This window comes from Streptomyces sp. KL116D, from assembly GCF_030766975.1.
Classification (GTDB): Bacteria; Actinomycetota; Actinomycetes; order Streptomycetales; family Streptomycetaceae; genus Streptomyces; species Streptomyces longispororuber_A.
In genome coordinates this window covers 166,861-221,934 of sequence record NZ_JASERH010000064.1, presented here as the reverse complement: position 1 = coordinate 221,934, position 55,074 = coordinate 166,861, and the positions used below count along the sequence as shown (strand labels likewise).

Below are 55,074 nucleotides of genomic sequence, written 5' to 3'. Positions count from 1 at the left end.
CAGGTAGCAGAGGAAGACCCCCGGGTCTGGTCGTGGTGATCAGATCCGGGGGTCTTCTTCGTGTGCGCCCCCGGCGGGCCGCGTGGCGTGGACGTGCTTGAGGCGGGCCCGGGCCCGCACCGCGTCCGTGCCGGAGAGCGCCGCCCAGTGGCGGTGGCACGTCACGAAGACGGCCAGCTCGCGCTCGCGCTGCCGGAGCTTCTCGATCTCGGCCTGCTCGTCCTCGCTCCAGCCCGGCGAGGCGGGGCGCTCCAGCTTGCGCCAGCCCTGGGTGTCGCTGAACGCGTCGAGGGGCTCGACGGACCAGGGGAGTCTCTTCAGGAGGGCCACCAGGTCGGCCCGGATCTGGTGCAGCTCCTCCTGGCCCGCGAGGAGGTCGCTCGGGTAGTCGAAGGGATCTGGGGCGGAATCGTCGTCGGTCGCTGCCACCCGGCAATGCTACGTCTGTTCGAATTGACGGTGCGAGCAACTTCGCGGAGTTCACGCGAACGTGTGTCCGTTCCGTGGGGCGGCGGCAGACTGGAGGCATGTGCCGAAGCATCAAGACCCTCCGCCCGCCCGTCCTCCCCGAAGAGGCCACGGAGGAGGAGGTCAGAGCCGCCGCCCTGCAGTACGTGCGCAAGGTGTCCGGGTTCCGGGCGCCCGCGGCGCACAACCGGGAGGTGTTCGAGCGGGCCGTGGACGAGATCGCCAGGGCCACCGCCGAGCTGCTCGACGGCCTGGAGGTGCGGGGAGCGGCGAAGCCCGCTCAGGCCTCCTGAGCCTCCGGCACAGGGCGGCGCATCACATAGGCCGCCACGATGCCCGCGCCCACGAGGGCGAGCAGTGAGACGACGGTGGACAGCCAGCTCGCGCCGAGCCACTGGGCGCCGAAGTAGCCGAGCGCGACGCTGTACGCGGCCCAGGCCACGCCCGCGAGGGCCGACCAGGGCAGGAACTCGCGGACCCTGCGGTGGGCCGTGCCGGCCGCGAAGGAGACGACCGAGCGGCCCGCGGGCGCGAACCTGGCGATGATCACGAGCAGTCCGCCGCTGGACCGGGCGAGGGCCCCGCCGAGACGTTCCTGCGCGGTGGTCAGCCGGCGCGAGCGGGCGATGGCGCGGTCCAGGCGCTCACCGCCGCGCCAGGCGAGCCGGTAGGCGACCAGATCGCCGAGGACCGAGGCCGTCGCGGCGCTGAGCGTGAGGAAGAGCAGGTCGGGCACGCCGTGCGGGATCTCGCCCGTGGCGGTGCCGGCCGCGGCGGCGGTGGCCGCGGTGATCACCAGGACACCGCTGGGCAGGACGGGCACGAAGACGTCGAAGAGCACCGAGAGCGCCACGATCGCGTAGATCCATGGGCTGCCGGTCAGCGACCCCACACTCTCCAACACCGCGAGCCAACTCCCGTACGGACCGATCCCTGGACCGTTCCCTCCGGACAGGAGCGGCTTCATGACAGCTGTACAGCGTACGCCTCAGAAGTTGCTCAAGTGACGCAAGGGGTACAGATGTTCCCCACGTCACGTTCACTCGTGTGCCGGTTTTGGCGCTGCGCCGGGCGCCCGATTCCCGTACGAAGGGCGGTGAACCGGGGGAAAACCGAGTGACCGGAGGAACCGGCAATGGTGGCAGGAATGGTGACCGGGGCTCTCGCGGCGGCCGTGTTCGCGGCAGGCGGCGGGACCGGAGGAGCGGCGGATTGTTACTGGCTGCGGGTCGGAGGGGATTTCGCGCCGCCCTCGGCGATCGCTTCCTCGCGCGCGATCACGTACGACATGGAGCTGGTGCCCGCGGGGGCCGGGGTCTCGGTCGAGCAGGGCGGTGACGACCGCGGCATGACCGTCACGCTGCGTGTCGACGGCCTCGTGCCCGGCCACGTCTACGGCGCCCACGTCCACCAGAAGCCGTGCGGCGCCGACCCGGCCGACGCGGGCGGGCACTACCAGCACGTGGTCGACCCGAAGCAGGCGAACCGCGAGAACGAGGTGTGGCTGGACTTCACCGCCGATGCCCGAGGCAACGGTTCGGCGGTCACGCACAAGGACTGGGGCGTGCGGCGCGGCGGGGCGGGTTCGGTCGTGCTGCACGACGAGCCGGGCAGCGCGGGCAAGCGCGTGGCCTGCGTCACGGTGCCGTTCGTCTCGCAGCCGTAGGTACTGGTCAGGTACGACGGCGGCGCCCGCCCTCCGTGAGGGGGGCGGGCGCCGTCGTGCGTGCGGGTCAGGCCGCGACGGTCTCGCGCGCGGGCGCCGTCTCGTCGGCCGCCGCGCCGCGCCCGGCGAAGAGCCGGTCGAGGCCGAGGGCGCCGGAGCCGGTGAAGACCAGCAGCAGCATGGCCCAGCAGAACATCGCGGAGGGCTCGCCGCCGTTCTGGAGCGGCCACAGGGACTCGGGCTGGTGGACCTTGAAGTACGCGTAGGCCATCGAGCCCGAGGAGACCAGCGCGGCGAGCCGCGTGCCGAGGCCCAGCAGGACCAGGCCGCCGCCGACGAGCTGGATCACGGCCGCGTACCACCCGGGCCAGGTGCCGGTGGGAACGGTGTCGCCGTTCATGCCGCCGAGGACGCCGAACAGCGAGGCGGCGCCGTGGCTGGCGAAGAGCAGGCCGACGACCATGCGGAACAGGCCGAGGGCATAGGGCTGGGCGTTGTCGAGACGTCCAGTCATGGGGGGACTCCTTCGGTCGGGGACGTAACCGAGTCACCGGTGGGGCCGGCGCCGCCGTTGCCGCCGTCCCACCGATGGGGGAGCGGCTCAGATTAGGAGAACCTAACCAATGCTTGCAACTTCAACATTCGGCCATGGTCGTCTTCCGTTTTGCACCCCATGTCGCCCCCCGCGACGGTCCGCAGCGCGGCCCGCGCCACCGCGTCGGCGTCCGAGAGCGTCACCGAATCGACCCCGGGGCGGGCCCCGGCGGCGGTCACCCAGTGCACTCCCTCGGTGGGCACGCCGAACGCGAACCGCCGGGCATGGACGCCCCCTTGACGGTCGATCAGGCGGTACGGGCGCGGCGTCACGTCGAGCCCTCCGGTTTCGTAGCCGTCGACCGTGTGCGGCCGGACCCGGCCCGTCTTCAGCAGCCGGGCGAGCAGTTCGTCGGCGGTCCTGCGGACGTCCGGCTCGGGCAGCCGTGCCTCGACGAGTGTGGTGACCGTCACGGCCGAGCCCGGTACGTCGGGCGAGTGCGCCGTGAACTGGCCGTCCCGCGCGGCCACTTCGAGCCGCGGGCCGACCACGGTCAGCACCCCGGCCTCGATCAGCGCGGTCATCTCCTCGATCCGGCGACGGGGCGGACCGATCGACAGGAACGCGTTGAGCGGGGTGTACCAGCGGTCGAGGTGGTCGCGGCGCGAGACGCCGGACAGGCCGCCGTGGTCGACGACGAGGCGCAGTTCGTTGCGCAGGTCGCGCAGCACGTCGAGCGCGGCCTTCACGGGGCCGTCGACATTGCCGAGCGCGGCGTGCGCGGCGTCCTCGCGCAGCCGGTCGAGGAGCCGGACGCGCCACTCGGCGGCGGAGGCGAAGCCGCGTCCGGCGTCCGGCCGCGAGACCCGGTCCCAGGACCAGTGCCGGTCGTCCGGCACCCCGAACTGCCGCAGGACGGCGGCCTCTTGGGGCGAGCGGTGCGGGGTGTCGAGGAAGCGGTCCCGGAACTCGGGGGCGGTCCGCCCGGCGGTCTTCAGGAGGGCCTCGTAATAGACGGTCTCGACCTCCTTCGCGACCAGCGGCCATATGTCGGCGAGGAAGTCGGGCGCGTCACCCGAGTCGGCCCGCTTGCGGAACCGGGCTATCGCCTCCGGGGTGAGCACGGCCGGCCGATGACGTCCGTAAGGGCCCTTGGCGTTGTCGCCGCGCGCCTGGTACGGGACGCCGCGGCGCGAACCGGCGTACAGGCGCGGCTCGTTGCCCGAGGGCCGGTAGCGCAGGGCGCCGCCCCTGCCGGTGGTGTAGCGGCCGCCGCGGCCTTCCGTGAGCAGGGCCATGTGGTCGAAGAAGTTGAGGCCGAGGCCGCGCAGCAGGACCGGTTCGCCGGGGGCCACGGAGGTCAGGTCGAGGTCGGCCGGGTTGGCCGGCGGGACGTGGCGCAGGCCGTGTTGGTGCGCGTACGCGGTGAGCCGGCGCTCGGCCGGGGTGCCGGCGGCGGGCAGATGGCCCTGGGTGAGGACGACCGCGTGCAGTCCGGCGAGTTCGCGGCCGTCGGCGAGGGTGAGGACCTGGCGGCCGTCCGGTGACTCCTCCAGGCGGACGGCGCGGGTGGCGTGGGTGACGACCTCGACGGCGGGCGGGGCAGCGGCGACCGTGTCGGCGAACACCCGCCGCAGATAACGGCCGTACCGGGCGCGGCTGGGATAGTCGTCGGGGCCGAGGGGCGCTTGCTCCGCGTCGTCGGCGCGCGCCCACTCGTACAGGCTCGGGCCGGGGCGGACCGGGCCCGCGCAGTCGACGCTGTCGTCGGTGAACAGGGTGACCTGACAGGCCACCGTGTTCATCAGCAGCTCGGGCGCCTGGTCCGTGCGCCAGACGGCGCCCGCGCCCGGCGGCGCCGGGTCGATCACGTGGACCGTGAGCCGGACGCCGGCCGGCAGGAGCTCCTCCGCGGAGGCGGTCAGCCGCTCCAGCACGCTGGTGCCGCGGGGGCCCGCGCCGACGATCGCGAGGCTCGCTGAGGGGGTTCCGGCGGGGCGTGGCACGGTGTTGCGGGCAGGCAAAAGGGAACTCCCGGGGCATGTGGGGCTGCTGGAAGCGGACGGTCCGCCTCATCATGCCGCTACGCCCGCCCGCCGCGACAGGCCCGGTCGACCGGGCCCCCGGCCGGCCCGCCGGGAGGCCGGTGGCGGGTCCTACGTCAGCCGCCGCTCCGCCGCCCTGGTCAGTCCGCCGGCCTTCGCGTCGGCCTGGTCGAGCGCGAGGTCCGCGGTGCGGTCCCGCATGGTCAGGGTCATCAGCTGGTTGCCGAACCAAGGGCCGCCCGTCTTGCGCCAGTTGATCCGCGGGGCGGTCGCGCGGGCGTGCCGGGCGAAGCGGCGGCCGAGGGCGCGCCCGGCGCGGCTCCAGCCGAAGCGGAAGCCGACGCGGATCGAGGCGGGGATGGAGTTGTGGACGGGCGAGCAGGTCAGCTGCAGCACCCGCGCGGCGGGGGCGGCCGCCGCGCCGCCCGGCCAGCCGGGTTCGGCGACGTACGCGTGGTGCACGTCGCCGGACAGCACCGACACGGTCGCGGGGGCGGCCGGGCCCGAACCGGCCTCCTCGATCAGCTCCGTGAGCGCGTCGAACGACGTCGGGAACGCCGCCCAGTGCTCCAGGTCGGCCCGTCTGCGCAGGTTCTCGCCGAACCGCGCCCAGCGGGCCCCGCGCTCACCCCGGCACAGCGCCGCGTTCCACCCCTCGGCGTCGTGGACGAGGTGCGGCAGCAGCCAGGGCAGCGACGTGCCGATGAGGAGGTGGTCGTAGGCGCCCGGCGCGGCGTCCTGGCCGTCGAGGGCCTGGGCGCGGATCCACTCCGCCTCGTCCGGGTCGAGCATCGCCCGGTGCTGCTCGTCGAGGACGCGGGCCGCGCGGGTGTCGACCATCAGCAGGCGGACCCGGCCGAAGTCGCGGCGGTAGCTCCAGCGGACGCAGCCCGGGTCGGCGTCGGCGCGGGCGGCGAACTCGCGGAGGGCGTCCGTCCCGTCGGGGGTCGCGCGCACCGCTGCGTAGACGGGGTCGAGGGCCAGCTCGGACGGCGGGAGGTTGCCTATGTGCTGGTGCACCCAGTACGACATCAGTCCGCTCAGGATGCGCTCCTGCCACCAGGGGGTGGCGCGCATGTCCCGCAGCCAGGCGGCGCTGGTGTTCCAGTCGTCGATGACGTCGTGGTCGTCGAAGATCATGCAGCTGGGGACCGTGGAGAGCAGCCAGCGGATGTCCGGGTCGAGCCAGGACTCGTAGTAGAGGTGCGTGTACTCCTGGTAGTCCGCGACCTGGGTGCCCGGCGGGTCGGTGAGGTCGCGGCGGCGGGCCAGCCACTTCCGGGTGGCCGGTGACGTCTCGTCCGCGTACACCTGGTCGCCGAGGAGGACGAGCACGTCGGGGCGCTCGGCGTCCGGGTCGGCGGCGAGCCGGGCGGCCAGCGAGTCGAGGGCGTCGGGGCCGACGGGATCGTGCTCGTCGGCGGGCGGGGCGGCCCAGCGGCAGGAGCCGAAAGTGACGCGGACGGGCCCGGCCGGGGCCGCCGTGTGGTCCGGGGTGCGGATGGTGCTCGGCGGGAACGCGGAGTCCGGCTCCGGCCAGACCAGGCCGCCGTCGAGGACCACCTCGTACGTGGTCCCGGTCCCGGGGGTGAGGCCGGTGACCGGGACCAGTGCGTAGTGGTGGCCGTCTATCTGGAAGGTCGGCGCGCTGCCGTACGCGCCGTCGGCGCAGCGCACCTCGGCGACGCAGGGCCGGTTCGCCTCGACCCAGACCGTCGCGCACTCTTCGTCCACGTACCTGAGCAATGGTCCCAGGCGCAGCCTCGCCACGTGATCGCCTCCGCGTTCCTGGGGCGTCCCTCCGACGTCCCGCCCGTACGGTACGGAACGTCGGAGGTGAGCGGGCCGGTTCCGGCGGCCCCGATGATCCGGATCCGTCGTCAGCAGCCGCTGAGCCCCGACTGGATCGCCGACTTCTCGGCCGAGTCGACCGTGAGCGCGTAGTAGTGCTTCACCTGGACCCACATCCGCAGGTACGTGCAGGTGTACGCGGTGCGGGAGGGCATCCAACTGGCCGGGTCCTGGTCGCCCTTGGACTGGTTGACGTTGTCGGTGACCGCGATGAGCTGCGGGCGGGTGAGGTCGTTGGCGAAGCCCTGGCGCTTGGTGGTCGTCCAGGAGTTGGCCCCGGACTTCCACGCCTCGGACAGCGGGACGACGTGGTCGATGTCCACGTCGCCCGACGCGGTCCAGGTGGCGCCGTCGTACGGTGAGTACCAACTGCCGGACGTGGCGGCACAGTTGGAGTCGGTCACCACGTTCGTGCCGTCGCGCTTGAGGACGACCTCCCGGGTGTTGCAGGCGCCGGACTGGGTGATCCAGTGCGGGAACAGGTCACGGCTGTAACCGTCCGACGAGCCCTCGGCCTTGACGGTCAGTTCGGAGAGGTACGTGCGGGCGGTGGCGGCGCTGATCGGGGTGGGCGGGGCGGCCTGGGCGGCCGGGGCGGTGGTGAGGAAGGTCGCGGCGGCGGTGAGGGCGACGGTGCCCGCGGCTATCAGGGCCCGGCGGGGTCGACGCGCGTAGAAAGCGGGGCGGGGGGTGCCGTTCATGTGAACTCCCTTGGTGTGGGGGGACGGTGGCCGGGTGGGTCGCCCGGCCATGGTCGTGGGGTGGGGTTTCCGGGAGGTGTGCGTTGGGTGACAGGGTCGCGTCAAGTGGGTGTGCGGGGCAAGGGGTAACTCCGCTCGGGGTGAGGTGAGTTGCCCTGTCGGGCCGCTGGGGGAGTCGTGGTTCCTGGTGGTGGTTCGCCGGCGGGGCGGGGTGTTGTGGCTGGTCGCGCGCGCGGGGCGGGGTGTGGGGGGTCCGGCCGTGTCGCGCGAGAGGTGCCCCTGACCCCGAGTGGCGATCATGGGGGTTTGTTTTGTACCGTGGTGAAACAAAGTGGTTCCCGTCCACTCACCCTGACCGGTGGGCGGGGCCGCCTTGTCCCACCCCCCTCGCCTCCGTTCTCTGGAGTCCGCCGATGACGGCCACGCCCACCGTTCTCTCCGCGCGCGCCCTGCTGCTCGACATGGACGGCACGCTCGTCAACTCCGACGCCGTGGTCGAACGGATCTGGCGGCGCTGGGCCGCGGAGCACGGGCTCGACGGCGACGACGTGATGCGCGTCGCGCACGGGCGTCAGGGGCACGCCACGATGGCCGAGCTGCTGCCCGGCCGGCCCGTGGCCGAGAACCTCGCCGACAACGCGCGGATGCTCGCCGCGGAGACCGCAGACATGGACGGGGTCGTGGCGGTGCCGGGTGCGGCGCGGTTCCTCGACTCGCTCGTCTCGGGCGGGCTGGCGCACGCCCTGGTGACGTCGGCGGACGTGCCGCTGTCGACCGGGCGGATGGCCGCGGCGGGGCTGCCGTATCCGGTGGTCCGGGTGACCGCGGAGAACGTGGGGGCCAGCAAGCCGGATCCCGAGGGGTTCCTCAAGGGGGCCGCCGAGTTGGGGGTCGAGCCTGCGGACTGTGTCGTGTTCGAGGACTCCGGGGCCGGGATCTCGGCGGGGCGCTCCGCGGGTATGCGGGTGGTTGGGGTCGGGCCTCGTGCGGGTGGGCACGGGCCCGATGTTCATGTGGATGATCTGACGTCGGTGCGGGTTGCCGCCGGCGGGGGTGGGGAGATTTTGGTGTACGTGGGGTGAGGGGGGTTGCGGCGGCGCCTTTGGGGGTTTGGGTTCTGGGGTGTGGGTGAGTGCGGGCTCGTTGGGGCTGGTCGCGCAGTTCCTCGCGCCCCTTGTGGGGCGTTCCCGCCGTCGTTGGGGTTTTGGGGTTGTGGGTTAGTGCGGGACTCGTCGTGGCTGGTCGCGCAGTTCCCCGCGCCCCTTACGGGGCACTTGCTCGCGCGGCGGAGACGCATGTCGGGGCGCGCCCGTTGCGGGGCGTTCCCTTGCGCGGCGGAGGCGCATGTCAGGGTGCGCCCCTTGCGGGGCACTTGCTCGTGTGGTGGAGGCGCATGTCGGGGTGCGCCCCTTGCGGGGCGTTCCCTCGTGTGGTGGAGGCGCATGTCAGGGCGCGCTCGTTACGAGGCGCCCGGCGGGGTGCGTCAGTGGGAGGTTTCTCGTTCCAGGGCTTCTCGGGTGGATGGGCCGTACGTGCCCGGGTGGTCCGATGTGATGCCTCGGGAGATTTGGTAGGCGCGGACCGCGTACTCCGTCGGGCCGTTGAAGTTGCCGTTCGGGTCCCCGGGGTACAGGTTCAGGCGCCTGAGGCGGGACTGGAGTTCCGCCACCTCGGGGCCGCGGTCGCCGCGGCGCAGCACCGTCGTGTCCGTCGGGCTCACCGGCCGGGTCGTCGTGGGGGACGGCGTGGTGGTCCGGGTCGTGGGCGGTGGCGTCGTGGGGGTCGGCGTCGGGCTGGGGGACCGGGTCGGCGTGGCCGACGGGGACGGCGTGCCGGACGCCGAGGGCGTCGGGGAGGCCGAGGTGGCACGGGTCGTCGGCGCGGACGGCGTCGGCGTACGGGGCGCCGAGGCGAGGGTCCGGGTGGCCGACGCCGCGGGCGCCTCGTCCGCGGTCGTGGACGGCTGGTCGCCGCCGCCCGAGGAGACCAGGACCGTGACGAGCGCCGCGACGCTCAGGACACCCGCCACCGCCGCCAGCAGCAGCACCGGGGCCTTGCGGCGGCCCGGCTCGGCGAAGTCGTCCGGTTCGTCGCCCCGCGGCTCCTCGGGCGGCAGCGGCTGGGGCGGGTGCGCGTACGGGTCCGCGGCGCGCGGCGGCGCCGGCTGCGAGGGCTCGGGGAGCGTGACGTAGGGGCGGACGCGGAGCGGGCCGAAGCCCTCCACCTCGCAGGCGCAGGACGGACCGCCGTCCGGTTCCCTGGCCGCGCCGCACTCCGGGCACGTACGACTGCTGTCGGTGCTTCCGGCGTCGCTTCTGTCTTCGGTCATGCGTCTCTACCCCCACCACACTCGCCGCTCATCCCAGGACCCCCCGTCCTTGAGCGTTCGCAGCGCATTATGCAGACCCGGCCGCCCCCGGCGCAGCGCCGGTCCCGGTGAACCCCGCCGGATCGAGGGCCCCGGACAGGACTCAACAGGCCAAACAGGGACACACCTACCAGGATGGGAAGTACCAAGCCCCCGGCCGACCCGGTCCGGGGAGGCTTCGGAGGTGGCCATGAGCAGCCAGGACATCGGCAGCGCCGGGGCGGGCGGCACCGGCCGCACCCACCAGGCGGTGCCCGACGACACCGCCAAGAGCGGCGGCGTCCTCGTCTCGATCGGCGCGCTGCTGCTGGGCATGCTGCTGGCCGCGCTCGACCAGACGATCGTCTCCACGGCGCTGCCGACGATCGTCAGCGACCTGGGCGGCCTGGAGCACCTGTCGTGGGTCGTCACCGCGTACCTGCTGGCCTCGACGGCGGCGACACCGCTGTGGGGCAAGCTCGGCGACCAGTACGGACGCAAGAAGCTCTTCCAGATCGCGATCGTGATCTTCCTCGTCGGATCGGCGCTGTGCGGCCTGGCGCAGAACATGCCCCAGCTCATCGGCTTCCGGGCCCTTCAGGGCCTGGGCGGCGGCGGGCTCATGGTGCTGTCCATGGCCATCGTGGGCGACATCGTCTCGCCGCGGGAACGCGGCAAGTACCAGGGCCTCTTCGGCGCCGTGTTCGGTGCGACCAGCGTGCTCGGGCCGCTGCTCGGCGGGCTGTTCACCGAGCACCTGAGCTGGCGCTGGGTCTTCTACATCAACCTGCCGATCGGCGTCGTCGCCCTCGCCGTGATCGCCGCCGCCCTGCACATCCCGGTGCACGCGCGCAAGCACCGGATCGACTACCTCGGCACGTTCCTCATCGCGTCCGTCGCCACCTGCCTCGTCCTCGTGGCGTCGCTCGGCGGCACGACCTGGGGCTGGGGCTCGCCGCAGATCATCGGGCTCGCCGTGGTCGGGGTGATGCTCGGCTTCGTCTTCGTGCTCGTCGAGTTCCGGGCCGCGGAACCGGTGCTGCCGATGAAGCTGTTCCGGGTGCGGACGTTCACGCTGTCCGCCGTCATCAGCTTCGTCATCGGCTTCGCGATGTTCGGCGCGATGACGTACCTGCCGACGTTCCTCCAGGTCGTGCAGGGCGTCTCGCCGACCATGTCCGGCGTGCACATGCTCCCGATGGTCATCGGCCTGCTGATCTCGTCGACCGCGTCCGGGCAGATCGTCAGCCGGACGGGACGCTGGAAGGTCTTCCCCGTCGCCGGCACCGCCGTCACCACCCTCGGCCTGCTCCTGCTGCACAATCTCACCGAGACCAGCTCCACCGCCGAGATGAGCGCCTACTTCTTCGTGTTCGGCTTCGGCCTCGGACTCGTCATGCAGGTGCTCGTGCTGATCGTGCAGAACGCCGTGCCGTACGAGGACCTGGGCGTGGCCACCTCCGGCGCCACCTTCTTCCGCTCCATCGGCGCCTCCTTCGGCGTCGCGATCTTCGGCACCATCTTCACCAACCGATTGGGCGACAAGCTGGGTTCGGCGCTCGCCGGGCAGCAGCTGCCGCCCGGGGTCAGCCCCGACTCGCTCAGCGCCGACCCGCGCGGCATCGCCGAACTCCCGGCCGATCTGCGCCCGTCCGTGCTGCACGCCTACGCCTCGTCGATCACCGACGTCTTCATCTACGCGGTGCCGGTCGCGCTGCTCGCGTTCCTGCTGTCGTGGTTCCTGCGCGAGGACAAGCTGCGCGGCTCCGTCACCGCGCCCGACCCGACGCAGACGCTCGCCTCCAACCCCGTCGAGCGCTCCTCGTACGACGAGGTCATGCGGGCCCTGTCGGCGCTCGGGACGCGCGAGGGACGGCGCGAGATCTACGAGAAGATCACCGCGCGGGCGGGCTACGACCTGCTGCCCGCGGCCAGCTGGCTGGTGCTGCGCATCAACCGGTACGGGTGGGCGGAACCGGCCGCACTCGCCGAGCGCAGCGCCGTGCCCCTGCCGGTGATCATCGCGGCGGCCCGGCAGGTCGAGGAGCGGCACCTCGCCACCCGCGAGGGCCTCGACCTGGTCCTCACCGACGAGGGCCGCGAGGTCGCGGCCCGGCTCGGCAAGGCCCGCGAGGACTCCCTCGCGGAGCTGCTCGGCGACTGGTGGGGGCCCGACCGGCCCACCGACCTCATCCGCCTGGTGTCCGAACTCAACGCGGAGATGTGCGGCTCGGACGCCGAGCGGCCGCACGACGGCGCGGGCCCACGGCCGGGCCTGGCCGCCTGACCGCGCCCCCCGACCGCGCCCCTCAGCCGCGCCGCCCGACCGCGCTCCTCAGCCGACCGGGTGCAGCGACTTCCTGAACCAGTGCTCGGCATAGACGTCGTCGTTGTGCGGCGCGGTCTCCTCGTAGCCGAGGCGCGCGTACAGGGCGCGGGCCTCCACCAGGTCGCCGCGGGTGTCCAGGCGGATCGTGCCGGCGCCGAGCGCGCGGGCCGCCTCCTCGGCCGCCGCCACGAGCAGCGGCGCACCGCCCTTGCCGCGCCACTCCGTACCGACGAACACCCGGGTCAGCTCGGCCGTACCGGCGTCCACCAGGCGCACCCCCGCGGTTCCTGCGGGCCGGCCGTCGTAGCGTGCGACGAGCAACTGGCCGGTGGGCGGCTCCAGTTGCTCGCCCGCGCCCGCCGCGACCTCGCGCTCCAGCTCGGCCGGATCCGTGGCACGCCCCTCGTGCAGCAGGTACCAGCGGTCGCTCACCTCCGTGTAGTACGCGCGCCAGAGCGCGGCGGCCACGGGGGAGTCGTACGGTTCGGGGGCGATGGTCCACAGGGTGCGCATGGGGCATTGTGAGACGCGTGGGACGCCGCAACGCAACCGGATATCGCCTGGTCCGGGCCTTCGCCGTTTGGTTCGCGGCGGTCGGGCAACTCGCCACCGGAACGCACAGTTGACGGGTTTCGGATACCGGGAAGGTCGGGAGTCACCCATGTCCACAGGCGTGATCATCGCTCTCATCGTGGTGGGGGTCGCGGTCGTCGTCGCGGCGGGCCTCTTCGCCGCGCGCACCGCACCTCGCGGCGGACGCGGCCTCAGGCGCCGGTTCGGCCCCGAGTACGAGCGGGTCGTCGCGCGGCACGACGGCGACACCAAGGCCGCCGAGCGGGAGCTGGCCGAGCGCGTGCGACAGCACGGATCGCTGCGCACCCACCCGTTGGAGCCCGCCGCCCGCGAGCGGTACGAGGCGCGCTGGGCCGACGCCCAGGAGCGCTTCGTCGAGTCCCCGCAGGACGCGGTCGCCGAGGCCGATCTGGTCCTGGCCGACTTGGCGCGGGAGCGCGGCTTCCCCGACGGCGGCCAGTACGAGGAGCAGTTCGCCGCGCTGTCCGTGCACCACGGCCCGCACGTGCACGGCTACCGGCGCGTGCACCGCGCGGCGCACGCCCGCACCGGCCGCGCGGAGGAGAGCCGGGCCGGCACCGAGGAACTGCGCGCGGCGATGGTCGAGGCGCGGGCCCTCTTCGGCGATCTGCTCGGCCCGGGCCGCGGCCCGCGCCGGCGGCCCGAGGACCCGGCGGCACACAAGCGGCACGGAGCCCTCAAGGGGCGTCTGGCGAAGGGGAGTTGAGGCGACGATGACGGACATCGGACGGGCCGGGCAGGCCAGGCAGGACAGGCAGGACAGGACGGTCCCCGGCCCCGGTACGGACGGCGAGCCGGGCTACGAACCGGGCTACGAGCCGGGTCAGGAGCCCGGTCACGAGCCGGGCGCCGTGAAGGGCGCGCGGGCCGTCGACCCGGTGGCGACCGAGCACGGCGCGAAGGAACTGCGGCCCGAGCGGCCCGAGCGGTCCGGGCGCGACCTGGTGGAGTCGGAACCGGGCGGGAAGCCGGTGCGGATGAGCGGGGCGGGCGACAGCGCCCGTGCCGAACTCGTCCCGCACGACACCCGGGACGAACTCTCCGGCCGGTTGCGTCATGCCGTCACCGGCTTCGTCGACGAGCCCCGGGCCGCCGTCGAGGAGGCCGACCACGTCCTGGAGGACCTGACGGCCCGCCTCGCCGAGACCCTCGCGGGCCGCCGCCGCACCCTGCGCACGTCCTGGCAGGACGCCACGGAGGACACCGAGCAGCTCCGTCTCGCCCTGCGCGACTACCGGGAGACGGCGGAGAAGCTGCTGCGCCTGTAGCGCACGTGGGGCACCCGGCGCACGGGGCGTACAGGCCCTGCCCGGACAGGGCCTAGGCCGCCGCCCGCTCGACGAGCTCGCTGATGCGGGCCTCGGCGGCGGCGGTCAGCTCTGTCAGGGCGAAGGCGGTCGGCCACATGGTGCCGTCGTCGAGCGCCGCCACGTCGTTGAAGCCGAAGGTGGCGTACCGCGACGTGAACTTCGCCGCGCTCTGGAAGAAGCACAGGACCTTGCCGTCCTTGGCGTACGCGGGCATCCCGTACCAGGTCCTCGGCGTGAGGTGCGGGGCGGCGGCCCTGACCAGGGCGTGCACCCGCTCGGCGAGGACGCGGTCCGCCGCCGGCATCTCGGCGATCTTCGCGAGCACCTCCGCCTCCGGGTCCGCCTTGGCGCCGCGCGGGCGGCGCGCCGCGGTCTTCAGCTCCGCGGCGTGTTCCTTCATCGCGGCGCGTTCCTCGGCGGTGAAGCCCTCGTGCTTCTCGGCGGACTGCTGGGTGCGCGGCATGGCGGGGTCCCCTCTTCGGGCAGGTCTTCGGTCGGGTCTTCGTGCGGATCGGCGTGCGGATCGTCGGGTGGAGCGGGGCGGGAGGTCAGGGCGCGGGCGTCAGCGACGACGCGGACTCCCAGGTGAACCCGTCCGGGTCGGTGAAGGGCGCGTCGGTGCCGGTGAGCACGAGGCGGTGCGAGCCGCTGCCGTCGACGGGGACGCCGACGTCCTTGGCCAGGGCCGGGCGCTTGTAGAGGGCCAGCTTCACGGGGCTCGGCCCGGCGGTGGCGAACTCGACGTACTTGCCGCCGAAGCTCTTGCCCACGGCGAGGCCCTGCTCGACGTAGAACTTCTTGCTCGCCTTGACGTCGTCGACGCCGAGCAGGAGCACGATCTCGCCGATCTCCCGGGTCGCGGCGCCCGTGTCCTTCTTCTCCGAGGTCGCGAGCTTCCAGATCGTCCCGTCGGGGGCCTGGACGGTGCCGCCGTAGCCCCAGAACGACTTGGTGACGGGCTTCAGCGACGTGGCGCCGGCGGCGAGGGCCGAGGCGGCGAAGCTGTCGACGGTGGCCGGGTTGGCGACCGTGAGCGACAGCGAGAATCCGCGGAAGCCGGTGGTGGCCGCCTCGGAGGCCCGCAGGCGCACCTGCGAGCCGAGTCCGAAGGCGGCGGAGTAGAAGCGTTCGGCGGCCGCGACGTCGGCCACTTCGAGGGTGACTGCTGCGATGGAGGTCATGTGCATCACGCTAGGCGCGTGGTGCCCGCCGATGCTTCTCGAAAACTGACCGGTTGGTGTTCCCGCAGGTCAGTGGCGGTTCACGCGGTCTTGGGGGCGGCCTGCTGGACGACCTCGAAGGACCAGACGGAGGAGCCGCTCGCGGCGGGCTTCGGGCGGTCGCCGCCGCCCTGGTGCGCGGACTTCATCGGGCCCTCCATCCACGCCTGGAAGGACTCCTCGTCACGCCACCGCGTGTACACCAGGTAGTCGTCGGTGCCCTCGACGGGGCGCAGGAGCTCGAACCACTCGAAGCCGTCGGAGTTCTCCACGGCGCCGGCGCGGGACGCGAAGCGCTTCTCGAGGGTCTCCCGCTGCTCGGCCGGGACGGTCAGGACGTTGATCTTGACTACAGACATGTCCTCATCCTGCCGCACCCGCCGGCACGGCGGGCGGCCGGACCTCCGCCATGCGGCGTTCCGCGCCGCCGCGGCGCAGCACCAGATAGCCGGCGAAGGCCGCCGGGCCGAAGAACAGCTGGGCCGGGACCAGGCTCGGCAGACTGCCGGTGGCCGCCTCGACGAGGAGCGGGGCCAGCGGCGGGAGCAGACCGCCGAAGACGGCGACGAGCGACAGCGACACCCGCAGGCCGCGGCCGCCGTACGCCTTGTACGCGACCGTGGTGTACAGCGCGTACACCAGCAGGTCGCCCATGCCGACCACGGCGCCGAGGTCACCGACGCGGATGCCGGCGGACGGGGCGAAGGCGTAGCCCTGCACGGCGTTGAAGAGCCGCTGGGTCATCGGGATCACCGTGGCGAAGAACAGGTCGTACACGGCGAGGGCCAGCGCGAACCGGGAGACGTGGCGCAGCCGCAGTCCGCCCTGTGCGTTCATGTTCGCGGCGCCGACCGCCATCAGCAGGATCATCAAGCTGTTGACCAGCCAGTACGGCGTCGCGTGCGTGGGGTCGTCCTCGGCCGTGCGGGCGGTCAGCCAGTCGGCCGCGATCAGACCGAGGATCAGCGTCCAGCGCAGCGCGCGCGAGGGGATCACCGGGCCCCAGGTGACGGCCAGGCCGCCGATCAGGGTGAGGCCGAGCACCGGCGGCAACAGCCAGTTGGGGAAGGCGAGATAGAGGAACGGCAGGGCGATGACGAAGGCCATCATGACGACCATGTCGTTGCCGTTGAAGGCGCCGACCGCCGGGCGGGGCAGGGTGAAGCGGCGGAAGGACGCGACGGCGGCGAGCGCGACGCCCACCGACAGGGCGAGCGTGACCAGGACGAAGAAGGTGTGCTGACCGGCGCTCACTGTGCCCTCCCGAACGACGCGAAGCTGTTCTCCGTCAAGTCGCAGCGATAGCGCCGCAGTTGACTGCCGTCGGTGTCCACCGCGGCGACCGTCGCGTCGAGCCCCGCGGCGGCGAACGCGGCGGTCACCTCGGCGCTGTCCCAGGGTGGCGCGGGCCGTGCGGGCAGGTCGACGTGCAGCCGCCCGTCGCGCACCGAGGCGCGGTGGCGGACCGGCCAGGCCGCGCCGGGCAGCGCGTCGAGCACCTCGATGACCTCGCGCGGGGTGACCACGCCGTCGGCGGTGCGCAGCACGTGGTCGGCCTTGCCGAGGATGTGCGAGGTGGCCGGGACGTTCGCCATCTCGCAGTCCGGATTCGCTTCCTCTGCCTCGGACAGCCGCCGTACGAGGTCACGGGTGTCGTAGCGGAAGAGCGGCATGCACTCGCGGTACGGGTAGAAGGGCGTGGCCACCATCGTGCCGAGGGCGCCGGGCGCGGCCGGTTCGCCAGTGTCCAGGTCGCAGACCTCGACCAGGCCGATGCTGGCGTCGATGTGCAGGTGCCGCCTGCTGCAGATCGCGCCCGCCATCGGGGTCAGCTCGGTCATGCCGTAGCCGTCGTTGACGCGGGCGCCGAACGTCTCCGTGGCCGCCCGTGCGAGGGCGGGGGAGAGGACCTCGCTGCCCACGTTGACGGTGCGGAGCCTGAAGTCGGCAGGTCCCAGGCCGCGTTCGCGGGCCAGGGTGATCAACTGGCCCAGATAGCTGGGGTAGGTGACCATCAGGGTCGGCGCGGTGGGGCCCGTCCCCGTCATCAGGTCGAGGGTCTCCGTGGCTGGGACGAGGCCCACCATCCGGATCGCGGCGCCCGCCATCCGGGCCACCTGCATCTCGGCGTACGCCGTGCCGGTCGCCCGGGAGCTCACGTTGAACTGCATCAGGTCGGTGGTGCGGACGTTGCCGCGCAGCACCTGGGAGAGCGCGACGAGCGCGGGCCACAGCCGCTCCTCGTACGCCGAGTACCAGATCTCGGCGGGGCGGCCCGTGGTGCCGGTCGTCCGGGAGGCGAGGAAGGGCTCGCCGCACAGGAAGTCGGCGCCGCGTTTGATCAGGTCGGTCTTGGTGGTGACCGGCACCGTGGCGACGGTGTCGAGGCCGATGCGGGCCGGGTCGACGCCGGCCGCCCGGAAGTGCTCGGCGTAGAAAGCCGATTTCTCGGCGAGGCGTTTCGCGGTGCGCCGCAGCGCTTTGTTCGTCAGGTCGGTGCGCATGTCCGGATCGGCGGAAGCGCCGCGCAGCAATTGCTCGACGTCCTCGCCCGGTGATCCGAATTCGGCCAGGGTCGCGAGTGCGTCCGCGACCAGTTTCTCGGCGGACCGAACATTGACCGGACGGCCGAGGACCATCGCCAATGCCAGTCGGAACTGCCGGACGCCCGAGTCGAACATGACTATCCCCGCCCTCGCGTACTCACCAGCCGACGGTGCCAGAGATCCGATGAAACGGGGTGGGCGACGGCGCCGCCCACCCCGTCAGCGCATGATCAGCTGGGGCAGTTGGTGAACAGAACGCCCACCATGGAGCCCATGATGTACTTCGTGTGCTTGAGGGTGGAGACGATCGCGGACATACGCAGACCTCCTACGTCGTACGGCGTCGTGCTGTTCACCGGGACGGCAAACGCCAGTAATGCTGTGGGGCCCCAGTGGTCATGTCAAGGCAACGTCGGAGGCTTTCTGTTCGGAAGTCGGTCGCCTTGCCATGAATAACGGATCGCAGATTGCGCACGCGAAGAACAATGAAGCGTGCGGTGTACTGGCGGAATTGTTACGTCCGATTTTCCCGCCACTGCCGGACGATCTCGTCGACGTCGTACGGCTTGAGGCCGAGCGGCGGACCCGGTGGCGGCTTGAACATCATGTCGCGGATCTTGTCGTTGAGTTCCGTCAGCAGTCGGCGGACGATCCGCTCGGAGGGGGCCTTCGCCACCGCCTCCAGCGTCTCCTCGGCCTCTTTGCGCAGGGCGAGCGAGGGCGGCAGGACGGAGAAGCCCTCGCGGGCCAGCTTCCGTTTGATCCACCAGTTCTCGTCGTAGGCGGCGGGCTCGGCCGCGGGGTCGAAGGGCTTGCCCGCGCCGGGCAGCGCGGCGAACTCGCCGCGGCGCTCGGCGTCCCGGATCTGTTTGTCGACGAATGACTCGAAACTGACGCCAGGTGGTTTGCGTTCGGTCATGCACTCATTGTCCCGCAGGCTCCGCGCGGACGTCCCGGAGGCTTAGGATGCGGCCGCTACGGACGACGCGAACGCTGGGGGAGTGCGGTGCTCGAACTGACCATGGCCACGGTGGCCGGCGGGGACGTCGGGGCGACGGCCGGAATGGTGATGGCCGAGGCCCCGAGCGAGCCGGGGGCCGTGCTGCGGGTAGGCCGCGACGCGGCCGTGTGCCGGCTGGTGACGCCGGAGGACTGGCTGTTCGTGTCGCGGGTGCACCTGGAGTTCCGGTGCGGGCCCGAGGGCGAGTGGAGCGTGTTCTGGCTGCGCGGGTCGCAGGACGACCCGGCCTCCGAGGTGCGGGTACGGCTCGGCACCCAGGGACCGGGCCAGCCGCTCGCCTACGGCGGGGTGTCGGTCCTGCCGCGCGGCGGCTCCGGCGAGGTCGTCGTCCTCGACCGGGGCGGGCCGCGCAGCGTGAACGTGGGGTTCTACCACGAGCCGTGAGGCCCCGCGGCGCCGCTCAGTCCCGCACCCGGGCCAGCGCGAACCCGTCGTACCCCTTGGCGCCCACCGTCTGGATCGCCGTCGCGTCCAACTTCGGGTGGTCGGCGAGGAGTTGCAGGGCGGCGCGGGTGCCCGTGACGTCCGGCGCCGTGCTCTCGGCGTCCACCACCCGGCCGTCGCGCACCACGTTGTCGACCACGACGACGCTGCCCGGCCGGGTCAGCCGCACCGCCCACTCCAGGTAGTGCGGGTTGTTGACCTTGTCCGCGTCGATGAAGACGAGGTCGAACACCGCGCCCTCGTCGGCGAGTCGGGGCAGGGAGTCGAGGGCCGCGCCGACCCGTACCTCGACGACCTTGTCGAGGCCCGCCCGGGCGAGGTTGGCGCGGGCGACCTCGGCGTGCCGGGCGCTGTGCTCCAGGGTGATCAGCTGTCCGTCGGACGGCAGCGCGCGGGCCAGCCAGATCGTGCTGTAACCGCCGAGCGTGCCGATCTCCAGGATGCGGCGGGCGCCCTGGATGCGGGCGAGCAGGTGCAGCAGCTTCCCGTTGACGGCGGACACGCTGATGGCGGGCAGGCCCGCCGCCTCACTGTCCGCGAGGGCCGCCGCGAGCGCCTCGTCGGCGGGGGCGAGCAGCCCGCTCAGGTAGTCGTCGACGGCCATCGGCAGATCCTGCGCGTGAGTCGAGGTCATGCCCGTCAGCCTAGGGCCCGGTTCCCTCGGTCCGCCCGAAGGGCGGGCCCGTGCCAGGCGTCGCGGGGCAGGAGGGATCCGGGAGACAGGCCCTAGCGCGGCGGCACGATCACGGGCGGAGGCGGCAGCACGGGACGGCGCCGCCGCGCGCGCAGCACCAGCAGGGCGGCCGCGACCGCGAGCACGCCCGCCGCGCCGAGCAGGGTCAGCAGCCACACCGGGACGCCCGGGCCGAACGTGAGCAGCTCGTCCGAGTAGACGACCGTGCGGTACGGGGTGTCGGCCGGCGCGCGCCGCAGCTCGTGGTCGTCGTCGATCGCGGACGGCGTCCAGAAGTCCTGGGTCAGCGCCGTCAAGTACCGCTCGCCGCCCGCCAGTTCGGCCAGCGGCCCGGCCGTCTCCGTGATCCGGCCCGCGTACGTCACCTCGGGCCGCGTCCCGCCGATCGCCGAGCGGGGTTCCATGCGGTGGTCCGCGAGCACGTACAGGTTGAGGTGCTGGGCGTTGCGGGCCAGCCGGGACAGCCGCATCGGGTAGACGAGCCGGTCGCTGGCGAACGTCAGGTGCAGCGGGTCGAGCCGGCCGCCGAGCGTCGCCTCGCGGTTCTCGGGGGAGAGCCGGATCGCCACGTACTCCCAGCCCCGGTCGACGTACGGGCGCAGCGCCCTGTCGAGCCGGTCGGGCAGCCGGAAGCCGTTGTCCGCCAGCCAGTCGGCCAGGGCGTCCGGGTCGGTGGCGGTGAGCCGGGCGACGTCGAAGGGGCCGAGGTGCTCGCGGCCGACGACGTTCACCCCGGCGCTCGGGGTGGCGGCCGGGGCCCCGGCGGACGCGCCGTCGCCCGAGCCGCCGAACGGCCAGTCGTGGCCGCGCGGCCAGAAGTAGTGCCGGGTCCGGTACTCCGGCTCGGTCTGCGTGGCCAGCGCGGAGAACAGGTCCGGGTCGCCCAGTTCGACGCTCGCCCGGTGCGGCACGGGCATCACCCAGGCGACGTCGCGGCCGTCGCCGCTCACCGAGAGGCGCATCACGATCTGCTCGGTGCGGCCGTCCCACCGCACGGCCGACGTCTCCTCGTTCACCGCGATCCGCTGCCCCTCGCGCGGGACCATGGCGCCGCATCCGCAGGCGTAGGCCGGGGCGGCGAGTGAGGCCACTTGGAGCGCGAGCAGGGTCAGGGCGATGAGGATCGCCCTGGCCCTGGTGGTGAGGGGGGCGGGTGCGGTTGTCATGCGCGTATCGACGGTCCGGGTGAGGTGGCGGTTCCCCCTGTTACTGGGCTGTTGCCCCGTCGGGGGCGCGGGGCTGTGCCGATCAGCGGCTCCGCCGCGGGGCGCGCTCAGCCACAGAAAAGCCGCAGACGCGTCCGCTCGGTCGATGAGCGGACGCGTCTGCGGCTTGTCGTGGGTTGCTCGCGCAGTTCCCCGCGCCCCTGACGGGGCTAGATCGCGGGCGGGGAGCCCGGGAGCGGGCGGCCCGCCGATTCGCGCATGCGCCACGCGGCGATTCCGCCGATCACGGCCGCGGCCATCATGTAGTACGCCGGAATCATCAGGTTCCCCGTGGCGGCGACCAGCGCGGCGGCGACCAGCGGCGTCGTGCCGCCGAACAGCGACACCGAGAGGTTGAAGCCGACCGACAGCGAGCCGTAGCGGACCTTCGTCGGGAACAGCGCGGGCAGCGCCGACGGCATCGACGACGTGAAGCCGACCAGCAGCAGACCGAGCGCCGCGAGGCCGAGGGCGATCGCCCAGGTCGAGCCCTCACGGATCAGCAGCACCGCGGGGACGGAGAGCAGGACGAAGCCGGCGCAGGCCCCGCCGATGACCCGGCGGTGACCGAAGCGGTCGTTGGCCGCGCCCATCGGGATCTGCACGGCCATCATCAGGACCATCACGCCGATGAGGATCAGCGTGCCGTGCGTGGCGTCGTAGCCGAGCTCCTCGCTCAGGAACGTCGGCATGTACGACAGCAGCATGTAGTCCGTGACGTTGAAGACGAGGACCAGCGCGACGCAGAGCAGCATGGCGTTGGCCGCGCCCTTGCCGACGAACATGTCCTTGAACTTCTGCTTCGGCTGCGCCTTCTGCTTCGCCTCGGCCTCGTCGGCGAGCTTCTGGAACGCCGGGGTCTCCTCCAGCTTCATCCGCACGTACAGGCCGACCAGACCGATCGGACCCGCGATCAGGAACGGCAGCCGCCAGCCCCACCCGTACAGATCGCCGTCGGACAGCATCGTGGTGAGCAGCGTGGCCAGGCCCGCGCCCGCCACGTAGCCGACGAGCGTGCCGAACTCCAGGAAGCTGCCGAAGAAGCCGCGGCGCTTGTCCGGGGCGTACTCGGCGATGAACGTGCAGGCGCCGCCGTACTCACCGCCGGTCGAGAAGCCCTGCACCATGCGGGCCACGATCAGCAGCACCGGCGCCCACACGCCGATGGCGTTGTAGGAGGGGATCAGGCCGATGGCGAAGGTGCCCGCCGCCATCATGATCATGGTGATGGCGAGGACCTTCTGGCGGCCGATGCGGTCGCCGAGCGGGCCGAAGAAGGCGCCGCCGATGGGGCGCACGAGGAAGGCGGCGGCGAACGTGCCGAGCGTGGACAGGACCTGCGCCGTGCTGGACGCCGTCGGGAAGAAGACGTGGCCGAGCGTCGCGGTCAGATAGCCGTAGACGCCGAAGTCGAACCACTCCATCGCGTTGCCGAGCGCCGCCGCCTTGACGGCCCTCTTCACGAGGGACGGGTCCGTGACGGTGACGTCGGACGACATGTGGCTCCGCGTCGGGACGTGGAGCCTGCTGGTACTCGGTGCGATGGAAGTGGCGGTGGCCAAGGGTCCGCTCGCCTGCCTTTCGTGGGGGACAAGGACAAGGGCCGTCCACGCGGGACGGCCCGAAATCGACCATAGGGGCGTCCGCGATCGTTACGGGTAGTGTTCGTATCGCTGCGCTCCGCACGGAAACCGTCTCCGACCTGGGGAAACGCGAGACCGTAGGAGCGCCGTAAGCGGACATTCCTGTGAGGTATGTCGCGGAACCGGGCCCGTGTAGCGGGCACGAAACCGGTCTCCACCGCCGTCTTCCGGTCAAAACCCGGACGACGAGCAGGTGAAGCCGGGGTTGCCTGCGTCTCACCACGGGGGTGGTGCGAACCTCTATGGATACGGACGACTTGGGGCATCCGAAACGGAGCCGACAAGGACGGGAGGCCGACGGCGCGTGGCGAATGTGGAGCACGGAGGACCGGTGACCGGGCGCGTGAGCGTCGCGCGAGTGGGCCTGTGGCTGATCGCCGGCGTGCTCGCCGTGCGCCAGCTCGTGGTCGTGCTGAGCACACCCCGCGGTGAGCGGCTCACCGACCTGGAGACCTGGATCGGGCCGAATGGCGTCCTGCACGTGAAGGGTTCGCTGTACGACGCCCCCGACCGGTTCACCGGCACCCCGTTCGCCGGCCTCGTCCTCAAACCGCTCTCCCGCGCCGCCGAGCAGGCCCTCGGCTGGGGCTGGACGTTCGGTTCGCTCGCCCTCGTCGTCGTCCTCGGCCTGGTCGCCGCGCGGGCCCTGCCGCAGCCGGTCTCCCGCCGGACGGCCCTGTTCGCGGCGCCCGTCGCGATCAGTCTGCTCATGCTGTCGCTGCCGGTGCGCAACGCGTTCACGCTCGGCCAGACCAGCATCATTCCCGTCCTGCTCGTCCTCCTCGGCTGCTTCGCCGTCCGCGGGCAGCAGGCGTCCGGCGTGCTCATCGGTGTCGCCGCCGCCCTCCAGCCGACCGTGCTGCTGTTCGCCCCGCTGCTCTGGTTCACCGGCCGCCGGCGCGCCGCCGTCTCCTCCGGTGTCACCTTCGCCGCCGCGACCGCCCTCGCCTGGGCCGCGATGCCGCACGACTCGTGGACGTACTGGGTGCACCACCTGGCGGGCGCCGGACTGAGCACCGACCCGTCGGCCAACGCCAACCAGTCGCTGCACGGCATGCTGCTCCGCTTCGGTCTCGAAGGGCCGCTGGAGATCGGGCTCTTCCTCCTCCTCGGCGTCGCGGTCGCCGCGCTCGGCCTGCGCCGCGCCGTCACCTACGCACGCGACGGCCAGCTCCTCCTCGCCGTCGCCGTCACCGGCTGCGTGGCGGTCGCCGTCTCGCCCACCACCTGGCAGCACCAGCTGCTCTGGGTGCTGCTCGCCGTCGTCGGCCGCGTCGGCAGGCGCGCGTCCGACCGCTACATGTGGCCCGTCCTCGTCGTCCTCGCGCTGACGCTGCCGTCGAAGATGCTGCTGCCGAACATGCCGGTCGTCGAGCCGATCGCCGACAACGTCGTGCTGATCGCCGCCCTCGCCGCGGCCTGCGTCGTCCCGTTCCTGTCCCGCACGTCGCCGCTCTACCGGACCCCGATCCCCACGGACCACGCCGCGCCCGTCCCCGCCCGCTGGGCCCGGGTGCCGCTCGTCCCCGTCTGGCGCCGGGTGATCAGCCGGCCCAACCTGATCCTCGAACTGCTCCTCATCCGCGTCGGCTACTCCGCGTACCAGCAGGTCAGGCTCGCCGCGACGGGCGGCACGAACTCGGGGGGCCGGACCACCGCCGAGGCCCACGGGCGCCAGATCCACTCGATCGAGCAGTTCCTGCACATCGACGTCGAGCGCTGGGTCAACCACGCGGTCGTCGACCACGCCTCCTGGCTCAAGGACTTCTTCAACTTCTACTACACGTCGTTCCACTTCGTGGTCCCGCTCGCGGTCCTCGGCTTCATGTACGTGCGCCGCCCCGCCGAGTACCGCTGGGGCCGCTCCGCGCTCGGCTTCGCCACGCTCCTGGCCCTCGTCGGCTTCTGGGCCTACCCCCTCGCCCCGCCGCGCCTGATGCCGAACCTCGGCTTCATCGACACGGTCCACGGCGTCCAGGACTTCTCCAAGCCCGACTACGGCACGCTCACCCACCTCACCAACCAGTACGCGGCGATGCCCTCGCTGCACTTCGGCTGGTCCCTGTGGTGCGGCATCATGATCGTGGTCCTGGCCCGGCGCTGGTGGGTGAAGGCCCTCGGCCTCGTCCACCCCCTGTGCACGGTCTCCGCGATCGTCGCGACCGGGAACCACTGGGTGCTCGACGCGGTGGGCGGCGCGACCGTCGTCGCCCTCGGCTTCCTCGTCACGTACGCGCTGCAAGGCCCCCGGGTCCGCACGCGGACCACCCCGTCCTCCCGGCCACCGGAGACCGCGTCCCCGGTTCCGGATCCCGGCGACGCACCGGTCGAGACCCCTCGCCCCTGACCGCCGGGCTGCCGTCGCGCCGGCCGCGGCGGGCGACGCCAACTGCCTGGGCCTGATCAGCCCCGGTGATCACGTGTCCCTCGTGCTCGACGTCATCGTGACCTGACCGGCCGCGACCCCGCCGTGGAGGTGGAGGGCGCGCAGCGCCGCCTCCATGGCGAACCGGTGTTCCGGGTCCTCCAGGCGCGCGCCGAAGTGGGCGTCGAGGTTGCGCAGCCGGTAGCGGACGGTCTGGGCGTGGACGCCGAGGACGTCGCCGACCTGGTCCGCGGTGCCGCGCGTGGTGAGCCAGGCGTGCAGGGTCTCGACGAGGCGGGCGCGGCGGGTGCCGGACGACTTGTCGAGCGGGGCCAGTTCGCGGGTGGCGATCTCGTTGACCAGGGCCGGGTCGGAGAGCAGCCAGAGCGTCGCCAGGTGGTCGGCGGTGTCGATGACGTGCGCGTCGGCAACGATGTCATCGTCGACGAGCTGAAGCACCCTGCGGGCCCAGCGGAGCGAGTCGGCGGCCTGGGCGGTCGGCACCGTGAGGCCGATCGCGAGAGGGGTGCCGAAGGACGCGGACTCCAGCATGGCGCGGCGCTCGGGGGTGAGCGGTCCGGGGACGAGGAGGTGCGGCTGCGGGACGCCCAGGTCGGTCAGGACGTCGACGTCCAGGTCCGCCTGGATGCGGTCGGGTGTCGGGGTGCGCAGCGCGATCAGGGTGACCTCGTCGGGCAGCGGCCAACTCGCCTGCTCGCACAGCTCGTTGATGGTGGCGTGGTTGAGCGGGGTGCCCGCCAGGATGAGGTGGAGCAACCGTCTTCGGAGCGTTTCGAGCGCGGAGCCCGATCTCGCCTGGACCTCCTGGTAGCCCTCGCGTGAGAGCGCTCCCAGCTCGTCGATGTAGGCGAACAGCGCGTCGGCGAAAGTGAGGAGGAGGGTGGGGGAGAGGTCGTAGCGCCGGCCGATGGTCTTGGCCCGGCGCAGGGCCACCCGGGCGCCGAGCCGGTAGGCGCCCTGGAGGGTCTCCAGATCGCGCCCCTCGTAGGCCTCGACCCGCCCGAACTTGCGGAGGAGCTCGTCCCGTACGGCGGACGAGGCGTCCGGGTCCGCGACCCGGTCGACGAAGGCGGACAGGGCGTGCTCGACGCCGTGGCGGATCGCGCCGGCGTTCGGTCCGTTGAGGAGGTGGGCGTACTCGGGGTACGCGCGGGTCACCTCGACCCGGATCTCCTTGATGAGCCCGGGGAGTTCGGGCCGCATGATGGCGGCGAACTCCGGGGGGAGCGGGCCCAGCGGTTCGTTCACTTCTGGTGGAATCGCGCGCGGGGGCATGTACGGTCCTCGCTGTCCGGGCGCCCGGTGGGGGGAACGGGGTCCGCTTGGTCCGAGGGTGTGGCCCATATGGCCCTTGCGGTGGCCGTCAGGTGCGTACCTTTGGGAACTCCTGTGAAAGTAGAGCAACTTGATTGTGGTGTACACCACTTGAGTGTGGATGGCTGGAAGTGGACGCGGGGCCTCAGGGCGCGGAGGGCTTCCCGATCGGCGGGAGCGGCGGGATGACCGGCGGACAGCCGGGAGCGTCCTTGCCCTTCGGGGAGCAGACCTCGGCCTGATTCATGGTGACGAGGTTGCCCGGCCCGCTGATGGAGGCCGTGAAGAGGGCGTCGACGTTCTCGCCGTTCTTCCCGACGCAGCCCGTGAAGGCGGGGATGTCCACCTCGCCGCTCAGGACGCCGCCGTGGAGGACGTCCTTGTAGCCCCCGCCCTCGCTGAAGTCCGCGCGCAGGGTGGCGCGGTAGGGCTTTGAGGTGTGGCAGTCGGGGCCGACGTCCAGCGGGGTGCCGTTCACCTTCACGTCGTGGATGCGCAACGACTGGAAGAAGGTCGCCACCGCGAAGGGCTCCCTGTTGGGAGGGTTGCCGATGCTGCCCGTGGAGATGGTCAGCTTCCCCGTCTCGAAGGTGACCTTCGCCGTGACGGGCGCGAACCCGAAGCCCAGGAAGGTGGATTCGGCGTCGGGGAGGGTCACCTCGGCGAGCGAGTTGAGCGCCGCGTAGTACGGGCCCGACTTGTAGGTGATCGTCTGGGCGTTGGCGCGGACGTTCATCAGGGCGGGGGTCTTCGTGGGGTCGTTGATGACCATCGACCCGTCGAGCTTGCGGACCGTGCCGAAGCCCACCGCGTACGCGCACACCGGCTGGCCGGGCAGCGTGATCGGATCGCGCAGCACGGTCCCCGGCAGCGGAGGCGGCATCTGGCTCAGGTCCAGTTCGCCGGTGGGCATGTCGGGCGGGCAGGTGTCGGCGCCGGTGGGGGTGTCGGCCGCGTCCGGGGCGACGTCGATGCCGTCGCGCTCGCCCTGCCCCGCGCCCGCGCCCGGGGAGTCGCCGGCCGAGGGGGCGTCGGACGGCTCGCCGCCGGGGACGTGGGCACGGGCCAGCAGCGGTTCGTCGCCCTCGGCGGGAGCGCAGGAGACGGTGACCGGGGTCCCGCCGGCGGGGGCGATGTCCAGGGTGAGGTCGCCGCCGACGAGCTCCAGGTCGCCGGGGGAGCTCACCGTGACCGTCGGGACCTCGCCGGTGACCCGCAGGGAGAGGTCCGCCCCTTCGGCCGGCAGGTCGCTGCGGCCGGCCAGCTGCGACCAGGTCGCCTCGGCCGTCTGCTCGTTCTGCCGGACGTGCACGCCGAGCGTCGCCGCGGTCTCCACGCTCGTCGTCCCGGCGGGCAACAGGTCCGTGAGCGCCGCGCGGGGGAGGACCGCCTCCAGCTGGACCGGGCCCACCTGGATCGGTTGGCCGGTCACGGCGGTCTCCGGCAGCTGCGTGGCCACCTTCACCACGGCGTGCACCGGTTCGGCCGACGTCTGCGCGGGAGACGCGGTCCCGGCCGCGGGGGCGGGCAGCCGGCACGCGTAGTCCAGTACCGCTGCGGCGGGCGGCTGCTCGTCGGCCCGCGAACCCGCTCCGGACAGCAGCCCCGCGACGAGCGCGGCCGACGCCACGGAGGCGATCCGCACCGGATGCCGGGTCCCGCCGCGCGTGCGCTTGCTGTCGGCACTCATCCGCTGTCTTCTCCCTGCGGTCGTCGGCCCGTCCGTCATGTCGTCGTCCCCTCCCGGAGCGCGCCCGCGCCCGCCGCCGAGGGTCGCTCGGCGGCGGGCAGGGGGTGGTGCACCACGGTCGATGCGCCGTGGGTCAGCTCTGCATGGAGATGTTCTGGTCGGAGTCCAGGACGTAGTCGCCGTTGAACTCCGCGTGGTCGCCCGGGTTGATGAGGCCGAGGCAGTTGGCGTCGTCCTCGGCGGCGAGCGAGCCGCCGCCCGTCACGTGCAGGGTGTCCGTGCTGTTCTCGAACCAGCCCGTCACGCTGCCGGAGAAGGTGGCGTCGCAGGAGAAGCCCGAGATCGTCGCGCGGATGCCGGTGATGGTGCCGTCGGCCCGGTCCGAGCTGCTCATCCCCGAGACGTTGATCTTCCAGGGGAGGGAGGCCGGGTCGGTGGTGACCTCGAACTCGATGCCGGCCACGTCGCAGCCGTTGAAGGTCAGGGAGCTGATGTCACCGATGCCGTTGCCGTCGAGGCCGGAGCCGGACTTGAGCGTGCCCGCGGCATTGGACGAGGTACACGTCAGCGTGGTGGTGGGGACCGCCAGCGTCGTCGTACCGGCGACGGCGGTGAAGCTGCCGCCCGGGGTGACGGTGTAGGTGGCGAGTGCGCCGGCCGACGCCTGGGTGACGGAGAGCCCGAGTGCCGCGCCGAGCGCGACGGTGGCGATTGCGGTGTTGCGAGCAAGTCTGCGCACGAGAAACCCCTTCAGGGATGGTGGCGTACGAGATGGAATGCGCCGCCAGGCAGAGACCGGGCGGGCTACGGCTCAAACTCCTTGCGGACACCGCGAGTTCGGGGGGAGCAGCGGCTGTCCGTCGCCTTCGAGAAAGGACGTTACGAGCAAGTAACCGGGGCGTGCAATGGAGCAGCGCGAGAATCCTCGCAGAGTGCGGAACTCGCCAGTTTTCTTGTCGATGGGTGCACAAAGGGGCGGCGGGTTCTTGTCGGCGGGTGAGGAGTTTGCATGACGGGCCGGGAATTGCTCATCCGGTGAGCAAGTCGGACGGCGTTCTGCTCATCCGCCGATAAACGCGCCGGTAGTGGAATTCCTGTCAACGAGCCCATTGCCGCCGGAGGTTTCCCGCCAGTAACCTCCGGAGGCCTCATCCCGTCACCTGCACCTTCGACCTCTGCGAAGGGAATTCCGCCATGCCTGCCCTCAGAAAAGCCTCGGTGCTGTTCGCCGCCACGGCCCTTGTCACGCTCGCGTCCGTGACCCCGTCATCGGCCGCCACCGAACTGAACGGCAACTGGGCGCCGTTCACCCGCTGCCCCGTCGACGCCCCGGCCATGCTCGCGGCCGACGGCAAGGTCGACACGGCGATCTGCATCTCGTCCAGCTCGTCGAGCGGGTCCATCAAGCTGGGCAACACCACGGTCCCGACCGGGGGCACCGACCTCCAGGCCGGCGTCATCACGCACAACAACGGCACGTCGACGGTGGTCTCGCCCGCGGGCGGCGCGCTGATCGCGGACACCGCCCAACTGCCCGGCGGGCTGCTCGGGCTGATGTGTCCGGACGAGGACATCCCGGTCATCAGCGACCTCTGCGAGAAGATCACGAGCGCCGAGCTCAACCGGGTCGACGCCACCGTCGAATCGGTCAACACCCCGACCGAGTTCCAGCTGCTCGCGGGCGTCATGCAGGGCAAGCCGATCATCGCGCTCCCGGTCCGCATCAAGCTGGAGAACCCGCTCCTCGGCGGCAAGTGCTACATCGGCTCGGCGAAGGACCCGATCGTGCTGCGGCCGCAGAACACATCGGCCCCCACGGTCAAGACGCAGCGGTTCGACCCGAGCGGAACCCCTAGCACGGCCGGTGTCATGAGCCAGTTGAGCGCGCTCGGCGCCACGCAGGGCGACGCGACGTACACCGCGCCGGGCGCCAACGGGTGCGGGCTGCTCGGCGCCCTGGACTGGGCCGTGAACCTGAAGACGGGCCTGCCGGCCGGGTCGGGGACGAACAACGTCGTGCTGAACAACACGTCGACGTACGTCGCGGCGTTCGCGAGCCCGTCGTCGGTGGTGCCGAACGAAGGGGTCATGCTGTCGCAGAACTGGCACGCCGGAGTGAAGTGAGGCAGCGCCCGGTCGCGGGGTGCGGGCGCGCCGCCCCAGGCAGCCCCCACTCCCCGGCCCTTTCATCACCCACGAACAAAACACCCGGCCGAATTCATAGGCCGGTGCCAAAAGTCGACAGACCGGTCGAGGTCCGTCCGAATTTTGGCGAAGTGGTATTGCCGGGCAAGGTTACTCGGCCGTAACGTCAAAACCACGGCCGCTCGACTCCTGGCCGGCGCCCCCCGCCGACCTGGAGTTCCAACGGGGAAAGCTCGGCCCGAACCCTCCTTCCGGGTCGCCGTCCCCAGGGGCGGGACCCTGTGAATCCATCCCCCCGGAGACGCGGGGTCCCGCCCGGTTCCCCCACGCGATTGCTCACTCGGCGACAAAGGATTCCCATCGCTTTGTCAGCCGATGACAAAGGCCGGACAAGCCACCGGAATTACCTGTCGCACCGCTTGTCCCGGCAGTGACAAAACACTTAACGTGCGCGTCCGGCGCACATGAAGACACGAGCGCTTGCTGGAGGTGACATGGGAATCGAAGTAAAGGTCGAGGGCCTGACCAAGTCCTTTGGCAAGCAGCAGATCTGGCAGGACGTCAGCCTCACCCTGCCCGCCGGCGAGGTGAGCGTCATGCTCGGGCCGTCCGGCACCGGCAAGACCGTCTTCCTCAAGTCGTTGATCGGCCTGCTCAAGCCCGAGCGGGGCCGGGTCATGGTCGACGGCGTCGACATGGCGCGCAGCCCGGAGCGGGACGTCATGGAGGCCCGGAAGCTGTTCGGCCTGATGTTCCAGGACGGCGCCCTGTTCGGCTCGATGAACCTCTTCGACAACATCGCCTTCCCGCTGCGCGAGCACACGAGGAAGAAGGAGTCGGAGATCCGCCGGATCGTCATGGAGCGGATCGAGGTCGTCGGACTCCTGGGCGCCGAGGGGAAGCTGCCCGGCGAGATCAGCGGCGGCATGCGCAAGCGGGCCGGCCTCGCGCGGGCCCTGGTCCTCGACCCGCAGATCATCCTCTGCGACGAACCCGACTCCGGGCTCGACCCCGTCCGCACCGCCTTCATCTCCCAGCTGCTCATCGACCTCAACACACAGATCGACGCGACGATGCTCATCGTCACCCACAACCTCGACATCGCCGCGACCGTGCCCGACAACATGGGCATGCTGTTCCGGCGCAACCTCGTGACCTTCGGGCCCCGGGAGGTGCTCCTGACCAGCGAGGAGCCGGTCGTCGCGCAGTTCCTCACCGCCAGCAAGGCGGGTCCCATCGGGATGTCGGAGGAGAAGGACGCGGCGACGCTCGCCGCGGAGGCCTCCGGCGGTGCGCCGGCGCCGGTGCGGCGGGAGCTCGTGCCGCAGCTGGAGCCCTCGCCGGGGCTCGGCGAGCGCAAGGCCGTCGCGCGGCGGCGGGAGCGGGTCCTCGGCATGCTCGATACCTTGCCCGCTTCGGCGCAGGCGGCCATTCGCTCCGCGTACGGCCGGGACGTTCTCGAGCCGACCGCCGTGTTGCCCAGGGGCGGCGCGCTGTGACCCTCCAGGAGGAACGCCGGCCCGCCCGGCACGTCAGGAAGAAGGCCGCGGGGCTCCGCCCCGGACCCCGCTCCTCAAACGCCGGAGGGGCTGGCATGTTGCTCGGTCCCCTTCGGCAGACCGGGAAGTTGTTCGCGCTCGCTCTCGAAGTGGTGCGGGCCGTGTTCCGGCGGCCGTTCCAGTTCCGGGAGTTCGTCGAGCAGTTCTGGTTCATCGCGAGCGTCACCATCCTGCCGGCCGCCCTCGTCTCCATCCCGTTCGGCGCCGTCATCGCCCTCCAAGTGGGCTCGCTGACGCAGCAGTTGGGTGCCCAGTCGTTCACCGGCGGGGCCAGTGTGCTCGCCGTCATCCAGCAGGCGAGCCCGCTCATCGTGGCGCTGCTCATCGCGGGCGCGGGCGGCTCCGCCATCTGCGCCGACCTCGGGTCGGGGAAGATCCGCGAGGAGCTCGACGCGATGACCGTCATGGGCGTCTCGCCGGTGCAGCGGCTCGTCGTGCCGCGCGTGCTCGCCACCATGTCGGTCGCGCTGCTGCTCAACGGCATGGTCTCCGTCGTCGGCACCCTCGGCGGCTACTTCTTCAACGTCATCCTCCAACACGGCACACCCGGCGCCTACTTGCAGAGCTTCTCCGCACTCGCCCAGCTGCCCGACCTGTACATCAGCGAGCTGAAAGCCCTGATCTTCGGGTTCATCGCCGGGATCGTCGCCGCCTACCGCGGACTCAACCCGCGCGGCGGCCCGAAGGGCGTCGGCGACGCCGTCAACCAGTCCGTCGTCATCACGTTCATCCTGCTCTTCTTCGTGAACATGGTGATGACCGGCATCTACCTCCAGATCGTTCCGCCGAAGGGAGGCTGAGCCCGTCATGACCTCCCCCCTCGTCTGGCTCGACCGTGGTGGCGACCAACTCATCTTCTACATACGCGCGTTGGCCTGGATCCCGCGCACCGTGCGGCGCTACACGAAGGAAGTGCAGCGGTTGCTCGCCGAGGTCGCCTTCGGGTCCGGCGGGCTCGGCGTCATCGGCGGCACCATCGGCGTGATGATCGCGATGACGGCCGCCACCGGCACCGTCGTCGGGCTCCAGGGGTACGCCGCCCTCGACCAGATCGGCACCGCCGCCTTCACCGGGTTCGTCTCCGCCTACTTCAACACCCGGGAGATCGCCCCGCTCGTCGCCGGACTCGCGCTCTCCGCCACCGTCGGCGCCGGATTCACCGCCCAGCTGGGTGCCATGCGCATCAACGAGGAGGTCGACGCCCTCGAAGGGATGGGCGTGCGGTCCATGCCGTACCTCGTCACCACCCGCATCATCGCCGGCGTCGTCGCCATCGTCCCGCTCTACGCGATCGGACTGCTCTCCTCCTACCTCGCCTCACGCCTGGTGACCGTCGTCTTCAACGGCCAGTCGCAGGGCACGTACGACCACTACTTCGACCTCTTCCTGTCCCCGACGGACGTCCTGCTGTCCGTGCTGAAGGTGCTGATCTTCAGCGTCATGGTCATCGTCGCCCACTGCTACTACGGGTTCCGGGCCAGTGGCGGACCCGCGGGCGTCGGGGTCGCCGTGGGTCGGTCCGTGCGCAACGCCATCGTGCTGATCTCCGTCACCGACTTCTTCCTCTCCCTCGCCCTGTGGGGCGCCACCACGACCGTGAAGGTGGCGGGGTGACATGGAGACCGTCCGCCGACGGCTCGCCGGAGTCGTCTTCCTCGTCGTGCCCGCACTCCTCGTGTGGCTCGCCGTCGCCGTCTACAACAAGGACTTCGTCGACTCCGACACCGTCGCCGTCGAGACCGGCACCGTCGGCAACGAGATGCACCTCGGCGCCGAGGTGAAACTGCGCGGCGTCGTCCTCGGTGAGGTCCGCAAGATCGACGCCACCCCCACCGGCGCCCGCCTCACCCTCGCCCTCGAACCCGGCGCGCTCGACCGGATCCCCGACGACGTGCACGCCCAGATGCTGCCGACCACCCTGTTCGGGGAGCGCTACGTCGCCCTCGTACCGCCCGGCGACCCGAGCACCACCACGCTGGCCGCCGGCGCGACCATCCCGCAGGACCGGTCCGCCAACGCCATCGAACTGCAACAGGTCCTCGACGACGTCCTGCCGATGCTCACCGCCGTCCAGCCGCAGAAGCTGTCCGCGACCCTGTCCGCCGTCTCACAGGCACTGGAGGGACGGGGCAACCAGCTCGGCGAGACGCTCACCCAACTCGACGCGCACCTGCGGAAGTTCAACCCCAACCTGCCCACCCTGAACGAGGACCTGAAGGAACTCGTCAAGGTCTCGCACGTGTACGCCGACGCGGCGCCCGGCATCCTCGACGCGCTCACCGACCTCACCACCACCAGCGGCACCATCGCCGAGAAGGAGGCCGACCTGGCCTCCGCGTACGGCGACACGACCCGCGCCGCCGAGGACCTCGACGCCTTCCTGCGCGCCAACCAGGACAACATCATCCGGCTCTCCGCCACCTCCCGGCCCACGCTCCGGCTGCTCGCGGAGTACGCGCCGTCCTTCCCGTGCACCCTGCGCACCCTCGCCGACTTCGTGCCGCGCATGGACAAGGTGCTCGGCAAGGGCACCGGCCGCCCGGGACTGCACGTCGACGTCACCACCGTGCCGGCCAGGGGCGGGTACGTCGCCGGACGCGACACCCCCGCGTACGGCTCAGGCGGCGGGCCGCGCTGCTACCCCGTGCCCTACCTCGGCGCGGCCACCGCGAAGGCACCCGTGACCGCCTCCGCCTCCGCCGAGCAGGACCTCGGGCCCGCCAACTCGCCGCAGGAGAACGACCTGGTGAACGAGCTCATCGCGCCGGGCGCCAAGGCCGCGCCCGACGACCTGCCCGACTGGTCGAGCCTGCTCGCCGGGCCCGTCTACCGGGGAGCGGAGGTGAACCTCAAGTGAGCCCAGGCAGCGCAGACAGCGCAGGAAAAGGGGAGTTCGCGCATCTCAAGCGGCGGTCCCTGGCCGGACCGCTGGTCAAGTCCCTCGTCTTCGTCGTCGTCACCGCCCTCGCCACCACCGTGCTCGGCCTGAGCATCGCCAACACCGGCGTGGGCACGGACACCACCACGTACAAGGCCCTGTTCACCGACGTCACCGGGCTCATCGACGGCGACGGCGTCCGGATCTCCGGCGTCAAGGTCGGCGAGGTGACCGACGTCCGCGTCGTCGACCGGCGCACCGCGCAGGTCACCTTCACCGTCGAGCACGACCGGCGGCTGCCGAGCACCACGACGGCCGCCGTGAAGTACCTCAACATGGTCGGCCAGCGGTACGTGTCCCTGGAGCGCGGCACCGGCGACGCGACGGGCGAACTCACCCCCGGATCCACCATCCCGCTCCGGCACACCACGCCCGCCCTCGACCTGACCCTCCTCTTCAACGGCTTCAAGCCGCTCTTCGAGGGCCTGTCCCCGCACGACGTCAACCACCTCGCGGGCTCCATCGTCAAGGTGCTCCAGGGCGAGGGCGGCACCGTCGACAGCCTCATCCGGCACGTCGGCTCCCTGTCCACGACCGTCGCCGCCAAGGACAAGGTGATCGGCGAGGTCATCGGCAACCTCACCGACGTACTGACCACGATCAACGACCGCGAGGCCCGGTTCGACGACCTCGTCACCACCCTCAAGCAGCTCGTCTCCGGCTTCAACGAGGACCGGGAGCCGCTCGGTGACGCCGTCGAGGCGATGGGCGACCTGACGACCGTCACCGCCGGATTCCTGAAGGACACCCGCAAGCCGCTCAAGGACGACATCCACCAGCTGGGCCGGCTCTCCACGTCGCTCGGCGACGGCCTCCCGCAGATCCAGAACTTCCTCGACAAGACCCCCGCCAAGCTGACCGCCCTGTCGCGGCTCACGTCGTACGGATCCTGGTTCAACCTCTACCTCTGCGAGGCGAAGGTCAGCGGCGTGACCATGAGCGACGGGTCGAAGCCGCCCACCGGAATCTCCGTCGAAGAAGCGAGGTGCCGGTGAACAGGCCCCGGATGAAACCCGTGCAGGAACGCAACCCGGTCGCCGTCGCACTCGTCGGCCTCGTCGCACTCGCCCTGCTCGCGCTCGCCGCGTTCAACGCGAGCGGCCTGCCGCTGATCGGCGGCGGCACCACCTACACCGCCGACTTCAGCGAGGCCGCCGGGCTCGGCGACGGCGACGAGGTGCGGATCGCCGGCGTGAAGGTCGGCGAGGTCAACGGCATCGCCCTCGACGGGAACAAGGTCAAGGTCTCCTTCGAGATCGAGGACGACAGCACCTGGATCGGCGACCGGACCACCGCCGCCATCGCCATCAAGACCCTCCTCGGCGAGAAGTACGTCGCCCTCGACCCGGTCGGCGGCGCCCGCCAGAACCCCGGCACCCGCATCCCGCTGTCCCGCACCACCTCCCCGTACGACGTCACCGAGGCGTTCCAGGACCTCAGCGGCACCATCGACCAGATCGACACCCAGCAGCTCGCGGCCAGCTTCGACACCATCTCCGAGACCTTCAAGGACTCGCCGCCCGACGTGAAGGCGGCCGTGAAGGGACTGTCCGCGCTGTCGAAGACCGTCTCCTCGCGCGACACCCAGCTCGCCCAACTCCTCGCCGGGAGCAAGAAGCTGACGAAGACGCTCCAGACGAAGAAGTCCAGCTTCGAGACCCTCATCGACGACGGCGGCTCGCTGCTCGGCGAACTGAAGAAGCGACGCGCCGCCATCAAGGCGCTGCTCAGCGGCAGCCAGGCCCTCGGCCGTGAGCTCGGCGGGCTCGTCGACGACAACGAGAAACAGCTCGACCCGACCCTCAAGGCCCTCGGCCGGGTCACCGACGTCCTGGAGAAGAACCAGGGCAAGCTCGACCGGACCCTCGCCCTCGTCGGCCCCTACTACCGGCTCGTCGGCAACACCCTCGGCAACGGCCGCTGGTTCGACAGCTATCTGTGCGGCGTCGTGCCGCGCACCTACCTGCCCGCCACGTCGCTGCCCAAGACCTCCTGCATGCCGCCGAAGAACGGCAGGTACGACGTGAAGGCCGGTGACCGGGGATGACCGTGCGCAGAAAACTCCTCGTCGGCGGGCTCGCGCTCGCCGTCCTGATCGCCGCGGGCATCGTCGGCGTACGGGCCGCCACCCCCGGCGGCACCCGCATCACCGCCTACTTCGACCGGGCCGTCGGCATCTACGCCGGATCCGACCTGCGGATCCTCGGCGTGCGGGTCGGCACGGTCGGGGCGGTCGAGCCCGAGGGCACCCGGGTACGGGTGACGCTCGACGTCGACGACGGGGTGAAGGTGCCGGTGGGCGCCCGGGCCGTCGCCGTCGCCCCCAGCGTCGTCGCCGACCGGTACGTCCAGCTCACCCCCGCCTACACGTCCGGGCCCGCACTGCGCGACGGCGCGAAACTGCCCGCGTCCCGCAACCGCACCCCCGTCGAGATCGACCAGCTCTACGACAGCGTCACCGAACTCAGCAAGGCCCTCGGCCCCGGCGGCGCCAACGCCGAGGGCGCCCTGTCCGGGCTGCTCGACACCGGCGCGAAGAACCTCAAGGGCAACGGGACCGCGATGGGCGACAGCATCGAGCAGTTCGGCAAGGCCGCCAAGACGCTCAACGGCAGCAGCGACGACCTGTTCACCACCCTCAGCCGGCTCCAGACGTTCACCACGATGCTGAAGGAGAAGGACGGCGGGGTGCGCACCGCACAGGAGAACCTCGACGACGTCACCAGCTTCTTCGCCGACAACCGGGACGACCTCGCGGGCGCCCTGCGCGAACTCGGCACGGCGCTCGGCCAGGTCAAGAAGTTCATCAGGGACAACCGCGGCGAACTCAAGAAGAACGTCGACCGGCTGGTCCCGATCACCCAGACCCTGGTGGCCCAACGGGCCTCCCTGGCCGAGGCGTTGGACGTCGCCCCGCTCGCCGCGGGCAACGTCGTCAACGCGTACGACCCGAGGACCCGCACCCTGGACGGCCGCGCCGACCTCAACGAGCTGAGCATGGGCGGACCCCTGCTGCCGCTCCCGGCGACGGGGACCGAGCGATGAGGGCCCGCACCGGCGGCGCCATCGGCGGGGCCCTGGCCATCACGGCGGCCTTCTGCCTCACCCTCGGCGTGTTCACGGTCCCGACCCCGTCGTTCGGCGGCATCGAGGACCTCCCGCTCCCCGGCGGCGCCGACCTCGGCCCGCACCCCTACACCGTCACCGCCGACATGAAGGACGTCCTCAGCCTCGTCCCGCAGTCCGCGGTCAAGGTGAACGACGTCGCCGTCGGGCGCGTGACCGACATCCGGCTGACCGGCGGCGACAGCTGGGCCGCCCGCGTCACCATGCGGCTCAACGGGGACGTCAGACTGCCGGCCGGCACCGGCGCCCGGCTGGAACAGTCCAGCCTGCTCGGCGAGAAGTACGTCCAGCTCGTCGCACCCGACCAGGGCACCGGCACCCTGCACGCCGGCGCCCGCATCCCGCTCTCCCGCACCGGCCGCAACACCGAGGTGGAAGAGGTCTTCGGCGCACTGTCCCTGCTGCTCAACGGCGGCGGCGTCAACCAGCTCAAGACCATCACCGTCGAACTCAACAAGGCGGTCGGCGGCCGGGAGACCGAAGTGCGCTCCACGCTGCGCCGCGTCAACACCCTCGTCACGAACCTCGACGACCACCGCGGCGACATCACCGCCGCCCTCGACGGCGTCAACCGGCTCTCGTCGACGCTCGCGCACCGCAAGAAGGACGTGGGGACCGTGCTCACCGATCTGTCGCCCGGCCTCAAGACCCTGGAGAAACAACGGGGTTCACTGATGACGATGCTGCGCTCCCTCGACCGGCTCAAGGGTGTCGCCGTCGAGACCATCGACACCGGCAAGGCCGACATGGTCGCCGACCTCAAGGCCATCGCCCCCACCCTCAAGGCCCTCGCCGACTCCGGCGCCGACCTGCCCGACTCGCTGCAGGTGCTGCTCACCTACCCGTTCACGGACGAGGTGCTGCGCGGCATCAAGGGCGACTACCTCAACGCGTACCTGGACATCGCGGCGGTGCCCGGCACCCAGCTGATCCCACCGCTGACGTCCGTGTCCTCGTCACCGACCCCGACCGCGACGGCCCAGAAGCAGAACCAGAAGCAGACGGCAGCGACGTCGTCTTCGCCGCTGCCGCTGCCCGCCGTGTCGTCGGGCGGAGGCAGCCGATGATCACCCTCGCCGTCCGCCTCAAGAACCTCGCGTTCCTCGTCATCGCCGTCGTCGTCCTCGCCTTCCTCGGCATCCGGTACGCCGACCTCGGCCGCTACGTCGGCGCCTCCGACTACTACACCGTCAAGGTCGAACTCCCGCGCACCGGAGGCCTGTTCACCCACTCCGACGTCACCTACCGGGGCGTGTCCGTGGGCCGGGTCGGACCGATCGGGCTGACCCCGGACGGCGTCGAGGCCGAGCTGCGCATCGAGCGGTCGGCGCCGCACATCCCGGACGACGCCAAGGCCGTCGTGGCGAGCCTGTCGGCGGTCGGCGAGCAGTACATCGACCTGCGCCCCGACCGCACCGACGGCCCCTACCTCGCGGACGGCTCCCGCATCGACCCGTCGGCGACGAGCGTGCCGCGGCCCGTCACCGACGTCCTCGCGAGCGTCGACGACCTCACCACGTCCGTACCGCTGGACTCGCTGCGCACCGTGGTCGACGAGTTCGGCAAGGCCTTCGAGGGCCGCGGCCAGGACCTCCAGCTCCTCATGGACAACGGCTCGCAGTTCGTCGCGGCCGCCGACCGGGCGCTGCCGCACACCACGAAACTCATGGCCGACGGGGCGATCGTGCTCCGCACCCAGGCCGAGGAGGGCCAGGCCATCCGGGACTTCGCGTCCGGCGCGAAGGACCTCGCGGCCACCCTGAAGGGCTCCGACGCCGACCTGCGCGAGCTGATCATGGCGGCTCCCGAGGCGGCGACCCAGCTCAGCGGGCTGCTGCGGGACCTGGACCCCGAGGTCGGCGTCGTCCTCGCCAACCTCCTCACCACCTCAGAGGTGGCCGTCACCCGGCAGCGCGGCACCGAGGAGCTCCTCGTGAAGCTCCCGCAGGCCGTCGCGGCGGGCGCCTCGGCCGTCGACGGAAAGAAGGTCAACATCGGCATGGCGGTCACCTTCTTCAAACCCCTGCCCTGCACGGCCGGCTACGCGGGCACGCGCCACCGCCTCGGCACCGACCTGAGCGCGGCCCCCGCCCTCAACACCGGCGCGCGCTGCACGGCGTCGCCGTCGAGCGGGATCAACGTGCGCGGCTCGGCGAACGCGCCGCGCGGCGGGGCCGTGCCGAGGCCGGCCAGGCCGGGCGCGCTGTCGCTGCCGGCCCTGGACGACGCGTCGGCCGCTCCGTCGTCCGGCATGGCCGGGCTGCTCGGCCTTTCCCGTACCGGGAGCGGCTCATGACGCCCCGCACGGCCGGTCGCCGTGGGCGGGTCCTCGCGGGGGTGGGACTCGCCGCGGCGACCGTGCTGTGCGGGGTCGGAACCTGGTCGTACGCGCAGGCGCGGGGCGACGACGACCTCGCGTACGGCCGGGCGCGGGACGCCGCGCTCGACGACGGACGGTCGGCCGTCGCGACCCTGTCCACCCTGGACGCGTCGACGAAGGACCGGGCCAGGACCGGCGTCACCCACTGGCGGACGGTCACCACGGGCCCGCTGCGCACCCAGCTCGGCCGGGTGGCACCGGCCGCCGGGGCGTCCTCGCGCGGGGTCGTCACCGACGCGGCGGTCACCGCGCTCGACGACCGCGCGGGCACGGCGAAACTGATCGCGACGGTCCGCGTGGACACCACCCCGAAGGACACCGGTTCCCCCACCTCCGACCGCAAACGCCTGGAGGCGACCCTCGCCCGCACGGCCGACGGCACGTGGAAGGTGAAGACGCTGAGCGCGGTGCCGGTGACGGGGGTGTCGGGATGACGGAACAGCGCGTACGAGTGGCGCCGGGGGCGCGGGCGGCGGAGCCCGCGAGCGGGGTGTCCGAGGCGGCCGGGACCGGGGCCGAGGCGATCGGTACCGAATCGGCCGAGGAGTACGAGGCCGCGCAGACGGAGGCCGCAGAGGCCGCCGGACAGGGGATCGGGCCGGTGCTCCGGGTCGACGAGGCAGGACCGGACCCGGACGGGTCCCGTCTGGACGGGGCCACCTCGAACGGGGCCCGTCCGGACGGGACCAGTCTGGAAAGGGCCACCCTGGACGGGGCCGACCTGGGCAAGGGCGCCCTGGACGAGGCCGCCCTGGGCAGGGCCGACCTGGGCAGGGCCGATCCGGGCAGGGCCGACCTGGGCAGGGCCGATCCGGACAGGGCCGATCCGGACAGGGCCGTTTCGGATGGAGCCGCCCCGCACAAGGTCGGCCTGGACGGAACCACCCCAGACGGGACCGATCCGAACGGAGCCAGCGCAGAGGGAGCCGCCCCGGACGGGTCCGCCCCGGACGGGTCCGGTCTGGACGGGTCCGGTCTGGACGGGTCCGGTCTGGACGGGTCCGCCCCAGACGGGGCCGATCCGGAACGGGACAGCCCAGATAGGGATGACCCAGACGGGTTCGCCCTGGACAGGGCCGATCTGGACGAGTCCGATCTGGACAGGTCCACCCCAGACGGAGTCGATCCGGAACGGGCCAACCCAGACGGGGCCAACCCGGCCGGGGCCAACCCGGACGGAGCCAGCCCCGACGGAGCCGACCCGGACGGGGACAGCCCCGACGGAGCCGGCCCGGACGAGGGTGTGCGGCGCCCGTTTCGTACCCTCGTCGCCCTCTGCGCCGCAGCCCTCGTCCTCGCCCTCACCGGAGGCGTACTCCTCTACCAGGCGCACGCCTTGCGGACCGCGCCCGCCGTGGGCAACCACGCGCTCACCGACGCCGAGGCGACCAACCGGCTCAACGGTGACGTGAGCAGTGCGCTCGGGAAGGTGTTCTCGTACGCGCCCGGCGGCACCGACGCCACCGAACGGTCGGCGCGGGAGGTCCTGTCGGGGTGGGCCGCCCAGCAGTACGAGCAGCTCTTCGCCCAGGTCAGGGCGGACGTCGGCAAGCAGCGGCTGACCCTCACCACGCAGGCCGTCCGGATCGGCACCGTCAGCCTGCGCGGTGACACCGCGCACCTGCTCGTCTTCCTCGACCAGACCGCGCGGCGCGGCAAGAAGAAGCCCACCACCTCCGCCGCCCAGCTGTCCGTCACGGCCGAACTGCGCGGCGACGTGTGGCGGATCGTCGACATCAAGGCCAGGTGACCCACCCATGACCCGAGAAGAAGGGCGCTCCATGGACCGGTTCGGCAAGGCGCTGCTCGTCGCCGCGCTCGCCCTCACCCTCGTCGCGGGCGGCGTCGCCGCCTGGGCGGGCTGGTCCTGGTACGGCGCCGCGCACGACGACACCGCCGGATACGCCGCCGCCCGCGACGACGCCCTGGAGGCCGGCGAGCAGGCCGTGCAGAACCTCAACACCCTCGACCACCGCAGCCTCGGCCGCGGCCTCGACCTGTGGGAGGCGTCCACCACCGGCGACCTGCACTCCCAACTCGTTCAAGGCCGGGCCCAGTTCGAGGAGCAGGTGCGCGGCGCCAAGACGGTCAGCACCGCCAAGGTGCTCTCCGGCGCCGTCACCGAGCTCGACGAACGCGCGGGCCGCGCCCGCGTCATGGTCGCCCTGCGCATCACCGTGCGCGCCTCCGGCCAGAAGCCCACCGACAAGGACAGCCGCATGCTCGGCGAACTCACCCGCACCGACGGCCGCTGGAAGCTCAGCGCGCTCGGCCAGGCCCCGGTCGGCGACACCGCGACGACCACCGACTGACGCGAAGGAGAGGAGCCCCGGATGCCGTCGACCACCCGCCACCACCTCAACCGTCAGCGCCGCCTGGCCACCCTGCCGCAGCCCCCCGCCGCACGCACCGCGCCCCGCCCGGCGCCCACCGCACCGGCCCCGCCCCGATCCTCCGACCCGGCCCCCGAGCAGGCCCCGGCACGGTCCCGCCCACGCGTACGGCTGCGTGCCCGGTCCGCGCCGCGGGCCGACGGCCGTGCGCCCACCCGCCTGCTGGCCGCCCTCTGCCTGCTCACCCTCCTCCTCGGCGGCTTCGCCGGCTGGGCGTACGCACGGACGAGCGACCTCACGGACGACGCCGCCACCCGCAACACCGCCCTCACCGACCCGGCCCGCACCAGCGAGGTCAAGGGCCGCGCGGAGAAGGCCGTGAACGCGCTCTTCTCGTACGACTACGCCAACCCGCAGACGGCACGGAAGGCCACCGCCGACCTCCTCACCGGAAAGGCCGTCGCCCAGCACCGCGCCCTCGTCGCCCCCGTGCTCGCGCAGGCGGAGAAGCAGAAGACGGTGGTCACCACGACGGTCACCGACAGCGCCGTGGAGCGCATCGACGGCGACCGCGCCCGGGTGCTCGTCTACGCCGACCAGAGCAGCACCAGCACCGCCGCGAAGGCGAAGGACGCCGCGAACTACGCGGGCGCGATGCTCGCCGTCGACCTCGTACGCAAGGACGGCCGCTGGCTGGTCTCCGCCATCGACACCTTCGGCAGCTGAAGAAAGGGCCACCATGCGTCCCCCGCGTCCCCGTAGCCTCCGCCTGCGCCGCCGACTGCGCGGCACCGCCGTGGCCGTCGCCGCCACCGCCCTGCTCACCGCGTCCCAAGCCCCGGACGTCGTCGAGGAGTTGACGAAGAACGCGGCGCGCGACGACGTGTCGCCGAGCGTCGCCGACGGCCCCCTGCCGCGCGTCGACTCCCAGGGCGACGACTCGTACCACACGGAACTGCCGCCGCTCTCGACGCCGCAGGCCCCGAACGTGACCTTCCCCGCCGAGCAGGTCCGCGCCGAATCCGGCCTCCCGGCCACCGTCCTCGCCGCCTACCGCCGCGCCGAGTCCTCCGTCGCCCGCACCGACCCGGGCTGCCGGCTGCCGTGGCAGCTGCTCGCCGCGATCGGCAAGGTCGAGTCGGGGCAGGCGCGCGGCGGCGACGTGGACGCGAACGGCACCACCCGGCACCGCATCACGGGACCCGCCCTGAACGGCGACGGCTTCGCCCTGATCCGGGACACCGAGGGCGGCGCCTGGGACGGCGACGCCGTGTACGACCGGGCGGTCGTGGACGGCGACGCCGTGTACGACCGGGCGGTCGGACCGATGCAGTTCCTGCCGGGCACCTGGCGCCGCTGGGGCGCCGACGGCAACGGGGACGGCCGCGCCGACCCCAACAACATCTTCGACGCCGCCCTCGGCGCCGGCCACTACCTGTGCGCGGGCAGCCGCGACCTGGGCACGACGGGCGGCCTGGAGCGGGCGATCCTCAGCTACAACTACTCCCGCGACTACCTCCGGCTCGTCCTGCACTGGCTGGAGTTCTACCGCGAGGGCGTGCACACGGTGCCCGACGGCCGGGGCGTGGTCCCGGTCAGCCCGGGCGCGGGCTCCGACACCCAGGCCACCGAACCGGTGGGCGACAAGGGCGGGCAGGGCGGGGGCGGCATCGTCGTCGGACCCGACCCGACGAAGCCCCCGGGCACCCCGAAGCCGACGGCCTCGCCCTCGCCGACCGACGAGCCGAGCCCCACCCCCGGCCCCAGCGACACCGGCGAACCGCCCGTCACGGACCCGCCGACGACCCCGCCGCCCACCGACCCGCCGACCACCGACGAGCCCACCGACCCGGGCACGCCGACCGACGCCTGCCCGTCCGACAGCGCCACGCCGACCGAGACGCCGACCCCCACCGACACCCCGACGGACTCCGCCTCACCCTGTGCGACACCCGGCGCCTGACGGCGGCGCCGGGGGCGCGGTCTCCCAGCCCGAACCGATCCGGTAGGTGCCCGCGGCGGGCGCGACCAGCTCGGTGAACTCGCCGCGCCGCCGCACCGTCAGGCAGCCGCCCTCCGCCTTCAGCCACGGCGAGTACGCGACCCGCAGCGTCGCCGTACCGGCGCGCGGGAAGCGGACCGTGACCCGCGCCCCGTCCGACCGGACGACGGTCGCGGGCGCGGACACCAGCGGCACCGCGTCCCGCACCCGGTACACGCGCCAGTGCGGGTCGCGCCACACCGGCTCCAGATAGCGGATGCCGCGGCGCACGAACGCGGCCTCCTGCTCGGCGAACCCGTCCGGCCTGCCCTCCGGCAGCACGACGAAGCCGACCGCCCAGCGGTCCAGCCACGCCCGGTACGTCGCCGCCGAGAACGAGCCGTCGTAGAAGAGCCGCCCGCGCTCGATGTCGAGCTGCCGGTTCCAGCCGCGCGCCATGTTCACGTACGGGGCGAGCGCGGTGGCCTCGCGGTGGTTGCGGGCCGGGATCACCTCGACGCGGGTGCGGTCGGCGCCGAGCCGCCGCAACTCCCGTACGACACCGCCGGTCTCGGCCGCCCACGTCGGGACCCGCGTCGACACCCGCAGGTCGTCGGCGGTCTTCTGCGCCACCCAGGCCGAGGACAGCACGAGTGCCACGGCGAGCAGCACCGCCCGTGTGCGCCGTAGGCCCGGCGTGCGCAGGGCCGCCAACAGGACGGCGGGCGCGGCGAGTTCGGCGAGGCGCTCCACGTTCGTGCCGACGGGGGAGGGCACCAGATACGTGACGACGGTGCCCAGCGCGTAGACGGCCGCCGCCCACCGCGTCACCCGCCAGCGCGCCGGCGCCGCCACCACGGCCGCGAGCGCGAAGAGGACGGGTGGCCAGATCCGGTCCTGCGGCATCAACTGCTCGCCCTTGAAGGGGAAGAGCAGCGTCGTCGCCGCGACGACGAGCGCGGGCGGCGCCATGCAGACCGCCGCCCGCCACCAGTCCCGTACGAGCAGGTGGCCCGCCCCGACAACGGCCAGAAACAGACCCGCCACCGGGGAGGCCATGGTGGCGAGGGCCGCGCACAGCACGGCGGCCGGGTGTGCGGGGCGGCCCCTGAGCAGCACGCAGGCCCCGAGGCCGAAGGCGAGGCCCAGCGCGAACGTGGTCCGGCCCGACGCCACGTTGCACCACAGCGCCAGCGACAGCAGCACCGCGGGACCGACGGGGCGGGCGATCCCGGTCCGCACCACCAGGACCGCGCCCAGCCAGGCCGCCACGAGCCCGGACGTCACCGTCACCGGGCGCACCCCGATCTCGGCCATCAAGTAGGGCGAGATCAGCGAGTAGTTGGCGGTGTGCATGCCGCCGTACCAGAACAGGTTGTACGCCGACGCCCCGTGGTCGGCGGCGAACCGCGCCCACGCCTCCTGCGCCGCGAGGTCGCCGCCGCCGGTGGCCAGGAACAGCGCCCACACCACGTACAGCGGCAGGGTGGGCGCCGTGGCGAGCAGGGCGACGCGGTGGCGTTCGGGCAGCGAGGACAGGGAGGGCAGGGTGGGTCGTCGGCGTGCGAGGGGCAGGTCGACCGTGGCCACGGCTAGCGGTCCGTTCCGTTGCGGTGCGTCTTCGGATGGGTGGGGCATGTTTCACGGACGAAGACGCGTCACGCAACGGACATGTTCACTCGGGGCACGGATTCGGCCGAATCGTCCCGGGGTCTACTTGGCCGGCGTCGCCACCCGAAGCTCCTTGACGCCGTTGAGCCAGGCCGCGCGGAGCCGGCGCGGATCGCCCGCGAGCCGCAGGTCGGGCAGGGCGTCCGCGATGGCGTTGAAGATCAGGTCGATCTCCAGGATGGCCAGGGACTTGCCGAGGCAGAAGTGCGGTCCGCCGCCGCCGAAGCCGAGGTGCGGGTTGGGGTCGCGAGTGATGTCGAAGACGTCCGGGTTCTCGAAGACCTCCGGGTCGTGGTTGGCGGACGAGTAGAAGATGCCGACGCGGTCGCCCGCCCTGATCTTCTGTCCGCCGAGCTCGGTGTCCTGGGTGGCGGTCCGCTGGAAGGAGACGACGGGCGTCGCCCAGCGGACGATCTCCTCGGCGGCGGTGCTCGGCCGCTCCCGCTTGTAGAGCTCCCACTGGTCGGGGTGGGTGAGGAAGGCGTGCATGCCGTGCGTGATGGCGTTGCGCGTCGTCTCGTTGCCGGCGACGGCGAGCAGGATCACGAAGAACCCGAACTCGTCGGAGGACAGGTTCCCCTCGTCCTCGGCGGCGACCAGCTGGCTGACGATGTCCTTCGCCGGGCACTGCTTGCGCTCGGCGGCCAGGTTCATCGCGTAGCCGACGATCTCCATCGCGGCCTCGGCGCCGATCTCCTCGGTGATCGCGTACTCGGGGTCGTCGTACGCCACCATCTTGTTGGACCAGTCGAAGACCCGGGACCGGTCGTCCTGCGCGATGCCGATGAGTTCGGCGATGGCCTGCAGCGGCAGCTCGACCGCGACGTTCGTGACGAAGTCGAACGAGCCGTCGGGGCCCGCCTGCCGGGCGGCCTCGGTGACGATGGCGCGGGCCCGGTCGCGGAGCTTCTCCTCCAGGGACCGGATGGCGCGCGGGGTGAAGCCGCGCTGCACTATCTGGCGCACCCGGGTGTGCTCGGGCGGGTCCATGTTCAGCATGATCAGCTTCTGGACCTCGATCTGGTCGCGCTGGATCGAGGAGTTGAAGCGGATCACGGCGGTGTTGAGGTTGGAGGAGTAGATCTCCGGGTGGGTGGAGACGTACTTGACGTCCGCGTGCCGGGTCACCGCCCAGTAGCCCGCGTCGGCGAAGCCGGAGATGCCGGGTTCCTGCGGAATCCAGCGAACCGGTTCGGCCTGCCGCAGCTGGGCGAACTCCGGGTGGGGCACGCGGTCTTGGAGCAGGTCCGGGTCGGTGAAGTCGAACCCGTCGGGCAGCGCGGGGCACGGCATGGGCAACTCCCGTGATGTTCTGACACTCCGTCAGGTCTGGCTGGAAAGGTAGTAACGGGTTCTAGAAGTGGCAAGGGTCGCGGGTGTGTCGGTTCCGTGTGTTGTGCTTGCACGCCCCTTGCGTACCGGGGGTAAGCGCGCCGAGACTGCACGGAGAACTGGTACGCGTTCTAGTTTCTTCCGTCCGGGATTGCGTGGAAAGGACGAGGGTCATGGCAGCGGAGCCCGTCATCGTCGAAGCCGTACGTACCCCGATCGGCAAGCGCGGTGGCGCGCTGGCCAATCTCCACCCCTCGTACCTGCTGGGCGAGACGTACCGGGAACTGCTCGGCCGCACCGGCATCCACGCGGACTGCGTCGAGCAGATCGTCGGCGGCACCGTGACCCACGCCGGCGAGCAGTCCATGAACCCGGCGCGCACCGCCTGGCTCACCATGGGTCTGCCGTACGAGACCGCCGCGACGACCGTGGACTGTCAGTGCGGCTCGTCCCAGCAGGCCTCGCACATGACCGCCAACATGATCGCGGCGGGCGTCATCGACGTCGGCATCTCGTGCGGCGTCGAGGCGATGTCGCGCGTGCCGCTCGGCTCGGGCTCCAAGCACGGCCCCGGCAAACCGTTCCCCGACGAGTGGAACGTGGACCTGCCCAACCAGTTCGAGGCCGCCGAACGCATCGCGCGACGCCGCGAGTTGACACGTGAGAACGTCGACGCGCTCGGTCTCGTCTCGCAGGAGCGGGCCGCCGTCGCGTGGGCGGAGGAGCGGTTCAAGCGCGAGACGTTCGCCGTGCAGGTCCCGACGACCGAGGAGGAGCAGGCCGCCGGACAGGGCATGTGGCGGCTCGTCGACCGGGACGAGGGGCTGCGCGACACGACCATGGAGGGCCTGGCCCGCCTCAAGCCCGTGATGCCCACGGCCGTCCACACGGCGGGGAACTCGTCCCAGATCTCCGACGGCGCCTCCGCCATCATGTGGGCGTCCAAGCGGATGGCGCGGGCCCTGAAGCTGAAGCCGCGGGCCCGGATCGTCGCCCAGGCGCTGGTGGGCGCCGACCCGCACTACCATCTGGACGGCCCGGTCGACGCGACGCGCGCGGTCCTCGGCAAGGCGGGCATGACGCTCAAGGACATCGACATCGTCGAGATCAACGAGGCGTTCGCCTCGGTGGTGCTGAGCTGGACGCAGGTCTTCGAGCAGGACCTGGAGAAGGTGAACGTGAACGGCGGCGCGATCGCCCTCGGCCACCCCGTCGGCGCGACCGGCGCCCGCCTCATCACCACCGCGCTGCACGAACTGGAGCGCAGGGACAAGGAGTTCGCGCTGATCACCATGTGCGCGGGCGGGGCGCTCGCCACCGGCACCATCATCCAGCGGCTCTAGAGGCCCGCAGGCCCTGGGGCTTCCCCGTGGGGCGGGGTGGACTCAAGTCCACCCCGGGGCCGGGGGCGGCTCGGATGTCCGGGGCCCGGGGGTCGTCCATACCGTCGAGCCATGACGAACTCGACGCGCAACTCCCGTACCACCGCCCGCACTTCGCGGTCCCGCCGCGGTCTCGCCGTGGTCGCCGCCCTGCTGCTCGCCGGCGGCGTCGCGGCCCCGGCCGCGGTCGCGGCGGCCGACACCGGCCGGCCCGCGCAGCACGCCACGGCGTCCTGGCGCGGCGGCCTGGTCGCCATGGAACCCGTCGCCTCCTTCGACCGCGCCGCCGTCACCCGGTGGCTGGCCGAGCGCGAGATGGACACGGGCACCGTGCGGCACGGCGTCACCGCGTACCGGCTGACCTACCGGACCGTGGACGCCTACGGCCGGCCCACCACCGCGACCGGACTGTTCACGCTCCCCACCGGCGGCGGCCACCGCCTCGGCCTCGTCTCCGACACCCACGGCACCATGGTCAACCGGGACTACGCGCCGTCCGTGGGCGACGACTTCGGCCGCGTCCCCTCCTATCTGAACGCCGCCGCGGGCAAGGCCGTCGCCGCCCCGGACTACCTGGGCCTCGGCAAGGGGCCCGGCCGCCATCCCTACATGGACACGGCGTCGTCCGTCACGGCCTCCGTCGACATGCTGCGGGCCGCCCGCGAGGCCGCGCACCGGCTCGGCCGCCCGCTCACCGGCGACGTCTACGCCACCGGCTTCTCGCAGGGCGGGCAGGTCGCGATGGCCCTCGGCAAGGCGCTCCAGGACGGCGCCGACCGCCACTTCAGGCTGCGGGCCCTCGCGCCGGTCAGCGGCCCGTACGACCTGTCGGGCCAGGAGATCCCGGCCCTCTACGACGGCCGCGTCAACGACACCAGCGGCCTCTTCTACACCGCGTACTTCCTGGTCGCCCAGAACCGGCTGCACCCCATCTACAAGGACCCGGGCGAGGTCTTCCGGGCCCCGTACGCGGACCGGGTCGAGGCGCTCTTCGACGGCGAGCACTCCGAGGAGGACGTGATCAAGGGGCTCCCGGCGACGGTGAAGGAGCTGCTGACGCCGGAGTTCTACGACCTGATGCGGCACCCCACGGGCGCCCTGAAGGAGGCCATCGAGGGGAACGACGGCGCGTGCGCCTGGAAGCCGGCCGCCCCGGTGCGGCTGTACGCGGGCGCGGCCGACACGGACGTCCCGATCGGCAACGCGAGGAGCTGCGCGGCGCAACTGGCGGCCAGGGGAGTGCGGGCCCCGGTCCTGGACCAGGGCGAGGACGCGGACCACTTCGGCAGCTTCCAGAGGTCGGCGCCTCAGGTGACACGCTGGTTCGGACGGTTCAGCCAGGGGCCCCACGCTGCGGCACTGTGACGACGACGAAATGGGCGGCACCACAAGGTGCCGCCCATCGAAGGTGCCGGTCAGTACCAACCGTTGGCCTGCCAGTGCGCCCAAGCGCCACAGGCACTTCCGTACCGCTCGTTCATGTAGTTGACGCCCCAGCTGATCTGCGTCTCGGGGTTGGTCTTCCAGTCGGACCCGGCGGACGCCATCTTGTTGGCGGGCAGCGCCTGCACCAGGCCGTAGGCGCCGGTGGACGAGTTCGTCGCGTTCGGGTTCCAGCCGCTCTCGCGGGACACGATGTTGTCGAAGCACGAGAACTGCGCGGAGTCCGAGATCTTCTGCTGGGCGATCGCCTTGGCGGAGGCCGGCGCGGCCTGGGCCGGCGCCGAGGCGAAGAGCATGCCGGTCGTGGCGGCCGCGATGGTGGCGCCGGCGATGGCCTTCTTCGGAGTGGCGATGCGGCGGAGGAGCGTGGCGGACAAGGCGGAACCTTCCGTGGGGGACGGGGCGTGCGTCGGCGCCGGGCCCTGGCGGGGGCTGCGGCGCCGTGCGACTGCTCCACAGAAACAGGACCGCAGGGCGAATGCAATGCCCCCCTTTGCTAGTGGAAGTCGTACCTGGGTTATATGTCCCTTTTGTGTTCTGGGTCTCAAAGCCCAGGTCAGCGCGTCGACGTCGGTCAAGGGAAGGTAAAGCGCTGCTACGAACGACGGTAGGAGGTGACCTCGGTCATGTGGGACGCTTCACGACGCCCGGACGCTCACGAGCCGTCGAACGTGACCGGCGTCTCGAACGCGGCCCGCCGCGTGGCCCGGCGCAGCGCCTTCAGGACGGCGCCGCCGACGGTCAGTGTCAGCACCACGGTCAGCGCGGCCCGCCCCAGGTCCCAGCCGAGCGACGTGGCCGCGCAGTACGCCAGGAACCGGGCGAGGTTCTCGTGCAGCGCGGCGTCCGGCTGGTACGCCACCGACGACGCGAGGGCGTCCATGAAGGGCCAGCCCGCGAGGTTCATGATCGTGCCGTACGCGAACGCGGCCAGGAACCCGTACCCGGCGAGCAGCATCAGCTCGGCCCGGCCGCGCAGCCGGTCCGGGCCCGGCAGCAGGCCCGCACCCATCGTGAACCAGCCCATGGACAGCATCTGGAACGGCATCCAGGGCCCCACCCCGCCGGTCAGCAGCGCCGACGCGAACATGCTGAGCGAGCCGAGCACGAAGCCGAAGCCCGGACCGAGGACCCGCCCGCTGAGCACCATCAGGAAGAACATCGGCTCGATGCCCGCCGTGCCGGCGCCGATCGGGCGCAGCGCCGCCCCCGCGGCGGCCAGCACGCCGAGCATGGCGACCGCCTTGGGCCCCAGGCCCGACTCCGAGATCGTCGCGGCGACCACGGCCACCAGCAGCACGAGCAGGCCCGCGAACAGCCACGGCGCGTCCTGCGCGTGCGCGTTCACCTGCGAACCGGGCCCGGTGATCAGCGGCCAGCCGATGCCGACCACGCCGACGGCGCTCACCAGGAGCAGCGCGGCGACGGAGCGCGGGCCGAGCCGGACCGGCCTGACCTGCGGGGTGTGCGGGGTGTGCGGGGCGGTCATGCCAGCGCCTTCTCGACCTGGGACACCGTGAGCCACCGCTGCGGCGCGAGGATCTTCGCGACCTGCGGGGCGAAGGACGGGGACGAGGTGACGATGTCCGGGGTCGGACCGTCCGCCACGACCTCGCCGTCCGCGAGGATCGCCACCCGGTGCGTCAGCTCCGCCGCCAGCTCGACGTCGTGCGTCGCCATGACGATGGCGTGGCCCGCCGCCGACAGGTTCCGCAGGACGGCGACCAGCCGGGCCTTCGCCGCGTAGTCCAGACCGCGGGTCGGCTCGTCGAGCAGCAGCAGCGGCGGGGCCGCCGTCAGCACGATCGCCAGGGCGAGGGTGAGGCGCTGGCCCTCCGACAGGTCGCGCGGGTGGGTGCCGTCGGCGATGCCCGGCAGCAGGTCCGAGAGCAGGGCGCGGCAGGTGCCGGGTGCGGCGTCCGCGTCCTTGTCGGCCGCCGCGCACTCCGCCGCGACCGTGTCCGCGCAGAGCAGGTCCCGGGGTTCCTGCGGGACGAGGCCGACCTTGCGGATCAGTTCGCGGGGGGTGGCCTTGTGCGGGTCGGCTCCGCCTACCCTGGCCGTTCCCGTGGTGGGCTTGACCAGTCCTACGAGGGTGGAGAGCAGCGTCGACTTTCCGGCGCCGTTGCGGCCCATCAGCGCGATGATCTCGCCGGGCGTGACGGTGAGGTCGACGTGGCGCAGGGCCTCCACACGGCCCCGGCGCACGCCCAGCCGGACGGCCTCCGCCACGGGGCTCCGCCCCGGACCCCGCTCCTCAATCGCCGGAGGGGCTTGATGGGGCGGAGGCGCTTGATGGGGCGGAGGGGCTTGATTGGGTGGAGGGGCTTGATCGAGGGGAGAAGTTGGATGGGGCGAAGGAGCTTGATTGGGCGGAAGGGCTTGATGGGGTGGAAGTGTGCTCAGGCGGTCCCTCAGTGGGCCCGCCGCTCGTCGCGCGTTGCGGACCGTCAGGGGCAGCGGGTCCCAGCCCGCCAGCCGGCCCAGGCCCACCACCGGCGGGAACACCGGTGACTCGGCCATGATCGCGGCCGGTTCACCCACGCGCAGTGGCTCCCCGGCGGCCGGCAGCAGGGCGACCTGGTCCGCGTACTGAATGACCCGCTCCAGGCGGTGCTCGGCCATCAGGACCGTCGTACCGAGGTCGTGGACCAGGCGCTGGAGCACCGAGAGGACCTCCTCCGCGGCGGCCGGGTCGAGGGCCGACGTCGGCTCGTCGAGGACCAGGACCCGGGGGTGCGGGGTGAGCACCGAGCCGATCGCGACCCGCTGCTGCTGGCCGCCGGAGAGCGTGGCGATGGGGCGGTCCCGCAGGTCCGCCAGGCCGAGCAGGTCGAGGGTCTCCTCCACGCGGCGCCGCATCACCGGCGCGGGCAGCCCCAACGACTCCATGCCGTAAGCGAGTTCGTCCTCGACGGTGTCCGTCACGAAGTGGGCGAGCGGGTCCTGGCCGACCGTGCCGACGACGTCCGCGAGCTCCCGGGGCTTGTGGGTGCGGGTGTCACGGCCCGCGACGGTGACCCGCCCGGCGAGGGTGCCGCCGGTGAAGTGCGGCACGAGACCGCTGACCGCGCCGAGCAGCGTCGACTTGCCGACCCCGGAAGGACCGGCGAGCAGCATCAGCTCGCCCTCGGGCACGTGGAGCCGGATGCCGCGCACGGTGGGCTCCGGGGCGCCGTCGTACGTCACGGAGACGTCCTCGAAGCGGATCATGACGCTGCCTCCGTCGGCTTGGTCGGGGGATGGGGCGCGGGGGTGACGAACGCGGGGAGCAGACCGAGCAGGATGCCCGCCGCGGGCCACAGCGGCAGCTGCGGCATCGCGAGCGGCACGACCGGCGGCTGCAGCGCGGCCGGGTCCTGGCCGCCGCTCCAGATCATGACCGCGGCGGCCGCCGCCCCGGACACCGCGACGAGCCAGGCGCGCACGCCCCACACGTCGGGCCGGTACCGGGTGCGCACCGTGCGCCGGCCGCCCAGCCACAGCCCGCCGAGCGCGGCGGCGACCCCGGCGAGCAGCACCGGCAGGCCGTAGCCCGCGCCGGACGACGCGAGCAGGCCGTACGTGCCCGCGCACACCCCGATGAGACCGCCCAGGGTCAGTACCGCGGTGGCCCGGCGCACCGCGGGCGGCACCTCGGCGGTGCGGCCGTAGCCGCGCGCGTCCATCGCCGCGGCGAGCGACACCGACCGTTCCAGCGCGCCCTCCAGGACCGGCAGCCCGACCTGGAGCAGCCCGCGCAGCCCGCTGTCGGGACGCCCCCGCAGCCGCCTGGCCGCACGCAGCCTGCGCACGTCGGCGATCAGGTTCGGGGCGAACGTCATCGCCACGACGACCGCGACCCCGGCCTCGTACAGGGCGCCCGGCAGGGACTTGAGGAGCCGGGACGGGGACGCGAGGGCGTTCGCGGCGCCGACGCAGATCAGCAGCGTGGCCAGCTTCAGACCGTCGTAGAACGCGAACACCAGCCCTTCGAGCGTGACCCGGCCGCCGATCCGCACGCCTTGCGCCCAGTCCGGCAGCGGCACCTCGGGCAGCGTGACGACGAGATGGGTGCCCGGGATCGGCGAGCCGAGGAAGACGGCGAAGACGAGCCGGATGCCGATGACGGCGAGCCCCAGCTTCACGAACGCCCCGTACGAACGCGCCCACGGCGCCTCCGTCCGGCGCGCCGCCACCACGTACCCGGCGACCCCGATCAGCAGGGCGAGCAGCAGCGGGTTCGTGGTGCGGGACGCGGCCGTGCCCAGGCCGAGCGCCCAGATCCACCAGGCGCCCGGATGCACGGCGTTGGAACGGTGGGCGCGCGGGGCCCGCAGCGAGGACACGGCCATGGGGTCAGCCGCGGCGGCGGCGGGCCTGCCAGATCGCGCCGACACCGAGCGCGGCGACGGCGGCGACCCCCGCGACGACGCCGACGGACGGCCCGCTCGACCCCGACCCGGACGACTTCGCGGACGGTGCGGTCGTCTCCGACGCCTTCCCGGCGACCTGCTCGCCGCAGCCGGTCCGCGGATGGCCGGAGATGGCGCGCAGCGGCGCGCTGCTGTCGTAGCGCAGCGGCTTGGCGACGGCGGCGAGCGCGTCGGCGCTCGTGGCGTCCTCGCCGACCCGCGCGCACGCGGTGCGCGGCTTCGGCGGCGTCTCGCCGGACGGCGCGCGTCCTGCGCGGTGCCGGGTCGATGACGAGCGCGACCCGCTTCGTGCCGTCGCTTCGCGGGGGTGTCCGCGCGGTGGCGGCGAAGTCGGCGGCGCCGCGCGGCTGCGTGGCGTCC

Annotated in this window: 51 protein-coding genes and 2 pseudogenes (1 of these 53 only partly in view); 25 read left to right on the top strand and 28 right to left on the bottom strand. The window is 72.3% G+C overall.

Translation table 11 applies throughout. From position 1 onward, the window contains the following. Positions 1 to 39: 39 nt before the first annotated feature. Positions 40 to 429, bottom strand: a complete 390-nt coding sequence (locus RBJ77_RS27090) for a hypothetical protein (protein WP_372347412.1) — start codon at positions 427 to 429, stop codon at positions 40 to 42. Positions 430 to 527: 98 nt separating this feature from the next. Here RBJ77_RS27090 and RBJ77_RS27085 point away from each other — a divergent pair, with 98 nt between their 5' ends. Continuing rightward, positions 528 to 761, top strand: coding sequence for a DUF2277 domain-containing protein (locus tag RBJ77_RS27085; RefSeq protein WP_255981830.1), 234 nt, complete (start codon positions 528 to 530; stop codon positions 759 to 761). Here RBJ77_RS27085 and RBJ77_RS27080 read toward each other — a convergent pair. Continuing rightward, a complete protein-coding gene (locus RBJ77_RS27080; RefSeq protein WP_255981828.1) occupies positions 749 to 1,372 on the bottom strand; it encodes a VTT domain-containing protein in 624 nt (207 codons plus the stop codon). The two genes, RBJ77_RS27085 and RBJ77_RS27080, sit on opposite strands and share 13 nt — an antisense overlap. A 231-nt stretch (positions 1,373 to 1,603) precedes the next feature. Between RBJ77_RS27080 and RBJ77_RS27075 the strand changes: the two genes are divergently transcribed. Further along, the gene (locus tag RBJ77_RS27075) at positions 1,604 to 2,134 is read left to right on the top strand and encodes a superoxide dismutase family protein (protein ID WP_372347411.1); all 531 of its coding nucleotides are present in this window, start codon (positions 1,604 to 1,606) and stop codon (positions 2,132 to 2,134) included. 67 nt (positions 2,135 to 2,201) lie between these two features. On the opposite strand, the gene RBJ77_RS27070 is transcribed toward RBJ77_RS27075, so the two are convergent. The 4 genes and pseudogenes from RBJ77_RS27070 to RBJ77_RS27055 form a co-directional block, all read right to left on the bottom strand. Beyond that, complete coding sequence (locus RBJ77_RS27070) at positions 2,202 to 2,648, bottom strand: DoxX family protein (RefSeq protein WP_372347410.1); 447 nt, start codon at positions 2,646 to 2,648, stop codon at positions 2,202 to 2,204. A gap of 102 nt (positions 2,649 to 2,750) precedes the next feature. Continuing rightward, positions 2,751 to 4,693, bottom strand: a pseudogene (locus RBJ77_RS27065) (FAD/NAD(P)-binding protein). Positions 4,694 to 4,825: 132 nt separating this feature from the next. Beyond that, positions 4,826 to 6,484: an alkaline phosphatase D family protein gene (locus RBJ77_RS27060; RefSeq protein ID WP_372347409.1), complete on the bottom strand. Its 1,659-nt coding sequence runs from the start codon at positions 6,482 to 6,484 to the stop codon at positions 4,826 to 4,828. 110 nt (positions 6,485 to 6,594) lie between these two features. Beyond that, complete coding sequence (locus tag RBJ77_RS27055; protein ID WP_372347408.1) at positions 6,595 to 7,266, bottom strand: HNH endonuclease family protein; 672 nt, start codon at positions 7,264 to 7,266, stop codon at positions 6,595 to 6,597. Positions 7,267 to 7,679: 413 nt separating this feature from the next. On the opposite strand from RBJ77_RS27055, the gene RBJ77_RS27050 reads away from it, so the two are divergent. After that, positions 7,680 to 8,348 (top strand): HAD-IA family hydrolase, encoded by a 669-nt coding sequence (locus RBJ77_RS27050; RefSeq protein ID WP_372347407.1) that lies wholly within the window; start codon positions 7,680 to 7,682, stop codon positions 8,346 to 8,348. Positions 8,349 to 8,749: 401 nt separating this feature from the next. Here RBJ77_RS27050 and RBJ77_RS27045 read toward each other — a convergent pair whose 3' ends face one another. Next, complete coding sequence (locus RBJ77_RS27045) at positions 8,750 to 9,595, bottom strand: peptidoglycan-binding protein (RefSeq protein WP_372347406.1); 846 nt, start codon at positions 9,593 to 9,595, stop codon at positions 8,750 to 8,752. A 229-nt stretch (positions 9,596 to 9,824) separates the two neighbouring features. Between RBJ77_RS27045 and RBJ77_RS27040 the strand changes: the two genes are divergently transcribed. Further along, a complete protein-coding gene (locus RBJ77_RS27040; protein WP_372347405.1) occupies positions 9,825 to 11,900 on the top strand; it encodes a DHA2 family efflux MFS transporter permease subunit in 2,076 nt (691 codons plus the stop codon). Between the two features lie 48 nt (positions 11,901 to 11,948). Here RBJ77_RS27040 and RBJ77_RS27035 read toward each other — a convergent pair whose 3' ends face one another. Beyond that, positions 11,949 to 12,455, bottom strand: coding sequence for a GNAT family N-acetyltransferase (locus tag RBJ77_RS27035; RefSeq protein ID WP_372347404.1), 507 nt, complete (start codon positions 12,453 to 12,455; stop codon positions 11,949 to 11,951). A gap of 148 nt (positions 12,456 to 12,603) precedes the next feature. On the opposite strand from RBJ77_RS27035, the gene RBJ77_RS27030 reads away from it, so the two are divergent. After that, the gene (locus tag RBJ77_RS27030; protein WP_372347403.1) at positions 12,604 to 13,242 is read left to right on the top strand and encodes a hypothetical protein; all 639 of its coding nucleotides are present in this window, start codon (positions 12,604 to 12,606) and stop codon (positions 13,240 to 13,242) included. A 7-nt stretch (positions 13,243 to 13,249) separates the two neighbouring features. Beyond that, positions 13,250 to 13,804 (top strand): hypothetical protein, encoded by a 555-nt coding sequence (locus RBJ77_RS27025; RefSeq protein ID WP_372347402.1) that lies wholly within the window; start codon positions 13,250 to 13,252, stop codon positions 13,802 to 13,804. A gap of 52 nt (positions 13,805 to 13,856) precedes the next feature. Here the strand turns inward: RBJ77_RS27025 and RBJ77_RS27020 are convergent, their stop codons facing one another. The 7 genes from RBJ77_RS27020 to RBJ77_RS26990 form a co-directional block, all read right to left on the bottom strand. Beyond that, a complete protein-coding gene (locus RBJ77_RS27020) occupies positions 13,857 to 14,309 on the bottom strand; it encodes an iron chaperone (protein WP_372347401.1) in 453 nt (150 codons plus the stop codon). 85 nt (positions 14,310 to 14,394) lie between these two features. Continuing rightward, the gene (locus RBJ77_RS27015) at positions 14,395 to 15,027 is read right to left on the bottom strand and encodes a glyoxalase (RefSeq protein WP_255976398.1); all 633 of its coding nucleotides are present in this window, start codon (positions 15,025 to 15,027) and stop codon (positions 14,395 to 14,397) included. An 80-nt stretch (positions 15,028 to 15,107) separates the two neighbouring features. Next, positions 15,108 to 15,425 carry an antibiotic biosynthesis monooxygenase gene (locus RBJ77_RS27010; RefSeq protein ID WP_255976396.1) on the bottom strand — a complete coding sequence of 106 codons (318 nt, stop codon included), beginning with the start codon at positions 15,423 to 15,425 and terminating at the stop codon, positions 15,108 to 15,110. Positions 15,426 to 15,429: 4 nt separating this feature from the next. Further along, positions 15,430 to 16,320, bottom strand: a complete 891-nt coding sequence (locus RBJ77_RS27005; RefSeq protein ID WP_372347400.1) for a hypothetical protein — start codon at positions 16,318 to 16,320, stop codon at positions 15,430 to 15,432. Next, a complete protein-coding gene (locus RBJ77_RS27000; RefSeq protein ID WP_372347399.1) occupies positions 16,317 to 17,747 on the bottom strand; it encodes a phenylacetate--CoA ligase family protein in 1,431 nt (476 codons plus the stop codon). Before RBJ77_RS27000 ends, RBJ77_RS27005 begins: the two co-directional genes overlap by 4 nt. 95 nt (positions 17,748 to 17,842) lie before the next feature. Continuing rightward, positions 17,843 to 17,968: a hypothetical protein gene (locus RBJ77_RS26995; protein ID WP_372347398.1), complete on the bottom strand. Its 126-nt coding sequence runs from the start codon at positions 17,966 to 17,968 to the stop codon at positions 17,843 to 17,845. A 158-nt stretch (positions 17,969 to 18,126) separates the two neighbouring features. Beyond that, positions 18,127 to 18,531: a DUF1992 domain-containing protein gene (locus tag RBJ77_RS26990; protein WP_372347397.1), complete on the bottom strand. Its 405-nt coding sequence runs from the start codon at positions 18,529 to 18,531 to the stop codon at positions 18,127 to 18,129. Positions 18,532 to 18,618: 87 nt separating this feature from the next. Here RBJ77_RS26990 and RBJ77_RS26985 point away from each other — a divergent pair, with 87 nt between their 5' ends. Then, positions 18,619 to 19,017 (top strand): hypothetical protein, encoded by a 399-nt coding sequence (locus tag RBJ77_RS26985; RefSeq protein ID WP_255976390.1) that lies wholly within the window; start codon positions 18,619 to 18,621, stop codon positions 19,015 to 19,017. 16 nt (positions 19,018 to 19,033) lie between these two features. On the opposite strand, the gene RBJ77_RS26980 is transcribed toward RBJ77_RS26985, so the two are convergent. From RBJ77_RS26980 to RBJ77_RS26970, 3 genes are all read right to left on the bottom strand, one after another. Next, positions 19,034 to 19,711 carry an O-methyltransferase gene (locus RBJ77_RS26980; protein WP_372347396.1) on the bottom strand — a complete coding sequence of 226 codons (678 nt, stop codon included), beginning with the start codon at positions 19,709 to 19,711 and terminating at the stop codon, positions 19,034 to 19,036. A gap of 92 nt (positions 19,712 to 19,803) precedes the next feature. Beyond that, positions 19,804 to 20,937, bottom strand: a complete 1,134-nt coding sequence (locus RBJ77_RS26975; RefSeq protein ID WP_372347395.1) for a DUF2330 domain-containing protein — start codon at positions 20,935 to 20,937, stop codon at positions 19,804 to 19,806. Between the two features lie 209 nt (positions 20,938 to 21,146). Continuing rightward, on the bottom strand, positions 21,147 to 22,475 hold the full coding sequence (locus RBJ77_RS26970) for an MFS transporter (protein WP_372347394.1): 1,329 nt from the start codon (positions 22,473 to 22,475) through the stop codon (positions 21,147 to 21,149). Between the two features lie 448 nt (positions 22,476 to 22,923). Between RBJ77_RS26970 and RBJ77_RS26965 the strand changes: the two genes are divergently transcribed. Beyond that, positions 22,924 to 24,966, top strand: a complete 2,043-nt coding sequence (locus RBJ77_RS26965) for a bifunctional glycosyltransferase 87/phosphatase PAP2 family protein (RefSeq protein ID WP_372347393.1) — start codon at positions 22,924 to 22,926, stop codon at positions 24,964 to 24,966. 69 nt (positions 24,967 to 25,035) lie between these two features. On the opposite strand, the gene RBJ77_RS26960 is transcribed toward RBJ77_RS26965, so the two are convergent. The 3 genes from RBJ77_RS26960 to RBJ77_RS26950 form a co-directional block, all read right to left on the bottom strand. Next, positions 25,036 to 26,280 carry a helix-turn-helix domain-containing protein gene (locus tag RBJ77_RS26960; protein ID WP_372347392.1) on the bottom strand — a complete coding sequence of 415 codons (1,245 nt, stop codon included), beginning with the start codon at positions 26,278 to 26,280 and terminating at the stop codon, positions 25,036 to 25,038. A gap of 184 nt (positions 26,281 to 26,464) precedes the next feature. Further along, complete coding sequence (locus RBJ77_RS26955; RefSeq protein ID WP_372347391.1) at positions 26,465 to 28,009, bottom strand: DUF6801 domain-containing protein; 1,545 nt, start codon at positions 28,007 to 28,009, stop codon at positions 26,465 to 26,467. Positions 28,010 to 28,142: 133 nt separating this feature from the next. Continuing rightward, entirely contained in the window at positions 28,143 to 28,748 is a 606-nt protein-coding gene (locus RBJ77_RS26950) for a hypothetical protein (protein ID WP_372347390.1), read from the bottom strand. A gap of 455 nt (positions 28,749 to 29,203) precedes the next feature. Between RBJ77_RS26950 and RBJ77_RS26945 the strand changes: the two genes are divergently transcribed. From RBJ77_RS26945 to RBJ77_RS26875, 15 genes are all read left to right on the top strand, one after another. After that, the gene (locus RBJ77_RS26945; RefSeq protein ID WP_372347389.1) at positions 29,204 to 30,133 is read left to right on the top strand and encodes a hypothetical protein; all 930 of its coding nucleotides are present in this window, start codon (positions 29,204 to 29,206) and stop codon (positions 30,131 to 30,133) included. A 515-nt stretch (positions 30,134 to 30,648) separates the two neighbouring features. Beyond that, positions 30,649 to 31,653, top strand: a complete 1,005-nt coding sequence (locus RBJ77_RS26940; protein ID WP_372347388.1) for an ABC transporter ATP-binding protein — start codon at positions 30,649 to 30,651, stop codon at positions 31,651 to 31,653. Between the two features lie 95 nt (positions 31,654 to 31,748). Next, positions 31,749 to 32,513, top strand: a complete 765-nt coding sequence (locus tag RBJ77_RS26935; RefSeq protein WP_372347387.1) for an MlaE family ABC transporter permease — start codon at positions 31,749 to 31,751, stop codon at positions 32,511 to 32,513. 7 nt (positions 32,514 to 32,520) lie between these two features. Continuing rightward, positions 32,521 to 33,327: an MlaE family ABC transporter permease gene (locus tag RBJ77_RS26930; protein WP_372347386.1), complete on the top strand. Its 807-nt coding sequence runs from the start codon at positions 32,521 to 32,523 to the stop codon at positions 33,325 to 33,327. Between the two features lies 1 nt (position 33,328). Continuing rightward, the gene (locus tag RBJ77_RS26925) at positions 33,329 to 34,570 is read left to right on the top strand and encodes an MCE family protein (RefSeq protein WP_372347385.1); all 1,242 of its coding nucleotides are present in this window, start codon (positions 33,329 to 33,331) and stop codon (positions 34,568 to 34,570) included. Next, positions 34,567 to 35,646, top strand: a complete 1,080-nt coding sequence (locus tag RBJ77_RS26920) for an MCE family protein (protein ID WP_372347384.1) — start codon at positions 34,567 to 34,569, stop codon at positions 35,644 to 35,646. Before RBJ77_RS26925 ends, RBJ77_RS26920 begins: the two co-directional genes overlap by 4 nt. An 11-nt stretch (positions 35,647 to 35,657) precedes the next feature. Next, entirely contained in the window at positions 35,658 to 36,698 is a 1,041-nt protein-coding gene (locus RBJ77_RS26915; protein ID WP_255976414.1) for an MCE family protein, read from the top strand. After that, a complete protein-coding gene (locus tag RBJ77_RS26910) occupies positions 36,695 to 37,696 on the top strand; it encodes an MCE family protein (protein ID WP_372347383.1) in 1,002 nt (333 codons plus the stop codon). Before RBJ77_RS26915 ends, RBJ77_RS26910 begins: the two co-directional genes overlap by 4 nt. After that, the gene (locus tag RBJ77_RS26905) at positions 37,693 to 38,844 is read left to right on the top strand and encodes an MCE family protein (RefSeq protein WP_372347382.1); all 1,152 of its coding nucleotides are present in this window, start codon (positions 37,693 to 37,695) and stop codon (positions 38,842 to 38,844) included. Before RBJ77_RS26910 ends, RBJ77_RS26905 begins: the two co-directional genes overlap by 4 nt. Beyond that, positions 38,841 to 40,073: an MlaD family protein gene (locus RBJ77_RS26900; RefSeq protein WP_372347381.1), complete on the top strand. Its 1,233-nt coding sequence runs from the start codon at positions 38,841 to 38,843 to the stop codon at positions 40,071 to 40,073. Before RBJ77_RS26905 ends, RBJ77_RS26900 begins: the two co-directional genes overlap by 4 nt. Further along, positions 40,070 to 40,591 carry a hypothetical protein gene (locus RBJ77_RS26895; protein WP_372347380.1) on the top strand — a complete coding sequence of 174 codons (522 nt, stop codon included), beginning with the start codon at positions 40,070 to 40,072 and terminating at the stop codon, positions 40,589 to 40,591. Before RBJ77_RS26900 ends, RBJ77_RS26895 begins: the two co-directional genes overlap by 4 nt. Further along, on the top strand, positions 40,588 to 41,907 hold the full coding sequence (locus tag RBJ77_RS26890) for a pentapeptide repeat-containing protein (protein WP_372347379.1): 1,320 nt from the start codon (positions 40,588 to 40,590) through the stop codon (positions 41,905 to 41,907). The genes RBJ77_RS26895 and RBJ77_RS26890 overlap by 4 nt, the downstream gene beginning before the upstream one ends. A 7-nt stretch (positions 41,908 to 41,914) precedes the next feature. Beyond that, positions 41,915 to 42,469, top strand: coding sequence for a nuclear transport factor 2 family protein (locus tag RBJ77_RS26885; protein ID WP_372347378.1), 555 nt, complete (start codon positions 41,915 to 41,917; stop codon positions 42,467 to 42,469). A gap of 21 nt (positions 42,470 to 42,490) precedes the next feature. Beyond that, a complete protein-coding gene (locus RBJ77_RS26880; RefSeq protein WP_372347377.1) occupies positions 42,491 to 43,216 on the top strand; it encodes a hypothetical protein in 726 nt (241 codons plus the stop codon). A 13-nt stretch (positions 43,217 to 43,229) separates the two neighbouring features. Continuing rightward, positions 43,230 to 44,453: a lytic transglycosylase domain-containing protein gene (locus tag RBJ77_RS26875; protein WP_372347376.1), complete on the top strand. Its 1,224-nt coding sequence runs from the start codon at positions 43,230 to 43,232 to the stop codon at positions 44,451 to 44,453. On the opposite strand, the gene RBJ77_RS26870 is transcribed toward RBJ77_RS26875, so the two are convergent. Both RBJ77_RS26870 and RBJ77_RS26865 read right to left on the bottom strand, forming a co-directional pair. Beyond that, a complete protein-coding gene (locus tag RBJ77_RS26870; RefSeq protein ID WP_372347375.1) occupies positions 44,427 to 46,061 on the bottom strand; it encodes a hypothetical protein in 1,635 nt (544 codons plus the stop codon). The two genes, RBJ77_RS26875 and RBJ77_RS26870, sit on opposite strands and share 27 nt — an antisense overlap. Positions 46,062 to 46,184: 123 nt before the next feature. After that, positions 46,185 to 47,435 carry a cytochrome P450 gene (locus RBJ77_RS26865; protein ID WP_372347374.1) on the bottom strand — a complete coding sequence of 417 codons (1,251 nt, stop codon included), beginning with the start codon at positions 47,433 to 47,435 and terminating at the stop codon, positions 46,185 to 46,187. 212 nt (positions 47,436 to 47,647) lie between these two features. Between RBJ77_RS26865 and RBJ77_RS26860 the strand changes: the two genes are divergently transcribed. Then, positions 47,648 to 48,817 carry a steroid 3-ketoacyl-CoA thiolase gene (locus RBJ77_RS26860; RefSeq protein WP_255969102.1) on the top strand — a complete coding sequence of 390 codons (1,170 nt, stop codon included), beginning with the start codon at positions 47,648 to 47,650 and terminating at the stop codon, positions 48,815 to 48,817. A 111-nt stretch (positions 48,818 to 48,928) separates the two neighbouring features. Next, positions 48,929 to 50,221 (top strand): alpha/beta hydrolase, encoded by a 1,293-nt coding sequence (locus RBJ77_RS26855; protein WP_372347373.1) that lies wholly within the window; start codon positions 48,929 to 48,931, stop codon positions 50,219 to 50,221. A 50-nt stretch (positions 50,222 to 50,271) separates the two neighbouring features. Here the strand turns inward: RBJ77_RS26855 and RBJ77_RS26850 are convergent, their stop codons facing one another. From RBJ77_RS26850 to RBJ77_RS26830, 5 genes and pseudogenes are all read right to left on the bottom strand, one after another. Then, complete coding sequence (locus RBJ77_RS26850; RefSeq protein ID WP_372347372.1) at positions 50,272 to 50,676, bottom strand: transglycosylase SLT domain-containing protein; 405 nt, start codon at positions 50,674 to 50,676, stop codon at positions 50,272 to 50,274. Positions 50,677 to 50,954: 278 nt separating this feature from the next. After that, on the bottom strand, positions 50,955 to 51,788 hold the full coding sequence (locus tag RBJ77_RS26845) for an ECF transporter S component (RefSeq protein WP_372347371.1): 834 nt from the start codon (positions 51,786 to 51,788) through the stop codon (positions 50,955 to 50,957). Further along, positions 51,785 to 53,512, bottom strand: coding sequence for an ABC transporter ATP-binding protein (locus RBJ77_RS26840; protein WP_372347370.1), 1,728 nt, complete (start codon positions 53,510 to 53,512; stop codon positions 51,785 to 51,787). The genes RBJ77_RS26845 and RBJ77_RS26840 overlap by 4 nt, the downstream gene beginning before the upstream one ends. Then, positions 53,509 to 54,633: an energy-coupling factor transporter transmembrane component T gene (locus tag RBJ77_RS26835; protein WP_372347369.1), complete on the bottom strand. Its 1,125-nt coding sequence runs from the start codon at positions 54,631 to 54,633 to the stop codon at positions 53,509 to 53,511. Before RBJ77_RS26835 ends, RBJ77_RS26840 begins: the two co-directional genes overlap by 4 nt. 4 nt (positions 54,634 to 54,637) lie before the next feature. Then, positions 54,638 to 55,074: pseudogene (locus RBJ77_RS26830) on the bottom strand (SCO2322 family protein); it runs 236 nt beyond the window's last position.

What these genes read in the sequence shown, in the direction of transcription:
- RBJ77_RS27085 (WP_255981830.1), top strand. Translation starts at nt 528, where the DNA reads ATGTGCCGAAGCATCAAGACCCTCCGCCCGCCCGTCCTCCCCGAAGAG.
- RBJ77_RS27075 (WP_372347411.1), top strand. Translation starts at nt 1,604, where the DNA reads ATGGTGGCAGGAATGGTGACCGGGGCTCTCGCGGCGGCCGTGTTCGCG.
- RBJ77_RS27070 (WP_372347410.1), bottom strand. Translation starts at nt 2,648, where the DNA reads ATGACTGGACGTCTCGACAACGCCCAGCCCTATGCCCTCGGCCTGTTC.
- RBJ77_RS27055 (WP_372347408.1), bottom strand. Translation starts at nt 7,266, where the DNA reads ATGAACGGCACCCCCCGCCCCGCTTTCTACGCGCGTCGACCCCGCCGG.
- RBJ77_RS27050 (WP_372347407.1), top strand. Translation starts at nt 7,680, where the DNA reads ATGACGGCCACGCCCACCGTTCTCTCCGCGCGCGCCCTGCTGCTCGAC.
- RBJ77_RS27045 (WP_372347406.1), bottom strand. Translation starts at nt 9,595, where the DNA reads ATGACCGAAGACAGAAGCGACGCCGGAAGCACCGACAGCAGTCGTACG.
- RBJ77_RS27040 (WP_372347405.1), top strand. Translation starts at nt 9,825, where the DNA reads ATGAGCAGCCAGGACATCGGCAGCGCCGGGGCGGGCGGCACCGGCCGC.
- RBJ77_RS27035 (WP_372347404.1), bottom strand. Translation starts at nt 12,455, where the DNA reads ATGCGCACCCTGTGGACCATCGCCCCCGAACCGTACGACTCCCCCGTG.
- RBJ77_RS27030 (WP_372347403.1), top strand. Translation starts at nt 12,604, where the DNA reads ATGTCCACAGGCGTGATCATCGCTCTCATCGTGGTGGGGGTCGCGGTC.
- RBJ77_RS27025 (WP_372347402.1), top strand. Translation starts at nt 13,250, where the DNA reads ATGACGGACATCGGACGGGCCGGGCAGGCCAGGCAGGACAGGCAGGAC.
- RBJ77_RS27020 (WP_372347401.1), bottom strand. Translation starts at nt 14,309, where the DNA reads ATGCCGCGCACCCAGCAGTCCGCCGAGAAGCACGAGGGCTTCACCGCC.
- RBJ77_RS27015 (WP_255976398.1), bottom strand. Translation starts at nt 15,027, where the DNA reads ATGACCTCCATCGCAGCAGTCACCCTCGAAGTGGCCGACGTCGCGGCC.
- RBJ77_RS27010 (WP_255976396.1), bottom strand. Translation starts at nt 15,425, where the DNA reads ATGTCTGTAGTCAAGATCAACGTCCTGACCGTCCCGGCCGAGCAGCGG.
- RBJ77_RS27000 (WP_372347399.1), bottom strand. Translation starts at nt 17,747, where the DNA reads ATGTTCGACTCGGGCGTCCGGCAGTTCCGACTGGCATTGGCGATGGTC.
- RBJ77_RS26990 (WP_372347397.1), bottom strand. Translation starts at nt 18,531, where the DNA reads ATGACCGAACGCAAACCACCTGGCGTCAGTTTCGAGTCATTCGTCGAC.
- RBJ77_RS26980 (WP_372347396.1), bottom strand. Translation starts at nt 19,711, where the DNA reads ATGACCTCGACTCACGCGCAGGATCTGCCGATGGCCGTCGACGACTAC.
- RBJ77_RS26975 (WP_372347395.1), bottom strand. Translation starts at nt 20,937, where the DNA reads ATGACAACCGCACCCGCCCCCCTCACCACCAGGGCCAGGGCGATCCTC.
- RBJ77_RS26970 (WP_372347394.1), bottom strand. Translation starts at nt 22,475, where the DNA reads ATGTCGTCCGACGTCACCGTCACGGACCCGTCCCTCGTGAAGAGGGCC.
- RBJ77_RS26960 (WP_372347392.1), bottom strand. Translation starts at nt 26,280, where the DNA reads ATGCCCCCGCGCGCGATTCCACCAGAAGTGAACGAACCGCTGGGCCCG.
- RBJ77_RS26955 (WP_372347391.1), bottom strand. Translation starts at nt 28,009, where the DNA reads ATGAGTGCCGACAGCAAGCGCACGCGCGGCGGGACCCGGCATCCGGTG.
- RBJ77_RS26945 (WP_372347389.1), top strand. Translation starts at nt 29,204, where the DNA reads ATGCCTGCCCTCAGAAAAGCCTCGGTGCTGTTCGCCGCCACGGCCCTT.
- RBJ77_RS26940 (WP_372347388.1), top strand. Translation starts at nt 30,649, where the DNA reads ATGGGAATCGAAGTAAAGGTCGAGGGCCTGACCAAGTCCTTTGGCAAG.
- RBJ77_RS26935 (WP_372347387.1), top strand. Translation starts at nt 31,749, where the DNA reads ATGTTGCTCGGTCCCCTTCGGCAGACCGGGAAGTTGTTCGCGCTCGCT.
- RBJ77_RS26930 (WP_372347386.1), top strand. Translation starts at nt 32,521, where the DNA reads ATGACCTCCCCCCTCGTCTGGCTCGACCGTGGTGGCGACCAACTCATC.
- RBJ77_RS26925 (WP_372347385.1), top strand. Translation starts at nt 33,329, where the DNA reads ATGGAGACCGTCCGCCGACGGCTCGCCGGAGTCGTCTTCCTCGTCGTG.
- RBJ77_RS26915 (WP_255976414.1), top strand. Translation starts at nt 35,658, where the DNA reads ATGAAACCCGTGCAGGAACGCAACCCGGTCGCCGTCGCACTCGTCGGC.
- RBJ77_RS26910 (WP_372347383.1), top strand. Translation starts at nt 36,695, where the DNA reads ATGACCGTGCGCAGAAAACTCCTCGTCGGCGGGCTCGCGCTCGCCGTC.
- RBJ77_RS26905 (WP_372347382.1), top strand. Translation starts at nt 37,693, where the DNA reads ATGAGGGCCCGCACCGGCGGCGCCATCGGCGGGGCCCTGGCCATCACG.
- RBJ77_RS26900 (WP_372347381.1), top strand. Translation starts at nt 38,841, where the DNA reads ATGATCACCCTCGCCGTCCGCCTCAAGAACCTCGCGTTCCTCGTCATC.
- RBJ77_RS26895 (WP_372347380.1), top strand. Translation starts at nt 40,070, where the DNA reads ATGACGCCCCGCACGGCCGGTCGCCGTGGGCGGGTCCTCGCGGGGGTG.
- RBJ77_RS26890 (WP_372347379.1), top strand. Translation starts at nt 40,588, where the DNA reads ATGACGGAACAGCGCGTACGAGTGGCGCCGGGGGCGCGGGCGGCGGAG.
- RBJ77_RS26885 (WP_372347378.1), top strand. Translation starts at nt 41,915, where the DNA reads ATGACCCGAGAAGAAGGGCGCTCCATGGACCGGTTCGGCAAGGCGCTG.
- RBJ77_RS26880 (WP_372347377.1), top strand. Translation starts at nt 42,491, where the DNA reads ATGCCGTCGACCACCCGCCACCACCTCAACCGTCAGCGCCGCCTGGCC.
- RBJ77_RS26875 (WP_372347376.1), top strand. Translation starts at nt 43,230, where the DNA reads ATGCGTCCCCCGCGTCCCCGTAGCCTCCGCCTGCGCCGCCGACTGCGC.
- RBJ77_RS26865 (WP_372347374.1), bottom strand. Translation starts at nt 47,435, where the DNA reads ATGCCGTGCCCCGCGCTGCCCGACGGGTTCGACTTCACCGACCCGGAC.
- RBJ77_RS26860 (WP_255969102.1), top strand. Translation starts at nt 47,648, where the DNA reads ATGGCAGCGGAGCCCGTCATCGTCGAAGCCGTACGTACCCCGATCGGC.
- RBJ77_RS26855 (WP_372347373.1), top strand. Translation starts at nt 48,929, where the DNA reads ATGACGAACTCGACGCGCAACTCCCGTACCACCGCCCGCACTTCGCGG.
- RBJ77_RS26845 (WP_372347371.1), bottom strand. Translation starts at nt 51,788, where the DNA reads ATGACCGCCCCGCACACCCCGCACACCCCGCAGGTCAGGCCGGTCCGG.
- RBJ77_RS26840 (WP_372347370.1), bottom strand. Translation starts at nt 53,512, where the DNA reads ATGATCCGCTTCGAGGACGTCTCCGTGACGTACGACGGCGCCCCGGAG.
- RBJ77_RS26835 (WP_372347369.1), bottom strand. Translation starts at nt 54,633, where the DNA reads ATGGCCGTGTCCTCGCTGCGGGCCCCGCGCGCCCACCGTTCCAACGCC.